Annotated in this window: 52 protein-coding genes and 1 pseudogene; 22 read left to right on the top strand and 31 right to left on the bottom strand. The window is 58.1% G+C overall.

Annotated features, from left to right (window positions below):
* Positions 1-182: 182 nt before the first annotated feature.
* The 4 genes and pseudogenes from AB5Y73_RS11585 to AB5Y73_RS11570 form a co-directional block, all read right to left on the bottom strand.
* Positions 183-305 (bottom strand): annotated as a pseudogene (locus tag AB5Y73_RS11585) (GNAT family N-acetyltransferase); the annotation flags it as partial.
* Positions 305-721, bottom strand: coding sequence for a GNAT family N-acetyltransferase (locus tag AB5Y73_RS11580; RefSeq protein ID WP_107682210.1), 417 nt, complete (start codon positions 719-721; stop codon positions 305-307). The pseudogene AB5Y73_RS11585 and the gene AB5Y73_RS11580, both read right to left, overlap by 1 nt.
* Positions 722-775: 54 nt before the next feature.
* Complete coding sequence (locus AB5Y73_RS11575) at positions 776-1,411, bottom strand: Vat family streptogramin A O-acetyltransferase (protein WP_279499334.1); 636 nt, start codon at positions 1,409-1,411, stop codon at positions 776-778.
* Positions 1,412-1,434: 23 nt separating this feature from the next.
* The gene (locus tag AB5Y73_RS11570) at positions 1,435-1,752 is read right to left on the bottom strand and encodes a hypothetical protein (protein ID WP_019445167.1); all 318 of its coding nucleotides are present in this window, start codon (positions 1,750-1,752) and stop codon (positions 1,435-1,437) included.
* Between the two features lie 348 nt (positions 1,753-2,100).
* On the opposite strand from AB5Y73_RS11570, the gene AB5Y73_RS11565 reads away from it, so the two are divergent.
* Entirely contained in the window at positions 2,101-2,991 is an 891-nt protein-coding gene (locus tag AB5Y73_RS11565; RefSeq protein WP_058054157.1) for a sensor domain-containing diguanylate cyclase, read from the top strand.
* A 471-nt stretch (positions 2,992-3,462) separates the two neighbouring features.
* Positions 3,463-4,737, top strand: a complete 1,275-nt coding sequence (locus tag AB5Y73_RS11560) for an amino acid permease (RefSeq protein WP_181497642.1) — start codon at positions 3,463-3,465, stop codon at positions 4,735-4,737.
* A 66-nt stretch (positions 4,738-4,803) separates the two neighbouring features.
* On the opposite strand, the gene AB5Y73_RS11555 is transcribed toward AB5Y73_RS11560, so the two are convergent.
* On the bottom strand, positions 4,804-5,442 hold the full coding sequence (locus AB5Y73_RS11555) for an exopolysaccharide biosynthesis protein (RefSeq protein WP_005356544.1): 639 nt from the start codon (positions 5,440-5,442) through the stop codon (positions 4,804-4,806).
* 251 nt (positions 5,443-5,693) lie between these two features.
* Here AB5Y73_RS11555 and AB5Y73_RS11550 point away from each other — a divergent pair, with 251 nt between their 5' ends.
* The gene (locus AB5Y73_RS11550; protein ID WP_107682261.1) at positions 5,694-6,314 is read left to right on the top strand and encodes an outer membrane beta-barrel protein; all 621 of its coding nucleotides are present in this window, start codon (positions 5,694-5,696) and stop codon (positions 6,312-6,314) included.
* A 90-nt stretch (positions 6,315-6,404) separates the two neighbouring features.
* Here AB5Y73_RS11550 and AB5Y73_RS11545 read toward each other — a convergent pair whose 3' ends face one another.
* Positions 6,405-7,328: a GGDEF domain-containing protein gene (locus AB5Y73_RS11545; RefSeq protein ID WP_107682207.1), complete on the bottom strand. Its 924-nt coding sequence runs from the start codon at positions 7,326-7,328 to the stop codon at positions 6,405-6,407.
* A 505-nt stretch (positions 7,329-7,833) separates the two neighbouring features.
* On the opposite strand from AB5Y73_RS11545, the gene amt reads away from it, so the two are divergent.
* The gene (gene amt, locus AB5Y73_RS11540) at positions 7,834-9,261 is read left to right on the top strand and encodes an ammonium transporter (RefSeq protein ID WP_107682206.1); all 1,428 of its coding nucleotides are present in this window, start codon (positions 7,834-7,836) and stop codon (positions 9,259-9,261) included.
* An 82-nt stretch (positions 9,262-9,343) separates the two neighbouring features.
* Here the strand turns inward: amt and AB5Y73_RS11535 are convergent, their stop codons facing one another.
* The 9 genes from AB5Y73_RS11535 to AB5Y73_RS11495 form a co-directional block, all read right to left on the bottom strand.
* Positions 9,344-9,811 (bottom strand): glycine zipper 2TM domain-containing protein, encoded by a 468-nt coding sequence (locus AB5Y73_RS11535; RefSeq protein WP_005340126.1) that lies wholly within the window; start codon positions 9,809-9,811, stop codon positions 9,344-9,346.
* Positions 9,812-9,908: 97 nt separating this feature from the next.
* Positions 9,909-10,406 carry a GNAT family N-acetyltransferase gene (locus tag AB5Y73_RS11530; protein ID WP_043822605.1) on the bottom strand — a complete coding sequence of 166 codons (498 nt, stop codon included), beginning with the start codon at positions 10,404-10,406 and terminating at the stop codon, positions 9,909-9,911.
* Positions 10,407-10,518: 112 nt separating this feature from the next.
* On the bottom strand, positions 10,519-10,923 hold the full coding sequence (locus AB5Y73_RS11525) for a nitrous oxide-stimulated promoter family protein (RefSeq protein ID WP_005356534.1): 405 nt from the start codon (positions 10,921-10,923) through the stop codon (positions 10,519-10,521).
* Between the two features lie 87 nt (positions 10,924-11,010).
* Complete coding sequence (locus tag AB5Y73_RS11520; protein WP_107682205.1) at positions 11,011-12,813, bottom strand: aminopeptidase P family protein; 1,803 nt, start codon at positions 12,811-12,813, stop codon at positions 11,011-11,013.
* A gap of 33 nt (positions 12,814-12,846) precedes the next feature.
* Positions 12,847-13,512: a GntR family transcriptional regulator gene (locus AB5Y73_RS11515; protein ID WP_107682204.1), complete on the bottom strand. Its 666-nt coding sequence runs from the start codon at positions 13,510-13,512 to the stop codon at positions 12,847-12,849.
* Between the two features lie 193 nt (positions 13,513-13,705).
* Positions 13,706-15,331, bottom strand: a complete 1,626-nt coding sequence (gene pckA, locus AB5Y73_RS11510; RefSeq protein ID WP_181497640.1) for a phosphoenolpyruvate carboxykinase (ATP) — start codon at positions 15,329-15,331, stop codon at positions 13,706-13,708.
* Between the two features lie 149 nt (positions 15,332-15,480).
* Positions 15,481-16,365: an Hsp33 family molecular chaperone HslO gene (hslO, locus tag AB5Y73_RS11505; RefSeq protein ID WP_005340140.1), complete on the bottom strand. Its 885-nt coding sequence runs from the start codon at positions 16,363-16,365 to the stop codon at positions 15,481-15,483.
* A 77-nt stretch (positions 16,366-16,442) separates the two neighbouring features.
* Positions 16,443-16,841, bottom strand: a complete 399-nt coding sequence (hslR, locus tag AB5Y73_RS11500) for a ribosome-associated heat shock protein Hsp15 (protein ID WP_005340141.1) — start codon at positions 16,839-16,841, stop codon at positions 16,443-16,445.
* Positions 16,842-17,096: 255 nt separating this feature from the next.
* The gene (locus AB5Y73_RS11495; protein ID WP_005340143.1) at positions 17,097-17,477 is read right to left on the bottom strand and encodes a hypothetical protein; all 381 of its coding nucleotides are present in this window, start codon (positions 17,475-17,477) and stop codon (positions 17,097-17,099) included.
* Positions 17,478-17,662: 185 nt separating this feature from the next.
* Between AB5Y73_RS11495 and AB5Y73_RS11490 the strand changes: the two genes are divergently transcribed.
* Together AB5Y73_RS11490 and ydiK are read left to right on the top strand one after the other, a co-directional pair.
* Positions 17,663-19,051 (top strand): phosphatase PAP2 family protein, encoded by a 1,389-nt coding sequence (locus tag AB5Y73_RS11490; protein ID WP_107682203.1) that lies wholly within the window; start codon positions 17,663-17,665, stop codon positions 19,049-19,051.
* A complete protein-coding gene (gene ydiK / locus AB5Y73_RS11485; protein WP_058059023.1) occupies positions 19,048-20,133 on the top strand; it encodes an AI-2E family transporter YdiK in 1,086 nt (361 codons plus the stop codon). The genes AB5Y73_RS11490 and ydiK overlap by 4 nt, the downstream gene beginning before the upstream one ends.
* Before the next feature lie 354 nt (positions 20,134-20,487).
* Here ydiK and AB5Y73_RS11480 read toward each other — a convergent pair whose 3' ends face one another.
* Entirely contained in the window at positions 20,488-20,955 is a 468-nt protein-coding gene (locus tag AB5Y73_RS11480) for an N-acetyltransferase (protein ID WP_107682202.1), read from the bottom strand.
* Between the two features lie 386 nt (positions 20,956-21,341).
* Complete coding sequence (locus AB5Y73_RS11475; RefSeq protein WP_107682201.1) at positions 21,342-22,145, bottom strand: hypothetical protein; 804 nt, start codon at positions 22,143-22,145, stop codon at positions 21,342-21,344.
* A 535-nt stretch (positions 22,146-22,680) separates the two neighbouring features.
* Between AB5Y73_RS11475 and dhaR the strand changes: the two genes are divergently transcribed.
* The gene (dhaR, locus tag AB5Y73_RS11470; protein WP_118854799.1) at positions 22,681-24,582 is read left to right on the top strand and encodes a dihydroxyacetone kinase operon transcriptional regulator DhaR; all 1,902 of its coding nucleotides are present in this window, start codon (positions 22,681-22,683) and stop codon (positions 24,580-24,582) included.
* A 90-nt stretch (positions 24,583-24,672) separates the two neighbouring features.
* Here the strand turns inward: dhaR and AB5Y73_RS11465 are convergent, their stop codons facing one another.
* The 8 genes from AB5Y73_RS11465 to AB5Y73_RS11430 all read right to left on the bottom strand — a co-directional run bounded on the left by AB5Y73_RS11465 (position 24,673) and on the right by AB5Y73_RS11430 (position 32,360).
* Entirely contained in the window at positions 24,673-25,755 is a 1,083-nt protein-coding gene (locus tag AB5Y73_RS11465) for a glycerol dehydrogenase (protein ID WP_118854333.1), read from the bottom strand.
* 125 nt (positions 25,756-25,880) lie between these two features.
* On the bottom strand, positions 25,881-26,597 hold the full coding sequence (gene dhaM, locus AB5Y73_RS11460) for a dihydroxyacetone kinase phosphoryl donor subunit DhaM (protein WP_107682199.1): 717 nt from the start codon (positions 26,595-26,597) through the stop codon (positions 25,881-25,883).
* A gap of 1 nt (position 26,598) precedes the next feature.
* Entirely contained in the window at positions 26,599-27,228 is a 630-nt protein-coding gene (gene dhaL, locus AB5Y73_RS11455) for a dihydroxyacetone kinase subunit DhaL (protein WP_021231630.1), read from the bottom strand.
* 15 nt (positions 27,229-27,243) lie between these two features.
* Entirely contained in the window at positions 27,244-28,314 is a 1,071-nt protein-coding gene (dhaK, locus tag AB5Y73_RS11450) for a dihydroxyacetone kinase subunit DhaK (protein WP_040067692.1), read from the bottom strand.
* Positions 28,315-28,552: 238 nt separating this feature from the next.
* Positions 28,553-29,911 carry an NCS2 family permease gene (locus AB5Y73_RS11445; RefSeq protein WP_005340164.1) on the bottom strand — a complete coding sequence of 453 codons (1,359 nt, stop codon included), beginning with the start codon at positions 29,909-29,911 and terminating at the stop codon, positions 28,553-28,555.
* 306 nt (positions 29,912-30,217) lie between these two features.
* Positions 30,218-30,430, bottom strand: a complete 213-nt coding sequence (cspA, locus tag AB5Y73_RS11440) for an RNA chaperone/antiterminator CspA (protein ID WP_005316548.1) — start codon at positions 30,428-30,430, stop codon at positions 30,218-30,220.
* Between the two features lie 596 nt (positions 30,431-31,026).
* Complete coding sequence (yjbD, locus tag AB5Y73_RS11435) at positions 31,027-31,311, bottom strand: DUF3811 domain-containing protein (RefSeq protein WP_005340165.1); 285 nt, start codon at positions 31,309-31,311, stop codon at positions 31,027-31,029.
* A gap of 146 nt (positions 31,312-31,457) precedes the next feature.
* Positions 31,458-32,360: a cation diffusion facilitator family transporter gene (locus AB5Y73_RS11430; protein ID WP_118854332.1), complete on the bottom strand. Its 903-nt coding sequence runs from the start codon at positions 32,358-32,360 to the stop codon at positions 31,458-31,460.
* Between the two features lie 460 nt (positions 32,361-32,820).
* Between AB5Y73_RS11430 and AB5Y73_RS11425 the strand changes: the two genes are divergently transcribed.
* Positions 32,821-32,946: a hypothetical protein gene (locus AB5Y73_RS11425; RefSeq protein ID WP_019445191.1), complete on the top strand. Its 126-nt coding sequence runs from the start codon at positions 32,821-32,823 to the stop codon at positions 32,944-32,946.
* Positions 32,947-33,018: 72 nt separating this feature from the next.
* Here the strand turns inward: AB5Y73_RS11425 and AB5Y73_RS11420 are convergent, their stop codons facing one another.
* Together AB5Y73_RS11420 and AB5Y73_RS11415 are read right to left on the bottom strand one after the other, a co-directional pair.
* The gene (locus AB5Y73_RS11420) at positions 33,019-33,762 is read right to left on the bottom strand and encodes an ABC transporter substrate-binding protein (RefSeq protein WP_100646970.1); all 744 of its coding nucleotides are present in this window, start codon (positions 33,760-33,762) and stop codon (positions 33,019-33,021) included.
* Positions 33,763-33,898: 136 nt separating this feature from the next.
* Positions 33,899-34,486 carry a single-stranded DNA-binding protein gene (locus tag AB5Y73_RS11415; protein ID WP_005340181.1) on the bottom strand — a complete coding sequence of 196 codons (588 nt, stop codon included), beginning with the start codon at positions 34,484-34,486 and terminating at the stop codon, positions 33,899-33,901.
* Positions 34,487-34,912: 426 nt separating this feature from the next.
* Between AB5Y73_RS11415 and AB5Y73_RS11410 the strand changes: the two genes are divergently transcribed.
* The 12 genes from AB5Y73_RS11410 to AB5Y73_RS11355 all read left to right on the top strand — a co-directional run bounded on the left by AB5Y73_RS11410 (position 34,913) and on the right by AB5Y73_RS11355 (position 49,342).
* Positions 34,913-35,560 (top strand): LuxR C-terminal-related transcriptional regulator, encoded by a 648-nt coding sequence (locus AB5Y73_RS11410; RefSeq protein ID WP_042080923.1) that lies wholly within the window; start codon positions 34,913-34,915, stop codon positions 35,558-35,560.
* Complete coding sequence (locus tag AB5Y73_RS11405) at positions 35,560-36,003, top strand: curli production assembly/transport protein CsgE (RefSeq protein ID WP_118854321.1); 444 nt, start codon at positions 35,560-35,562, stop codon at positions 36,001-36,003. Before AB5Y73_RS11410 ends, AB5Y73_RS11405 begins: the two co-directional genes overlap by 1 nt.
* 11 nt (positions 36,004-36,014) lie before the next feature.
* Positions 36,015-36,416, top strand: a complete 402-nt coding sequence (locus AB5Y73_RS11400; RefSeq protein ID WP_019445195.1) for a curli assembly protein CsgF — start codon at positions 36,015-36,017, stop codon at positions 36,414-36,416.
* Between the two features lie 7 nt (positions 36,417-36,423).
* Positions 36,424-37,263, top strand: coding sequence for a CsgG/HfaB family protein (locus AB5Y73_RS11395; protein ID WP_005355003.1), 840 nt, complete (start codon positions 36,424-36,426; stop codon positions 37,261-37,263).
* A gap of 186 nt (positions 37,264-37,449) precedes the next feature.
* Positions 37,450-37,971 carry a curlin gene (locus AB5Y73_RS11390; RefSeq protein WP_107682195.1) on the top strand — a complete coding sequence of 174 codons (522 nt, stop codon included), beginning with the start codon at positions 37,450-37,452 and terminating at the stop codon, positions 37,969-37,971.
* Between the two features lie 34 nt (positions 37,972-38,005).
* Positions 38,006-39,457 (top strand): curlin, encoded by a 1,452-nt coding sequence (locus AB5Y73_RS11385; RefSeq protein WP_107682194.1) that lies wholly within the window; start codon positions 38,006-38,008, stop codon positions 39,455-39,457.
* The gene (gene csgH / locus AB5Y73_RS11380) at positions 39,457-39,882 is read left to right on the top strand and encodes a curli-like amyloid fiber formation chaperone CsgH (RefSeq protein WP_118854318.1); all 426 of its coding nucleotides are present in this window, start codon (positions 39,457-39,459) and stop codon (positions 39,880-39,882) included. The genes AB5Y73_RS11385 and csgH overlap by 1 nt, the downstream gene beginning before the upstream one ends.
* Before the next feature lie 89 nt (positions 39,883-39,971).
* Positions 39,972-42,800 carry an excinuclease ABC subunit UvrA gene (gene uvrA / locus AB5Y73_RS11375; protein ID WP_005356491.1) on the top strand — a complete coding sequence of 943 codons (2,829 nt, stop codon included), beginning with the start codon at positions 39,972-39,974 and terminating at the stop codon, positions 42,798-42,800.
* 121 nt (positions 42,801-42,921) lie between these two features.
* Entirely contained in the window at positions 42,922-44,595 is a 1,674-nt protein-coding gene (locus AB5Y73_RS11370) for a diguanylate cyclase (protein ID WP_107682192.1), read from the top strand.
* Positions 44,596-45,053: 458 nt separating this feature from the next.
* Complete coding sequence (locus AB5Y73_RS11365; RefSeq protein ID WP_107682191.1) at positions 45,054-45,650, top strand: OmpW family outer membrane protein; 597 nt, start codon at positions 45,054-45,056, stop codon at positions 45,648-45,650.
* A gap of 222 nt (positions 45,651-45,872) precedes the next feature.
* Positions 45,873-47,852 (top strand): methyl-accepting chemotaxis protein, encoded by a 1,980-nt coding sequence (locus AB5Y73_RS11360; RefSeq protein ID WP_058056351.1) that lies wholly within the window; start codon positions 45,873-45,875, stop codon positions 47,850-47,852.
* 8 nt (positions 47,853-47,860) lie between these two features.
* Complete coding sequence (locus AB5Y73_RS11355; RefSeq protein WP_181497631.1) at positions 47,861-49,342, top strand: ABC transporter substrate-binding protein; 1,482 nt, start codon at positions 47,861-47,863, stop codon at positions 49,340-49,342.
* Between the two features lie 72 nt (positions 49,343-49,414).
* Here AB5Y73_RS11355 and AB5Y73_RS11350 read toward each other — a convergent pair whose 3' ends face one another.
* A complete protein-coding gene (locus AB5Y73_RS11350) occupies positions 49,415-50,215 on the bottom strand; it encodes a GNAT family N-acetyltransferase (RefSeq protein WP_107682189.1) in 801 nt (266 codons plus the stop codon).
* 329 nt (positions 50,216-50,544) lie between these two features.
* On the opposite strand from AB5Y73_RS11350, the gene metF reads away from it, so the two are divergent.
* On the top strand, positions 50,545-51,435 hold the full coding sequence (gene metF, locus AB5Y73_RS11345) for a methylenetetrahydrofolate reductase (protein WP_005340191.1): 891 nt from the start codon (positions 50,545-50,547) through the stop codon (positions 51,433-51,435).
* A 69-nt stretch (positions 51,436-51,504) separates the two neighbouring features.
* Here the strand turns inward: metF and AB5Y73_RS11340 are convergent, their stop codons facing one another.
* Both AB5Y73_RS11340 and AB5Y73_RS11335 read right to left on the bottom strand, forming a co-directional pair.
* Positions 51,505-52,569, bottom strand: a complete 1,065-nt coding sequence (locus AB5Y73_RS11340) for a DUF3103 family protein (protein WP_107682188.1) — start codon at positions 52,567-52,569, stop codon at positions 51,505-51,507.
* Positions 52,570-52,691: 122 nt separating this feature from the next.
* Positions 52,692-53,867 (bottom strand): benzoate/H(+) symporter BenE family transporter, encoded by a 1,176-nt coding sequence (locus AB5Y73_RS11335; RefSeq protein WP_107682187.1) that lies wholly within the window; start codon positions 53,865-53,867, stop codon positions 52,692-52,694.
* Positions 53,868-53,986: 119 nt separating this feature from the next.
* Between AB5Y73_RS11335 and AB5Y73_RS11330 the strand changes: the two genes are divergently transcribed.
* The gene (locus AB5Y73_RS11330; protein WP_107682186.1) at positions 53,987-54,556 is read left to right on the top strand and encodes a helix-turn-helix domain-containing protein; all 570 of its coding nucleotides are present in this window, start codon (positions 53,987-53,989) and stop codon (positions 54,554-54,556) included.
* Positions 54,557-54,572: 16 nt separating this feature from the next.
* On the opposite strand, the gene AB5Y73_RS11325 is transcribed toward AB5Y73_RS11330, so the two are convergent.
* Complete coding sequence (locus AB5Y73_RS11325; RefSeq protein WP_107682185.1) at positions 54,573-55,769, bottom strand: NnrS family protein; 1,197 nt, start codon at positions 55,767-55,769, stop codon at positions 54,573-54,575.
* Positions 55,770-56,182 lie beyond the last annotated feature (413 nt).

Here is a 56,182-nt window from a genome sequence, read left to right as displayed (position 1 = left end):
GCCAAACACATGAACGTGCATTTGCAGCGAGCGCTCGATTTAGTCATTACTGCCCCCGCGAAGACTTTGTATGGCCTCTACAACACGACAGACATTCAAGAATGTTGTGCCAAATCTTCCGACCTAACAAATCGTTCCAAGGGACTCCGAAAAAACAGTGCTTTTTCTCCCCCCCTAATATACCAACCCATCCATCTGCCGACCGTGTCGATGGATTCGTGCGCCGCGCGGACAAACTCATCGGCATCGCCCGCTTCGAACGGGCGGATAACGAGTGTGGCGTTGGCAAGGCGTGGGAATGTCATCACTTGCCCTGCTTTTTCAGAAAGTAACTGATATGCCCCGGCGGCATATCGGGCAGCTGGCCAAAGACCTCGTAACCCTGCTTTTGATAGAAGGGGAGGGCCTGAAAACTGGTGGTTTCCAGATGGTAGTTGGTGATGCCCTTGCTTTGGGCGTACTGCTCCATGGCGCCGAGCAGGCGGCCGCCCCAGCCGTCGCGGCGGATGCTTTCGTCGATCCAGAGCCAGTCGACGTGCAGCCAGCCCCACTTGATGTCGGCGATGATGCCGCCGTGTACCTTGCCCTCTTCATCCTTGATAAAGCTGGCGATCCGTTCGCGCAGATGGGTGCCGGCGTGATCCTTGTTGAAGCCCGAGAGGCCAATGCGCAGCGCTTCGATCTCATCGTCCTGAGGCGGTTGGGGTGGGGTGAGTTGCATAGTGCTTCCTGCTTGATGGTGGTTGTCTCTAACGGGTTGCCGCTTCCAGCGCGGCTATCTCGCCGCCGCTTCCAGCGCGGCTATCTCGCCGCCGCTGATAAGCGGCAGGTTGCGGCTGATCTGCTCCACCGGCCAGTCCCACCAGGCGATGGCATTGAGACGGGCGATGGTGTCGTCGTCGAAGCGGTAGCGGATCACTTTCGCCGGGTTGCCGCCGACCACGGCGTAGGCGGGCACGTCACCGGTGACCACGGAGCGGGCGGCGATAATGGCGCCGTTGCCGACTTTTACTCCCGGCATGATCAGGGCGTCATAGCCAATCCAGACATCGTTGCCGATGACGGTGTCGCCCTTGTAGGGGAGGCTGCCCGGGGCGGGGGCGGCACTCTCCCAGCCGTTGCCGAAGATAAAGAAGGGGTAGGTGGAGAAGCCGGAGGTCTGGTGGTTGGCGCCGTTCATGATGAACTTCACCCCGCGGGCGATGGCGCAGAACTTGCCGATGATGAGCTTGTCGCCGATGAAGGGGAAGTGGTAAAGGACGTTGCGCTCAAAGCCCGCCGAATCCTCCGGGTCGTCGTAATAGGTGTAGTCACCCACTTCGATATTGGGCCCCTTGATGGTGTTCTTGATAAAGCACACCTGGGGGAAGCCGTTCATGGGGTGGGGATTGGCGGGATCCGGTCCGTGCATCTGGTCTCCTTGGATGGGCCGGGCTAGAGCGCCGGGAAGTAGCAGGCGCTCATGTCGATGGGGTGATCGGGGCAGTCGGGCAGATAGAACTGCCAGCCCGCATCGGAGAAAGCGCGCAGCTCGGTTTCGACAAACTTGATGGCGAGGCTCAGGGCCTGCAGGCTGTCGATGCCGTAGATAAAGGTCTTGTCGCTCAGCCCCGCCAGCTTCACCTTGCAGCGCCAGTCACCGCCAGCCGAGCGTGGATCCGGCTCGGGGGCCTTGATGGCGATTTTGAGGACGAGCTGTTCCCCTTCGGTGCTGATGGCGTCGAAGCGGGCGTTAACGATGGCGTTTTTCATCTGGCGATTCCTTTTCCGTGGTACAGCCCCTGCGGTTGCGGGTGGCTGGCTCCCTGATGGCTGATGAGGTGAAAACTGGACTCAGGACGGCCAGCGTAAATGAACTTGTGAGTTGAAACAATGGGATATGCGTGACCGGGGGAGGGGGCTTTCGTCGCCGTGAGCGAGCGCAGTGGCGGGAGTAGCAACGCGCTGGCCACCCGTGGTGGCCGAGAGGCTGGCAGGCTGCTAGATGTAAAGGATTGTTGGCTGTGGCCGCAGATTTTTCTGTTCTGCCGATGAGGGCGAGCGAGTCCTCTTGAGGCAGAATATCTCCCCCCTGTTTGACGTTGAAGTACAGGAGTCTCCGTGGCGCTTTCGGTAACCCAGCTTTATGAAGTGATGGCCCAGCTGCCAGATCCCGTCTTTATCCTCAGTGAAGATGGCTATTACGTGGAATATATCGGCGGCATGGAGCAGCAATCCTATCACGATGGCAATCCGCTGGCGGGCAAGCAGCTGGCCGATGTGCTGCCACCCGAGATGGCCATATGGGTCAAGGCGCAGGTAGCAGAGTCGCTGGCGAGCGGTCAGGTGCGAGTGGTGGAGTATGAGCTCTCAGCAGCCGAGGTGGGGGGGATCAATGCTGCCGCCGGGCCGCAAGGGATACAACGTTTCGAGGGCAAGATTGCGCCGCTGCCCTCCCTCTATGACGGCAAGCGGGCGGTGGCCTGGGTGACCCGCAATATCACCCGCCAGTACGAGTTGCAGCAGCGACTGCTGCGCCAGAGTGAAACCGACCAGCTGACTGGCCTCCATAACCGCCGTTTCTTCTTCGAGCACTGCCAGCCGTTGCGGGCAGGGGAGGCCCCCTGCGGTCTTATCATGCTCGACATCGATCACTTCAAGCAGCTCAACGATCGCTACGGCCATCAGCAGGGAGATCGGGCCTTGCAGCGCTTCAGTAGTTGTATTGATGCCCTGTTGCGGGCGGATGACCTCTTTGTGCGCAGCGGTGGCGAGGAGTTTCTGATCCTGCTGCCGCGGATCGATGAAGCCGGTTTGCAGCAGATGGCGGAGCAGATCCGTGCTGCCGTCGAAGCGCTGCCTGCCGATCCGGTCGCCATCACGGTCAGTCTGGGCACAACTCTGGTGCAGCCGGAGGAGGAGATCAATCAGGCGCTGGCTCGGGCCGACGAGTGGCTCTATCGGGCCAAGCGGGCAGGCCGCAACCGGGTGGCGCACTGCCCGGCAGGTTGAAAGTGCCGCCCCGGTCGCTGTCGGAAATAGCCTGCGCTTTTACCCTGAATAAATTGGCTGACATCACTGTCAATTAGTAGAAAAGTTGGCCGTATTATTTAACTCATATTCCACAGCTTAAGGTGTTAATATTATCGGCCTGATCGCTGGTCTTATTTGTGTTGTTGGGCAACAGCATGAGGTTTTATCGGTATGTTATCAAACAGGCGTGAATCTGGTTTTGGGTGACGAATGTGATACATCCTGTTGTCTTTTGAAACATTCCGATTCAAACAGTCATGAATTATTAACCTTGACCCGGATAGCGATTTCAACGATGGTAGCGTGGCAGCTCCGTTTCTCTCCGGTGGCTCTGTTGGCCGCTGGCGGCGTTGTTTTTTCATGTGCAGGGCGATATGCAACGACATATCTCCAGCCTGTTATTCGGGCCAATAAAAATAATGATGACAGATTAATAAGGTATATATTGCAATGAGTGTTTCTATTGCTGAAAAGAGTAACCCTGTTTCAAAATTGAAATGGGAGAAAAGCGATTCGGTATGGACCATGGGCCTATATGCCACTGCTGTCGGTGCCGGTACGTTATTTCTCCCTATTACGGTTGGCAGTAATTCCCCGGTTATTTTGCTGTTTATTTTATTGCTGGCTTTTCCGCTCTCTTATTATTCCCACCGGGCATTGAGCCGCTTTGTGCTCTCCAGCTCCCATCGGGAAGGGGATATCACCCATGTGGTGGAGGAGCACTTCGGTGCCAAGGCGGGCAAGCTGCTGATGCTGGTTTATCTGATGGCCTTCTACCCCATCATTCTGGTCTACAGCATCTCCATCACCAACGCGATCCAGAGCTTCGTGGTTCACCAGTTGGGGGATGCCGAGCTTCCGCGCGGCTTGCTGGTGCTGGGGGGGATGCTGGGCCTGCATCTGGTGCTGCTGGCTGGCAAACAGATCGTGGTATCGGCCATCAGCGTGCTGGCACTGCCGATGGTCGCCTTTCTGATTGGCCTCTCTATCTATCTGCTGCCCCAGTGGAGCCTCTCCTATTTCAGCGAGAGTCAGTCTGTGGAGTGGCGTGATCCGGCGTTCTGGAAATCCCTCTGGCTGATCGTGCCGGTGATGGTGTTTTCGTTCAGCCATGCGCCCATCATCTCCTCCTTCAGTGCGGCGCAGAAGAAGCGCTGTCAGGAGAGTGCCGACCTGCGCGCCAAGCGGATTATCAAGTGCAGCAGCATGCTGATTTGCGGCAGCGTGCTCTTTTTCGTGGTGAGCTGCGTGATGAGCCTGAGTCAGGCCGAGATGGCGCTGGCCCGCACCGACAATATCTCGGTGCTGTCGGCGTTGGCGAACAAGTTCTCCAATCCGCTGATCGCCTATGTGGGGCCGCTCATCGCCATTCTGGCCATGTCCAAATCCTTCCTCGGCACCTCCATGGGGGTGAGCGAGGGGACGGTGAGCATGGTGAGCGGTGCCTGTCAGGGGCTGGGGCTCTCTCTCAAGGAGTCGACCATCGCCCGGGTGTCATCGGTGATCCTGTTTATGGTGACCGCCGTCATCACCTATCTGAACCCCAATGTGCTCGACATCATCGAGCGCGTCAGTGGCCCGCTGATCGCGGTGATCCTGTTTCTGCTGCCGGCCTGCTCCATCTATCGCTTGCCCGCACTCAAGCGTTATCGCGGGCCGAGTACCCTTTTTGTGTTGGTGATGGGGCTGCTTGCCATCTCGGCCCTTATCTACGATCTGCTTTGACCGGGCGGTATCCCGCACAAATCAAAAAGGGCGACCATCTGGTCGCCCTTTTTCTGTGCATCGGGGTTAGCCGAGCAGGCCGCTGGCGCTCTGGCCCGCCATCAGCAAGCCGATGGCCAGCACGCTGAACCAGACCAGGGTTGCGCTTACCAGCAGATAGCCGCTGGCGACGAACAGACCATCCCGCTGCAACATGCCAGTGGCAAGCAGCAAGATGGCCCAGGCAGGCATGGCGTTGGTGAACGGGATGGCGCCCAAGGGCAGCATCAGCAGCAGGGCGGCCAGCATGATCAGCAGGCCGTTGCAGCGGTTGACCGTGTTGCTGCCGGTCAGCACCAGCAGGCGCGGGCGGATAACGCGATCGACCCGGGCCAGCAGATCCGCTCCCTTGTGCAGGGTCGGCTTGAGCTGGTCGGCAGCGAAGCGGCGCTCCATCAGCATGGCGGGCAGCCAGGGCACCCGATTGAGGGTGATGCCGATCCCGATAAAGAGGATCAGCAGGCCAAACGGGGTGCTGACCCCGGGAATGGAGACCGGCAGCAGGAAGGGGACGGTGAGCAGCACGCAAAACAGCAGCATGCCCTGCTCGCCCACCAGCGCGAGCATCTGGCGCAGGCTGATGTGGCTCTCGTCGATGGCATGCGCGGTGGCCCGCAGGGTATCCGCGAGGGTAGTTGTGGGGTCGTTGAGTTGCGCGGCAACCATTCCCTGATGTCCTTTTGAGTAGTGATAACGGGCCCCGATGACCCGATTTGGCGCCAGCATACGTGGCAGAGGTTAACCGTCGATGAATGGTGGCAGGGGCGCATAGCGGCGCCAGTGGGGCGGCTCGGCAGAGGTTCCGGCGAGAGGGAAATCCCGCGATGAAAGTGATCCGGTACAGCCGCCGTTTAGGATGGGCCTAGGACGCCTCTGGTATGCTTTCTGCACAATCACACAGGGAGCAGGGGATGATGATGAAGAGAGTCGGGATAGTGATGATGGGGTTGTTGCTGCCACTGGGGCCGGTCTGGAGTGCCGAGGCCGCGACCACATCCGGTTGGCAGGTGACGCCATTTTTCGGTTACAGCTCAGCCATCGACTTCGAGAAGATCGATGAGGTGCAGCCGGTGCCGGTTTCTGCATCGTTTGATTCACTGCAGGGGCAGGGCTCCGGCAGCTGGGGCCTCTTTATCAGCAAGGAGGTGGATGATCCCGGCATGATTGAGCTGCTCTACAGCCATCAGTCCACCACCCTCTCTTCCGACCAGCCGGATCGCCTGACGGTGGACACCCTGCACTTTGCCGGTGCGCTGACCCTCTCTGACAACCTGATGGCGCCCTATATCGGCGCCGGGATCGGGGTGACCCGCTTTGCCGCCTACGATAGCGAGGTGACCCCTTCCATGTCGCTGGCACTCGGGGTGCAACCGCGCCTCGCCGAGCATCTGGCGCTGCGGGCCGAGGTGCGCGGTTATGGCTCGCTGGTCAACGACAACAATCAGTTTCTCTGCAACCCGGAGCAGTGCGTGTTCAAGGTGCGCGGGGAGCTGGTAACCCAATGGCAGGCCAATATCGGTCTTACCTTCCGCTTTTAGGCGGGGGGATTTCCCACATGAAACAAGGGCCCTTGGGCCCCTGTATCAGCAGCAATCTTCCGCCGTGATCGGCAATCCACCGATAGCTCTTTACGCCTCTTTATTAGTCGGCGTCGCCCATACCGCGCAGTTTCTACCCGCCTCCTTGGCGCCATAAAGCGCCTGATCCACCCGCTTGAACAGCGAGACGGCCGGCTCCTTGGGCTCGCGGATCCCCACTCCCAGGCTGACCGTCATGGTATGGGCCGGGTCGGGGGCTATGGTGCGGGTCGCAGTGAGCAGGGTGTTGGCCAGTTGCTGCAGCTCGGCTTCGTGGGCGACGGGCAGCAGCAGGGCAAACTCTTCACCCCCGACACGGGCCGCCAGCGCACCGGGCGGGCAGTGCTGTTGCAACAGCTCGCCAAACTGCTGCAACACCCGATCCCCGATATCGTGGCCGTAGTTGTCATTGATCACCTTGAAGTGATCGAGATCCAGCAGGATGAGGGCGTGGCAAATCCCCTGCTCCAGAAACAGCTGCTGATGAAAGTAGCGCCGGTTTGGCAGCCGGGTCAGATCATCGAACAGTGCCTGTTGTCTGAGCTGGGTATTGATGTGGAAGAGGTGGTGCATGGTGCTCAGGATGCCGATGCTGCTGAGCAGGATGCCGCTGGAGCGCAGCAGATCCTCGGCATAGATGGCGAGCCAGAGTGGCTGCGCCACCAGCTCATCCATGATGTCGGCGGTGGCCCCCATGATCCACAACATCAGACCGCAGGAGAGCATGCGGTAGGTGTGGGTGGGCAGGTGGGCGCACTGCACGACCCAGAACAGGAACATCATGGTGAGCCAGTTGATCACCTCGAAGCCAAAGCTGACGGCGTAAAAGCGCTCGTAAGGGAAGTGGGGCAGCAGCAACAGATGAAGGGCCATGATGGCCAGCATCACTATCCCCAGCAGCGCGATGTGGGCGCGATGCTCCCGGTCGAGATGACGGTAGTGGGAGAGGCTGATGTCGAGACGATCGAACTGCATGGTGTTCCTCGGATTGGGCCTGCCATCAGGTTGCAAACAAGAGGCTGCGTAATGGCATGCCGTGGTCGGATAACAGGAAACGGCTGGTCTGTCAGTGTAAACGAGCGGGCCCGCAGCACGCGATATCGATGACGTCAGCTTGTGGGCTGGCTCAGGGTTTGCGCACTTCTGGTGCGTGAAGTATCGCCTGCCCTGTGACAGGGCGACCCTGGGCAGGTTAGCGTAGCTCATGCGCCAAATTGGTGCGTTGATGATGTGTGATCTTTCTAATGCAATGATTTAAAAGGATTTAAATTTATGGCCCGCTTTATGCTTTTTAGATGTCAGACGGTCTCTTGCGGTCATCGACGGCAGATGCAGTGATGAGGAAGTGGCAAGAGGCATCCCCGTGCCGGGCACGGGTGTGATTCTGGCGGGTTGCAGCAACACCTTGCGGTTCGCCACAGATTCAATCAGGGAAACGGAGCCGGTCTTGTACCGGTACGACAGGGAAGGAGAGTGCTCTATGGTCAAAAAATGGATGATGGCGGGTCTGACGATGTTGCCTGCCTTGCTGGTTACCCCAAGTTGGGCCGAAGAGGTCGCTCAGGTACAGGCTGCGGTGGCGCCGGTTGCCGCCATGACAATCAACAAGGGTGACAACACCTGGATGCTGCTCTCGGCGGCGCTGGTGATCCTGATGTCGATCCCCGGTCTGGCCCTCTTCTATGGTGGTCTGGTGCGGGCCAAAAACATGCTGAGCGTGCTGATGCAGGTCTTTACCCTGTTCTGCCTCATCTGCGTGCTCTGGGTGCTCTACGGCTATTCGCTGGCCTTTACCGAAGGGGGCAATTTCTACGGCTCCTTCAACAAGGTGCTGCTCAAGGGGGTAACCCCTGACTCCATCGCCGCCACCTTCAGCAAGGGTGTCGGGATCAGCGAGCTGATCTATGTGGTGTTCCAGGGGGCCTTTGCCGCCATCACCTGCGGCCTTATCGTGGGGGCGTTTGCCGAGCGCATCAAGTTTGCTGCCGTGCTGCTCTTCTCGGTGATCTGGTTCACCTTCGCCTATATCCCGCTGGCTCATATGGTGTGGTACTGGGCGGGTCCGGATGCCTATACCAGCGCCGAAGCCGCAGCAACCGCGACCGCCACTGCCGGTTATCTGTTCCAGCATGGTGCGCTGGACTTTGCAGGCGGCACAGTGGTGCACATCAACGCCGCCGTGGCGGGTCTGGTGGGTGCCTATCTGGTGGGCAAGCGTCTGGGCTACGGTCGTGATCCCATGACCCCCCACAGCCTGACCATGACCATGATCGGCGCCTCCCTGCTCTGGTTCGGCTGGTTCGGTTTCAACGCAGGCTCCGCGCTGGAAGCCAACGGTATCGCCGCACTCGCCTTTATCAACACCTGGGTAGCGCCGGCTGCGGCAGCTCTCTCATGGACGCTGGCCGAGTGGGTGATGAAGGGACGTCCCTCCCTGCTGGGTGCGGCATCCGGTGCGGTGTCCGGTCTGGTGGTGATCACTCCGGCAGCCGGTTTCGTCGGTGTGGGCGGTGGTCTGGTGATGGGCCTTATCAGTGGTGTGGCGGGTCTGTGGGGTGTCCACGGTCTCAAGCGCATGTTGGGGGCCGATGACAGTCTGGACGTGTTTGGCGTGCACGGGGTGTGCGGCATTCTCGGTGCTCTGCTGACCGGCGTTTTTGCCAGCCCGGATCTGGGCGGTACCGGGGTGTGGGACTATGTCACCAATCAGGTTGCCGAGGGTTACTCCATCCTGACTCAGGTGAAGATTCAGGCTATCGGGGTCGGAGTCACTCTGCTCTGGTCCGGTGCCGTGGCGGCGATTGCCTTCAAGGCGGTCGACATGCTGGTGGGTCTGCGGGTGAATGGCGATGCCGAGCGGGAAGGGCTGGATGTTACCTCCCACGGCGAGAAGGCTTACAGCATGTAATCCCGAATGCCAGAGAACAAAAAACCGCCGGGATCGGCGGTTTTTTTATGACTCTAAAGCTGCAAAGCCTGAGTTCACACTCTTAGTTCACGACGGCCACGTTGATGCTGCCATTGCCCTGGGTCATGCGCACACGGGCGCCCGGGGTGAAGGTGGGGCTGGCTTTCTGCACGACCACGATGGCTTCGCCGTTCTCTTTCTTGATCTCCAGCTCGACGCCGTCGACCTGATTCATCTTGTTGCCGATGGCGTTACCTGCCGCTGCACCGGCGATGGCGCCACCTGCGGCTGCGATGTCGCGTCCGGTGCCGCCACCGACTGTGCTGCCCAGCAGGCCACCGACTACGGCGCCGCCAATGGTGCCAATCAGGGAGTTCTCATCGGCCTGGATCTTCACCGGGCGGGTGGAGATGATGGTGCCGTAGCTGACGGTCTGCACCTGTTTGGCGCGGTCTTTGGTGTAAACATCGCCAGAGTAAACGTCACTGTTGGCGCATCCGGTGATGGTGGTTGCTGCCAGCAGGGCAATAAGGGTCATACGCTTCAACATGGTGGGCCTCCTGGGCTGCACGTAATTTGAACAATCCGGTTGATGAGTGAACTTTACTCCAACCCCGTCACACATGAAATCGGCAAAATGTAACCAATTATGCGTTCTGTAACCGGTTTTGTCCTTGAATCGCAGCTGTACCGGAGAGGGTTTTAACCAGCAGCAGACGGTCTTCTCCGGGGCCGAAATAGTCGGCTATTTCCGCCTGCAATGTGTAACCGAGCCGGTAGTAGAGGCGCTGGGCCGGATTGGCCGGATCGACCGTGAGCCGCAGTTCGCTGATCTGCAGCGCCTGCTGGTTGGCCTCCATCTGGCGCATCATTCGCTCGGCCAGACCAAAACCGCGCGCCTCGGGCAGCACCGCCAGCGAGAGCACCCAGCCTTGCGACCGCTCCTGACCGAATCCCCCCAGCACATAACCCACCAGCTGCCCCTCGTATTCGGCCACCAGCAACAACTCGGGCCACAAATCCATCGCCTGACGGAAGAAGAAGGCGGGATAGACATCTTCGCCAAACACCTTGGCATCGATCTGCCAGATGGCGTGCATGTCATTGTGGGTGGCGGGGCGTAGCAGGGGCGGGTTGTGGTGCATCAGGACTCCATCGGCAGCAAACGGATCGGCAACGCCGCTGACCTTGGGGTCAACGGCAGAAAAGGAGTCATAGGGTAGTGGTCATCCCCTGCCGGATGCAAGGGATTGGCGGTTATGGCGGCAGGGGGCGGCTCTGGGGCAGTTTGGGCGCTTTGCGCAAGCCGTCGAGCAGGTGGCGGAGGGTGAGCCAGGGGTGGCGCAGCAACATGCGCGGGCCGCTCCACTTCATCACCTGCTGGATTTGTTTGCGCATCGCCGGGGCGTAGCAGTGGATATTGCAGTTGGCACAGGTGGGTTTGTGGCCGTGGCCATAACGGCAGCGACGAAGGCGCTGATGGGCGAAATCCCGCAACTGGCGACAGTGGCGGCAATGGGGATCCTGATGATGGTGCTGGCAGTAGAGGCGGATCATGGCGCTGACCGTCTGCTGCTCGCGCATGAGTCTGGGGTGGTCACTCGCTTTTTTGCTGGCTGCGGCGTGTGAGCCCCGGGCTGGGCTGGCATGATGACTTTTCATGGCCGCCATTCTCCTGACCTGCTCGCATGGGGTGTTGATACAGGTCAAAAGGGGGGATAAAAAACAGGGCCCGCAGGCCCTGTGTCATCAGATGAGGCTGGTTGCCTGCTCCAGCCAGGCGAGGTCCTCGCCTTCGAGCAGTGGGCTCAGGCGGCGGAACACCTCAACGTGGTATTCGTTGATCCAGCGGAATTCGGCCGGACTCAGCAGGCTGCGGTCGATCAGGCGGGTATCGAACGGCACGTAGGTCAGGCGCTCGAAGCCCAGCATCGGCAGCTCGCCAACCTGTTCCAGCTCGGTCACCACCACCAGGTTTTCGCAACGGATGCCAAAGTCATCTTCACGGTAGTAGCCCGGCTCGTTGGAGAGCACCATGCCCGGTTGCAGGGCGACCATGCTCCCTTTTGGCGCGATGCGCTGGGGGCCTTCGTGGACACTCAGGAAGTGACCGACGCCGTGACCGGTGCCATGGTCATAGTTGTAACCGGCCTGCCACAGCGGCATGCGGGCCAGCACGTCGAGCTGGATACCGGCGGTGCCACGGGGGAAGCGGGCCTGATCCAGCGCTATATGGCCCTGCAGTACCCGGGTAAACATCGCTTTCTGCTCGTCGCTCACCTCACCCACCTTGATGGTGCGGGTGATGTCGGTGGTGCCATCCATATACTGGGCGCCGGAGTCCAGCAGATAGAGGCTGTCCTGACCGAACGCGCGCGGGGTGCCATTGGTGTGGTGGTAGTGGCACATGGCGGCGTTGGGGCCGAGCGCGGAGATGGTATCGAAGCTCGGCTCGACGTAGTGCTCCTGCTCGCGGCGGAACGCTTCCACCTGATCGGCCAGAGTGCCTTCATCCACCCCCTCGAACTCGCCGGAGGCGACCAGCCGATCCAGCCAGGCGAGGAAGCGGGTCATGGCCACACCATCACGCAGGTGAGCGGCACGCATGCCGGTCAGCTCGATCTCGTTCTTGCACGCTTTCGGCAGCATGGTGGGGTCTTGCCCTGCCACCAGAATGGCGCCCGCCTCTTCCATGACGAGCTGGGTCCAGGCGTTGGCGCTGTCCGGATCGGCCAGCACCTTCTGCTGATCTTCACCGATGCGCTGCAACACGTCGCCCAGCTTGTCGATGGGGTAGACGGAGACATCCTGCCCCACGTGTTGGGTAAAGGCGAAGCAGTCAATTTTGTCGGTATCGACGAAGAAATCCATGCTGGTGTTGGCGTAGAGCACCGCAAAGCCCAGCACCACCGGCAGCCGGTCGATATCGCGGCCACGCAGGTTGAGCAGCCAGTTGATGGGCTCGGCCTGGGTCAGCAGCACGGCATCCAGCCCGCGCTTGCGCAGGTCGGCCGCCAGCTGTTCACGTTTGGACTGGCTGGACTGGCCCGCCAGCTCCTCGCTGTAGAGGATGACCGGGCTCTTGGTCGGCTCCGGGCGATCGCTCCAGTTCAGGTCGATGGGGTTCTGCTCGACGCGGATCAGCTCGATACCGCGGTCGGCCAGCACGGCCTTGGCATTCTTGTACCAGGTCAGGCTGTGCAGGCGGGCATCGAAGCCAACCCGGGAGCCTGACGGCAGCTGCTCGGCCAGCCACTGCACATGGGGATTTTCAATGAGGTGGAGGAATTCGAACAGTTCGGCGGGGGTTTGCATCCGCGCTTGCACCGTATAGCGACCATCGACAAAGAGGGCTGCTCGCTGGGCCATGATGATGGCGACGCCGGCAGAGCCGTTGAAACCGGTGATCCAGTCAAGCCGCTCGGCATAGGCGGGGATGTACTCGCCGAGGTGCTCATCATCGTGGGGGACGATAAAGGCGTCCAACTCCTGCATGGCCAGCTCGGCCCTGACTTGGGCGACGCGGGTTTCAATTATCTCGAAATTATTCATGTCGTTAGTGCCAGATGGTTGCTATATGAGTGTTCAGTTTTTATGGCCGCTGGCCAGGATCCGCTTGATCGACTGACCCGCTGCTTCGATATGCTGCCTGAGCAGCACCACCGCCTCGTGCTTGCGCCGGGCGCGGCACAGTTCCAGCAATTGGGCGTGTTCACGCTCCGCCTTGTCCACCCCGTCGCTGGCAAAGAGCAGCTCGAAGCGGACATAGCGGTCACAGCTCAGATTGATCTGGGCGATCAGTTCAAGTGCCTGGGGGCGACCGGCTGCCTGATAGAGGGTGGCGTGAAAGCTGTGGTTCAACTCGGCCCAATGTTCGATCTGGGTGCCTGACTCCAGGGCGTGATCAAACTGGGAGAGGATCGCCTCCGCTTGCGCGAAGGTGGCTTCCGTCATCTTGTCGACGGCGTGAAACAGGGTATCGGCTTCCAGCAGCGCTCGCAAATAAAAGAGCTCTTCAATGGCCGAGGCGTCCAGCATGGTGACTACGGCGCCGCGATGGGCTTCGAACTTCACCAGCCCCTGCGCTTCCAGCTGCATCAGGGCTTCGCGCACCGGGATGCGGCTCACGGCCAGCTCTTTGGCAATGGCATCCTGACGCAAGGGGGCGCCAGCGGGGAACTCCCCACGGAGGATCCGGCCACGGAGGTTTTCCATCACCATCTGGGTTCGGGTCTTGTAGGGTGGGGTCATGGTCGGGTCACGATTGGGCGTTACAGAATTGTATATTGTATAAAGTTTGGCTGAATCTAACCTGTCACAATAGGCAAAGGCAAGGTTTTGGCCCCTTTAACGGGGGTGATGGCGGCGTTCGGGGCTCTACAAAAACAAAAATGCCGGTCAGCGTGGCTGACCGGCATGATGTCACTGATACGAAGCGAGCCTGTTACAGCTGCGGGCCTGCCGCAACCAGACGTTTGCCTTCGTCGTTATCGGTGAAGCGCTCGAAGTTCTTGATGAAACGGCCTGCCAGATCGACGGCCTTGGCATCCCACTCGGCCTTGTCGGCGTAAGTGTCGCGCGGGTCGAGGATCGCCGGGTTCACATCGTGCAGCGTGGTCGGGATCTCCAGATTGAAGATCGGCAGCACCTTGGTCTCGGCCTTCTCGATGGAGCCATCCAGGATAGCGTCGATGATAGCGCGGGTATCCTTGATGGAGATGCGCTTGCCGGTGCCGTTCCAGCCGGTGTTGACCAGATAGGCTTCTGCACCTGCCGCTTCCATCCGTTTCACCAGCTCCTGACCGTACTTGGTCGGGTGCAGGGAGAGGAAGGCTGCGCCGAAGCAGGAGGAGAAGGTTGGAGTCGGCTCTGTGATGCCGCGCTCGGTACCGGCCAGTTTGGCGGTGAAGCCAGACAGGAAGTGGTACTTGGTCTGCTCCTTGGTCAGTTTGGAGACCGGTGGCAGCACGCCGAAGGCGTCGGCAGTCAGGAAGATCACCTTGGTGGCGTGACCTGCCTTGGAGACCGGCTTGACGATGTTGTCGATGTGATAGATGGGGTAGGAGACGCGGGTGTTCTCGGTCTTGGAGCCATCATCGAAGTCGATGGTGCCATCGGCAGCAACGGTCACGTTCTCCAGCAGCGCATCGCGACGGATGGCGTGGTAGATGTCCGGCTCAGCCTCTTCGGAGAGCTTGATGGTCTTGGCGTAGCAGCCCCCTTCGAAGTTGAACACGCCGTGGTCATCCCAGCCGTGCTCGTCATCGCCGATCAGCTGACGCTTGGGATCGGTGGAGAGGGTGGTCTTGCCGGTGCCGGAGAGGCCGAAGAAGATGGCGACGTCGCCGTCCTGACCCACGTTGGCGGAGCAGTGCATGGAGGCAATGCCGCGCAGGGGCAGGAAGTAGTTCATCATGGAGAACATGCCCTTCTTCATCTCGCCACCGTACCAGGTGCCACCGATGAGCTGCATCTTCTCGGTCATGTTGAAGGCAACAAAGTTCTCGGAGTTGAGACCCTGCTCCTTCCAGTTCGGGTTGGTGCACTTGGCACCGTTCATCACCACGAAGTCAGGCTTGAAGGTTTTCAGCTCTTCATCGCTCGGGCGGATGAACATGTTTTTCACGAAGTGTGCCTGCCAGGCCACCTCGGTGATGATGCGCACGGCCAGGCGGGTATCCGGGTTGGCACCGCAGAAACCGTCGACCACAAACAGGCGCTTGCCGGAGAGCTGTTTGGTGACCAGCCCTTTCAGATGTGACCACACTTCCGGGGTAATGGCTTTGTTATCGTTTTTACCCTGGTCAGACCACCACACAGTATCCTGGGTAGTGGCATCTTTGACGATATATTTATCTTTCGGGGAGCGACCGGTGAAGATACCGGTGTTTACGTTGACGGCGCCCAGCTCGGTCACCACACCGCGCTCAAACCCTTCCAGGTCAGGGCGTGTCTCTTCCGCGAAAAGCTGCTCGTAAGAGGGGTTGCGAACGATTTCTTGGCTGTTTTTGATGCCGTACTGGTCCAGTCCTAATTGTTGGGCCAGGGTGGGTTCTGCCACGATTGTCATTGTATTCTCCTGGGTTCAGAGGTTGGTAGGGTTCTATCTGACGGTCATCCTATCACTTAGGTGGTAGAGTTTAGCGATCGCCATCAAACTTTATAAAATAGGGTATTTTTTTGTTATTAAAGTTAAAGGCGGGTTTTGCCCGCCTTTAATTAGTGTAACTGGTTTGCATCATTGCCGGGAGCCCTGCTGAACAGGGTTTCGACATCGATCCCATTAAATTGGTACTGGGCGCCGCAATAATCACAGTGCATGTCGATCTTGCCGAGCTCCTGCACCATCTCCATGACCTCTTCCTTTTCTATCTGCAACAGGGCCCCTTCGCAGCGCTCGCGGGAGCAGGTGCAACGGAACTCGACCGCCTGCGGATCGAACACCCGCACCTTGTCCTGATGGTAGAGACGGTAGAGGATCTCTTCTGCCTGCAGGCCGAACAGCTCTTCATCCTTGATGGTGCTGGTGAGCTGGGTCAGGTGATCGAAATCGTTGCTGTGATCCTCGCTCTGGGCGGGCAGCTCCTGCAGCATGATGCCGGCAGCGCGCGGCGCACCTTCGTGGTAGCCGGTGCGGATCCACAGCTTGGTGGCCAGCTGTTCGGAGCGGGCGAAGTAGTGCTCCAGGCAGCCCGCCAGGGTGTCGGCATCCAGCGCGATGATGCCCTGATAGCGCTCGCCCTGCTCCGGGGTGATGGTGATGATCAGCTGGCCGTTGCCAATCAGGCTCTGCAGCTTGCCATCGCTCGGCAGCTCGCCTTCATAGCGGGCCACGCCGCGCAGCTGCTGGTTGTTGTCACCGTTGATCACGGCCAGACGCACCGGGCCATCGCCCTGCAGTTGCACCGTGATGGAGCCTTCAAACTTGAGGGTGGCGGTCAGCAGGCTGGTGGCGACCAGCAGCTCGCCCAGCAGTTTTTGCACCTGCACCGGGTAGTTCTGGGCTTCCACTACGTGGCGGTAGGTGTGATCCAGCTGGACCAGCTCGCCACGCACTTCGTACTCTTCAAACAGATAGCGATACAGCAGATCTTGGTTGCTCATCATGTATTCCTGGCTTTTCGGTGAGGTAAATCGGGCGGGCTGGGGTTGATGCCAGCCCGGTATCAAATCGGGGTCGGTCAGTACTGTTTGACCTTGAGCAACTGGCGTCGCTCCTGCTTGTCGGGGCGGCGCTCGGGGCTGGGGGCAAACTGGCTGTTGAAGCGGCGTGCCTCGCTGTTCTCGGCCCGTTTTTTCAGGCTCTCGGCGGTCTCTTCATAGAGCTGCTGGGCCAGCGGGGCTGATTTGCGCTGCTCGCTCAAGGCCAGCACCCGCACTTCGCGTTCGTCCTGCCCCTGCCAGAAGCGGATCAGTGCACCCACTTCCACCTGTTTGCCCGGTTTGCTGCGCTGACCATTGTAGTGCACCTTGCCCCCGTCTATCTGATCCCGCGCAATGGAGCGGGTCTTGTAGAAACGGGCCGCCCACAACCACTTGTCGAGACGAACCTCGAGGGCACTTTCTGCATGATTGGGCATGAACAGGCTCCATAACGGGGAAAAGAGGTGGTCGATTATACCAGAGCACGGGGTCGGGATAGAAACCGGGCAGCCGCGGCGCGGCGCGCAAACCATGTCAAGGTGATGCAACATATGGGCAGTTTGCTGATTCACAAGGGAAAGCGCTGCTTTATCGGGTATCCATGGGGGCTGGGAGGGGCCTCCATACCGCGCATATAACACTGCCGCCCCGGTTGGGGGCGGCAGTGTTCACATCCATCGACCATGTCAGAGTCAGAAGTGATCGTGCTGATCCGGCTTCTTCTGGTCGTGTGGCCCTTCGCTGTGGGCGATGGCGGTGCGGATGAGATCAACCCCGGCGCGGATAATCAGCACCCCCATGTTGACCAGCTTGACGCAGACCCACATGAAGGTGATGAGCAGGATCAGCTTGAGCACGGTCTGGAACGCTTCCAGGAAGTTCTGCTCCAGCTGGGCGGTCAGGCCGTTGGCGCTGGTCATCAGCCAGGTGTAGACCTCGCGCACGAACGGGATGCGGCTTGGCATCTCCAGTACATCCAGTGCGGCAGGGAGCGCCTGGAAGATGACGATGCTGCCGAACAGGATCAAAATGACACCGATGGCGATGCCGAGGAAAAAGCCGAACTGTCTCATGGAGGGCTCCAGCGTTTGCTGCATGAAATTGAAGATAGCCGCCAATAGTAGGGAGTGCCCTGCTTCATCGCAATCTTCCGTGCACCGCCAGCGTGGCGGGAGCCGCGGCGATCCGGCCGCTACCGTTGCCCAACTATCTGATTTCTGGGAGGCTTGTCGCCATTGTGCATAGGGAAAGCAAATTGATGTCGAGAACCCTCTTTTTACTCTTGCTGGCACTGTTTGCCGCTTTGCCAGCCCTGAGCGCCGAACCGGCGGCACCGACGGCGGCAGTCTGCGCCATCCGCCATCAGGATCAACTGCTGCTGGTGCAGGATCGCATCTCCTCCCGCTACAGCCTGAGTGGCGGTTACATAGATGGCGACGAGCGCCCCGAGCAGGCGGCGCTGCGCGAGCTGTATGAAGAGACCGGCCTGCGCGGCGAAGTCGTCGCGGATCTTGGCCGCTGGCAGAAAGCGCAGGTCTTTGCCTGCCGCACTCTGGAGCCTATCGTCGCCCAGCAAGATTCCGATTTTGTCTCGCTGCTGCAGGCCCCCAATCTGGGTGGGGAGATCCTTAACGCCCGCTTGATCGCGGTGGATAAGCTACCCCGCGCGCAGCGCCGTTTCCCGGATCAGCTCGACTGGCTGCAAGCCAGGCTTGATCAGGTGCCCGAGAGCGAGGTGCGCTGGCAGGCCGATTTTGTGGCGCAGGGCAATGCGCTGCATCAGGTCGAGATTCCGCTGATGCAGCGGCTGCAGCAGTGGCTAGGGCCCGATGTCTTGTGGCTGTCGGTCAGCAATCTGTTTGGTTCAGGCGGCTTTCAGCTTGCCCTGATACCTTTGCTGCTCCCGCTGCTGGGGTGGCCGCGGCTGCGCCAGCTGCTGTTCGCCATGCTCTGGCTCGGGCTGCTGGTGCAGGCGAGCAAGGAGGGGATCGGCTGGCCGCGCCCCTTCCATCTGCAACCTGAACTGGCAACCCAGAGCGCGCAAGGCTTTGGCATGCCGAGCGGCCATACCGCCTCGGCCCTGCTGTTCTGGGGGGCGCTGCTTGGCTGGCTCTGGCCTGCCCGGCGCGGGCTGGCCTATTCGCTGGCCTTGCTGCTGGCGCTCACCACAGGTCTGGCGCGGGTCTGGCTCGGGGTGCACTTTATCTCCGATGTGGCGGTGGGCCTGCTGATAGGCACCTTGCTGCTGGCGGTTCGTCCCTACTGGCGTGCCGACAGGCAGTCGGCGGCTTGGCTGCTGCTGATTGCATCTGCGCTGGCGCTCGGGGGGCTGACCCAGTCGGCCCATCTGGCCGGGATAGGCATGGCTGCCTTCGGGCTCTGGGTTGGCGGTTTGCTTACCCTGACCCGCGGCGGTTATCCCCCCATTGTGACTGGCGCGGTCACCCTGGCGGGGGGCGCTCTGATCGGGGCGGGGCTCTGGGCGCTGCCGCTGCTGACCAGCAGTTCGCTGGCTATCCTGCTTGGCCAGTTTGTGCTCTTTTTCGGGCTGGGGCTCTGGTTGAGCGCTGGCCTCTGGTGGATACTCTCTTTCTTGAAATGCGACACACGACCCAAGGGCAACGGCTCTGACAAGGGAACTCTATGAATGTGAAAAAAGTGGATTTGGCCAAGATAACCCTGGGGGTGCTGTTTCTCAGCATCCTGATTATCTCCTGTTTCTTGGTGTTGCAGCCCTTCCTGCCTGCGCTGGTGTGGGCCACCATGATCACCATCGCCACCTGGCCGCTGATGTTGATGGTGCAGCGCCTGTTGTGGGGCAAGCGCACTCTGGCGGCCCTCTTTATGACGCTGGTGCTGCTGCTGATGTTTGTCATCCCGCTCTTTATGACGCTGGCCAATGTGGCGGAGAAGGCGCCCATGCTGATCGAGCTGGGTACCCATATCAGCCAGTCACCGCCGCCGGAGCTGCTTTGGTTGCAACAGATCCCGCTGGTGGGCGACAAGCTCTATGACTTCTGGCAGCAAATTCTGGCGAGCGGTGGTCAGGTGCTGTTTGCCAAACTGGCCCCCTATTTTGGCCAGACCGCCCGCTGGTTGGCCTCTCAGGCCGGTAATCTGGGGCTGCTGTTTGTCCACTTCCTGCTGACGGTCGGTATCTGTGGTGTGCTCTATCACTCGGGTGAAGTGGTGGCGACCGGCATTCGCCGCTTTGCCCACCGGCTGGCGGGCCAGCGTGGCGACAATGCCACTGTGCTCGCTTCACAGGCGATCCGTGCCGTGGCGATGGGGGTGGTGGTGACTGCGCTGGTGCAATCCTCGGTAGCCGGTGTCGGCCTGCTGATTGCCGGTATCCCTTATGCCATGGTGCTGGTGGTAGTGATGTTCCTGCTGATCGTTGCCCAGATCGGCCCCTTCCCGGTGCTGCTGGCCTGTATCGGCTACCTCTACTGGAGCGGCGACACCACCTGGGGCACCTTCCTGCTGGTGTGGTCACTGATTGCGGGCACCATGGACAACTTCCTGCGCCCCTTCCTGATCAAGCGGGGCGCCGACTTGCCGCTCATCCTCATTCTGGTGGGGGTAATCGGTGGCTTGCTGACCATGGGGATCATCGGTCTCTTTATCGGCCCCGTGGTGCTGGCGGTGGGCTACACCCTGCTGGATGCCTGGATCAAGGAAGATGACCAACCGGCGACCGCGGCGGTTGAAGCCCCTAAGGCCGAGTGACGATTCGGTAACAAGACGATTTAGCCATTAATCGCTGATGCAAAGAGCCGCCCATAAGGGCGGCTCTGTTATTTGTGGTGATTCTGATTATGGCGATGGCGTCAGATTGGCAGATCCGCGCCAACCTGCATCTCCCATATATTACCGTTGCATGCAGGCTCGACTAGCGAAGCGTAATCGGACGATCGAGATGCCGCTGTCTCGGTTGTATCCATGAGTCAGCGGCCTCTGGCAGATGGGAAATCGGAGTAGCCGTTATAGCGGGAATTAATTTACGCGAATGTCCGATTACGCCTTGCGGCTAATCAAACCTACGGGCTGGCTATACGGAGTTTGTTCAGAAAGGTGGATTTCCTAATTTAAGCCTATCTTTTTTGACATATTGTAGCCAGAAATGGCAAAGCCAACATCTTGATACAGTTTTAACGCTCTTTGATTTTGGTACGCTACTCGTAATTTAATTTGCGCAATCCCAATTGATGTTAATTTTGATTCAAACACAGAAATTGCCAATTTCCCATAACCATTATTGCGACGATTTGAGAAAATGAAGAAGTCATAAATAAACGTAGATTTATCATCGGCGTTAATCGAATGCCACAAATAACCAACTAATTCTAAATCTGATTCGATGCACAATAATTCATGCTTATCGGTTTCCAAGCCATTAGGAAAGCAATGAAGAAGCTCCTGATTAGCTAATTCGATCGCTCTATCTATTGAGTGACCATAATTTTGAGATATTTCACGGCTGTAATCATCAATAAAATAATCGCAATACGCTGGATATTCACTTGAGATCATGGGTCTGAGCTTAATCATGTCTAATCCTTTAAAACGAGATAATGCCATATTAAGGGGTGAGCTACGTTGCCACCTAACCTAAACCATTGCACCGTAAACACGAAACCCAACCTTACACCGAAAATGTCAAGCGTTGCGAATCATTCTGAAATGCTTTGCTATGTAGGCGTGAATTTTTCGAAACATACTATCGATAAAAAGGGCATCCATTCTGGCCGTGCTGGCGATACAGCAGTTTTCTCAGGAAGGTGGGTGTCCTAATTTTACGGTTATCTCCGTGAGTCAGCGGCGGCCTACCAGAGGGAAAATGCGGGTGGCCGTTATCGCGGGAGAATTGATTGACGCGAACGTCCGATTACGCCTGACGGCTAATCGAACCTACGGGCTTAAACTGTTTGTCATATTCACTCTATCGTGTATTTTGATACTAAAGAGCTCTTAACGACTAAACTGTTGTGATAAGTTTTCAACCATTCAAATTTATCAATTACCTTTTTTACAGCCTCCCTATCTTTACCCTGTAAAGGAGCTATTCGTGAGTTTAGTTCTACTAACTTCGCTTTGATGCCATTGGCATGATTCTTTACAAATAGTTGTATGGATTCAAACTGAGCATCAAAACCTGAGCGATCAGCCAGCACTCTAGCTTGAACATGCTTTGAGCTAATATCGATAATAGCTAAGTTATATGCCAGATAATCCAAGTAATAAACATTATCCACAGGATCTTTGGCTACAAGTTGATTATCGTTGTACATAACCCTTGAAAGGAACCTGATCTTTTCCATTAGCTTTTTATTTGAACTCGTGTCTTGCGACAAAGCAATTCTTGGATATCTTGCTATTTTGCTTTCAACTAGGTAAGAATCAATCAAACCTTCACCGACAGCAAAATTATCTTTCACATAGCAATACTTATTAGAAACCCCACCTCTTAAAAATACACCTTTCTGACTAAAACAATTGTAAATAAATGCTTGAAGCCTCATGGTTATAATGAATAAAGCATTCGCTGAATGCATATACATTTTGTCAACATTAACTAATGACTCAACCTCTTTAGGATAGAATGTAATAATAAGTGAGTCAGAAACAAAAGCATGTTTAACTTCATAAAACTCATAAAGGTCAAACTGGCTATTATTTTTGTAGCGTTCAACGAAACAATCGTCATTCTGATAATCGAATAAAGCTTTATTCTCTTCCATAAAGCTAACTAATTCTTTAGCCGATTCCTCCTAGTTTATCGAACCATTAATGTCTCGATAGCCCAACATATCAATAAATAAAGTCCATTGAAGCAGTTTCATATATACCCTTGAATATAAAGTGACTAGTTTGAAGGCGGTACTAATCCGTTAATAGAGCCTTCCGTATAACTCAGTTTCGCCCTAATCACCGCCACGAGAAATTCATTTTAAATCACAACATTGCCGACCAATCTCGTGTGCTGAACGTATTCGCCAGACGTCTTCCTTTGGCTCTTTTTTTAGCCGTCTGGCAAAAATACACTTTTGGGGCGGCAATGGAAAGCGCCATTCGGCCTCCTTTTCACAAACTAGTCAGTAGTGTGAGCGGGGTTATATATCAAAAGATTGAAGGAGTGTCTCGGCCAGCAATTTGCTGACGGCGAACCCGACTGGGAGGAGGGCGGGGTTGCCACCCTCTGAGGTAGGTCACTGAATCGGGGGCGCTGGCGTGGTTAAATGGTCGGCTCACATCTTGCCGGATATTGCTGTGACCATGCCATCTGACCTTCAGCCGCTGCTCGCTTGGCCCGACTATCTGCAGGCATCTTGGCTGCGCTGCGCCCACCAGACCAGTGCCACCCTCTGGCATCCACCCCACTGCGCCAAGGGGCAGACCTTGCAGAGCCTGCGCCAGCGCAAGCGCGACCTGCTCACCACCGGCGAGATGGCCCTCGAGGATCTCTACGAATTTATGGAGGGGCGCCCCTGCGCCCTGCTGCTCACCGACGAGAGCGGCTGCCTGCTGGCCCAGACCGGCCACCCCGACACCCTGCGCGAGCTGGCGGTGCTGGGGTTTGGCCCCGGCGCCTTCTTCAGCGAGGGGCGCATCGGCACCAATGCCATCAATCTGGCTGCGCTGGAGGGGGTACCGCTCTGCGTCAGCGGCACCCAGCACTTCAACCAGACCCTGCACCCGTGGCACAGCTGCGCCAGCCCGGTCTACAACAGCAACGGCCGTCAGGTCGCCATCATCGCCTTGATCTGCAAGGTGGAGGAGGCGAGCGCAGGCGATCTGGCGCTCACCGTCAGCGCGGGGCGCGAGCTGGCCCATCTGCTGCAGATGGAGACCCTGATGCAGGAGTCCCAGCACCACCTGAGCGAGCTTTACGCCCTGCTCGACGGCATGGATGACGGCGTGCTGGCCTGGGATCCGCAGGGGCGACTGCGCTACCTTAACGCGCTGGCGGCACACCGGCTGCGGCTCGATCCGGCGCTCTGTCTCGGCCAGCCGCTGGAGCAGCACCTGCTGTTGCCCCAGCGGTTGCAGCTGGCCATCAAGGGGCAGACGCCGCTCAGCCATGTGGAAGTGACGCTGGAGCGGCTCGGCGCGCAGGAGGGGGAGTTTATCAATGCGCTGGTGAGCCTCAAGCCGCTGCCGGGGCCGGAGGGGGTCAGCTTTATCGCCCTGCTGCACCCGGTCGATCGGCTGCGGGCCATTCACCAGCTGCGCCAGACGGTGCCCGAGCTGTCGGCGCTGGTGGGGGAGTCGAGCGCCATGCGCAAGCTGCTGCGCTATGCCCGGCAGGCGGCCCAGAGTCAGGGGCCGATCCTGCTGCGCGGCGAGGAGGAGGTGGGCAAGGCCCAGCTGGCGGAGGCTATTCACTTTGGCAGCGAACGGGCCGCCGGGCCGCTCATTACCCTCAACTGCAAGGCGCTGCCGAGCGAGCGGATGGCGCTGGAGCTGATGGGCTCCGACGAGGCGGGGCAGGAGCGGGCGGGCAAGTTCGAGCTGGCTCACGGCGGCACCCTGGTGCTGGAGCAGGTGGAGTGTCTCTCTGCCCCCATGCAGGCGGCGCTGCTGCAACTGCTCAAGACCGGCCGCATCCAGCGCTTTGATTCGGCCCGCATCCTGCCGCTCAAGGTGCGGATCATCGCCACCAGCAGCGCCCCGTTGGAGCAGCTGGTGCAGGAGGGGCAGTTTGGCCGCCAGCTGCTCTATGCCTTGCAGGCGTGCGAGCTGTGGCTGCCGGGATTGCGGGAGCGCGCGGCCGATCTGCCGGGCCTTATCAGCCAGCAGCTGGCGGCGCAGGGGCGCGAGCCGGTGCGCCAGTTCAGTCCGGCGGCCCTCGACTGTCTGCTCGCCTATCCCTGGCCCGGTAATCTGGGGGAGCTGCGCAGCGCCGTTGAGCATGCCCTGCTTCACTCCGGTCAGGGGCAGATCCCGCCGGAGGCGCTGCCCGCCGCCATTCGCCACGGCTATCAGCGGGTGGCGGATGAGGTGGTGGGGCAACCGCTGCTCACGCTGGCCGAGCTGGAGCGGCAAGCCATCTTGCGCTGCGCCCACGCCTGCAAGGGGCAGGTGAGCCAGATGGCCCAGCATCTGGGTATCAGCCGTACCACCCTGTGGCGGCGACTCAAGCTGCTCGAGATCGATCCCGCCGACTATCACGGCTGATGGTGAGTCGTCGCCAAGAGGCCCGCAGAAAACGAAACGGCCCCGCAGTTGCGGGGCCGTTTTTATATGGGAAGGTCAGCGGTGCAGTGGTTACAGCCCCAGCTGGTGGGCGGTGACGATGGCCGCCAGCACATCCTCGGCGGTGACCTTGAACGGCATATTGTGGATGGTCTCGCCCTCGGCGGTGGAGGCTTTGGCCACCTCCATCAGGCGCGCCATATCCAGCTCCTTGACCCCCATCATATGCAGGTTGGTCGGCAGGCCCACCGAGCGGCAGAAACCCAGCACGGTTTCGATCTCCGCCATCGGTGCGTTCTCCAGCACCAGCTGCACCAGGGTACCGAACGCCACTTTCTCACCGTGGTAGAGGTGGTGACACTCGGCCAGCTGGGTCAGACCGTTATGGATGGCGTGGGCGGCGGCCAGACCGCTGCTCTCGAAGCCGATACCGCTCAGATAGGTGTTGGCCTCGATGATGTTCTCCACCGCCTTGGTGCAGAGCCCCTGCTCCACCGCCAGCTTGGCCTTGTAGCCGTCGGCCAGCAGAGTCTTGTAGCAGAGCTCGGCGATGGCCTGCGCCGCCAGCGTGGAGGCGCCACCGGCCATGGTCTGGCAACCGGAGACCTTGTTGGCGCGCGCCTCGAAGTAGGTTGAGAGCGCATCGCCCATGCCGGAGACCAGCAGCCGCACCGGGGCGCGGGAGACCACACCGGTATCCATGATGACCATGTTGGGGTTGGTCGGGATCATCAGGTATTCGCTGAACTGCCCCTCCGGGGTGTAGATGACCGCCAGCGCGCTGGTGGGGGCATCGGTGGAGGCGATGGTCGGCACTATGACCACCGGCACCTTCTGATAGAAGGCGACCGACTTGGCGGTATCCAGCGTCTTGCCGCCGCCGATGCCGATGATGACGTCAAACGGGGTCTGCTTGCAGCGGGCCAGCAGGCGGTCGATCTCGGGGCGGGAGCACTCGCCGTTGAAGCAGTCGAACTCTGGCTTGATACCGGCGCCGTGGAAGCTGGTGGCCACGATATCGCCCACCAGCTTGGTGACGAAGGCGTCAGCCAGAATAAGCGGCTTGCTGCCGAGCGCTTTGACGTAGTTGCCGATATTGGCGAGGGCCCCGTTGCCTTGTACGTATTTGCTGGGGCTGATGATAATGCGGTCCATATTTTATCCCTCTCTCTTTATGAATTAAGAATCGGGGCGAAGGGGCGGCTGTGCCGGGGACTCCTTCGTCTTGAATGAAGCTGCACAGGCTCAGCGAGCGAGTGCAGCCCCTTGAAACAGTGGCGTCAGTCGCCAAAGCGCTCGTCGGCCAGCTGCTGGAAGCAGGTCAGTGCGGCGGTGGCATCCTCCCCGCGCGCCAGCAGGGTGAGCTGGTCGCCCTGACGCACGTTGAGCATGGCGAGCCGGGTCAGGCTGCGGGGGTTGGCCTCTTTATCCCCCTTTTGCAGCTTGAGTTCAGCGGCAAAGGGCTTGAGGGCGGCCACCAGTCGGGCTGCGGGGCGCACATGCAGGCCGTGGGGGTTATCGACCACAACCTCGCAGCGCAGCCAGCCATCGTCGGCAACGGGGGCTGTCTCGGTAGCAGCCTGCGCCGCGCTGGCAGGCAGCATCGCCTGTTTTGGGCCCAGCGCGCCGAGCGCCTCGGCGGTCACCTCATCCAGCGTCAGGCCGGAACCGGCCGCCACCACAGCGGCCAGGGTACCCTCGACCAGCGGGGCGGGGCAGAGCCGTACCCTCGCACTTAACTCGGGGGGCAGCAGTTCGAGGGCGGTCTCGGCGCTCAGCAGAGCGCTGCCCAAGTCCATCAGCACCAGCACGCCGCTGCCGTCATCCGCCTCTTCAATCGCACTCATCACCGCGATGGCATCGGTGCCGATGGGGTGGTCGGCGTCATCGACCCCGGCCGCCAGCAGCAATCGGGCCGGGCTGCCCAGCTGATCAGCCAGCGCTTTCAAGCCGGCCGCCAGCTGGGCGCTGTGAGAGACAACTACGATTCCGATCATGTCACAACCTCGCTCTGTCACGCAGGGCGGTCAGCAGCAGCAGGGTCGAGGTGGCCCCGGCATCCTGATGGCCGATGCTGCGCTCGCCAAGATAGCTGGCGCGCCCCTTGCGGGCCTGCATCTGGATGGTCGCCTCGGTACCGGCCGCGGCGGCTGCCACCGCCTTGTCCAGCGCCTCGTTGAGCGGCAACTCTTGCTGCTGCGCCTGTTGCAGGGCGGCCAGTGCCGGCCACCAGGCGTCACACATGGTCTTGTCGCCCGGCTCGGCACGGCCACGAGAGACGATCCCCTCGACCCCGTCGCTCAGCATTTTGCACAGCTGGCTGAGACTCAGGCTCTGGCAGGCATCGCTGCTGGCTGCGGCCCGGATAAAGAAGGTGCCGTAGAGCGGGCCGCTGGCGCCGCCAACCGAGGAGAGCAATGTCATGCCGGTGGTTTTCAGCACCTGCCCGATATCCTTGTCCGCCACCGCAGGCAGTTTCTCGGCCACTTTGGCAAAGCCGCGCTGCATGTTGAGGCCGTGGTCGCCGTCGCCGATGTCGGTATCCAGCGCGGTGAGGTAGTCACGCTGCTCGGTAAAGATGTGTTCGCAGTCCAGCAGCCAGTTGACGATGTGATGTTTGCTTAGCATGGCTATCGGTACTCCTTAGCAGCCGCGACGCAGGGCGGGGGTGTGAACGGGGGCATCCCACAGGGTCATCAGCTCATCATCCACCTTGAGCAATGTGATGGAGATACCGGTCATATCGAGGGAGGTGCAGTAGGGGCCAATCAGGTTGCGCACCAGATGGATGCCCGCCTCCTCGCACAGGGTGGCGAGGCGACCATAGACGCCATAGAGCTCGGAGATGGGGGTGCCGCCGAGGCTGTTGACCAGCGCGATGACCCGATCGCCCGCATTCAGCGGTTCGATAAAGGTGTGCTCCTCCTGCCAACTGCCGCTGGTGCGATCCCAATGGCGCAGGGTACGGCCGTAGGGGGTGTTGTCAGCCAGCTCGCTGAACATGTCGTCCACCAGAGTATTGAGGTCGGTGAAGGGGCGGCGCTCAATGCCCGGCTCGCCGTGGATACCGACGCCGAACTCCAGTTCGTTGTCCGCCAGAGTGAAGGAGGGCTTGCCAGCAGCAGGCACGGTGCAGGCATGCATGGCCACGCCTATGGTGCGGCTCTGGTTGTTGATGCGACGGGCCAGCGCCTCGCAGCGCGCCAGATCGTAGCCCGCCTCGGCGGCGGCACCGACCAGCTTCTCGCACAGCACGGTCGTGGCAACCCCACGGCGACCTGCGGTGTAGAGGCTGTCTTTGACCGCCACGTCGTCATCGATCAGGGCGAAGCCCACTTTTACGCCATCGCCGTGCAGCAGTTCGACCGCGGTCTCGAAGTTGAGCACGTCACCGGTGTAGTTCTTCACCAGAAACAGCACGCCCGCGCCGCCATCAACGGCCTGACCGCACTCGTACATCTGATCCGGGGTCGGAGAGGTAAAGATCTCGCCGGGGCAGGCGCCATCCAGCATCCCTTTGCCCACCAGACCACCGTGCATCGGCTCGTGGCCGCTGCCACCGCCGGAGACCAGCGCCACCTTGCCCATCACGGGGGAGTCGGCGCGAGTGATGTAGTGGGGTTCGATACGTACCTTGAGCTCGGGGTGGGCGGCTGCCATCCCCATCAGTTGTTCACGGACCACAGCATCGACGGCATTGATCAGTTTCTTCATGGCTCACTCCTTGGCTTGCCACCGCACGGGTGGGCAAATGGTTGATGGAGCCAGTCTAACGACAGAAAAAGGGATAAAAATGACGGCCTGTTTGGTTCGGATTTGAAACAGCAGAAGAGGTATGGGTGTTTCAATCTGAAACGACGCAGGGCAAACAGGCGGGAAACTGTTAGCTGACTCACAGCCATGAAAAAGGGCCCCGCAGGGCCCTTCGCTATAACCGGAATATGCGGACGGGTTAGATGGCCCAGCCACCGGCATAGAAGATCACCAGCGCCAGGGCGATGATGACGGTGCCGACGTTCAGCTTCTTCCACTCGGCAGCGAAGATGCGGCCAACGACCAGCGCCACGAAGCCCAGCATGATGCCGGTCACGATGTTGCAGGTCAGCACGATAAAGACGGCGCACAGCATGCCGGAGAGGGCATCGACCGAGTCGCTGAAGTCCAGCTTGGTGACGTTGCCCAGCATCAGCAGACCGACATACATCAGCGCCGGTGCGGTGGCGTAAGCCGGTACCAGATAGCTGAGCGGGGAGAGGAAGATCATCAGCAGGAACAGTACGCCGACCAGTGCAGCGGTCAGACCGGTCTTGCCTCCGGCCGCGGTGCCTGCGGCGGATTCGATGTAGACGGCAGCCGGAGCACCACCAACGGCGCCTGCCACCATGCTGCTGACGGAGTCGGCAGTCAGGGCCTTGCCGCCGCTGATGATGTGGCCACGCTCGTTGATGAGGCCCGCCTGACCGGCCACGGCACGGATGGTGCCGGTGGCGTCAAACACGGCGGTCATCACCAGTGCCAGCACGGTCGGAATGACCACCGGATTGAGGGCGCCCAGCAGATCCATGCTGCCTACCAGCGAGCCCTTCTCGCCAGTCAGGCTCGGCATGGCGAAGAAGCCCTGCCAGGTCACTTTCGGGTCGAAGATAAGGCCGAGGATGGAGATGGCGATGATCACCATCAGGATGCCGCCCGGCACCTTGCGACGCTCCAGACCGAAGATGGCGGCCAGACCCAGCACCGTCATGATGACCGGGAAAGCGGTTACTTCACCCAGTTGCACCGGTAGACCGGCCCCTTCGTTCTTGATCACCATGCCAACGCCGTTGGTGGCGATCAGCAGCAGGAACAGACCGATACCGATGCCGGTACCGTGGGCGATGCCGGAGGGGAGGTTATCCAGGATCCACTGGCGTACGCCGGTGACGCTGATCAGGGTGAACAGCACGCCCATCAGGAAGATGGCGCCCAGCGCGACCGGAATACTCAGCCCCTGACCTAGTACCAGACTGAAGGCGGTAAAGGCGGTGAGAGAGATGGCGCAACCGATGGCCATCGGCAGCTTGGCCCACAGCCCCATCAGCAGGGAGCCGAAGGCGGCGATCAAACAGGTGGCCACAAACACCGGGCCCTGCTCAAAGCCGGCAGCACCCAGCATGTTCGGCACCACTATGATGCTGTAGACCATCGCCAGGAAGGTGGTCAGCCCCGCGACCAGCTCCTGACGCACGCTGCTGCCGCGCGCAGAAATGGAAAAATAAGAGTCCAGAAAGCCGCCTGTCCCTGTTTGGGCGGCCATATCTTGCTTTGCCATAACTAATCCTGAAAGTGTGAAGGAAATCGTTTGCGTTGGTGGCGCGCAAAATAGCAAGAATTCGCGGCAAATACAGCGGATAACCTGACTTTTTCGTCACTATTTTACATTTTGAGTCCATTCGGAGCTCATTCTAAGACTCAAGCGGTGAGAGCGTGTAAGGGAGGGATCACGCGGTCTGTGGAGGGGAGATCAGTGAGGAAAAAAGCGGGGAACAACAAAAAACCCGCCGAGGCGGGTTTTTTTAAATTCTTGCAGAGCTGTCAGCGGTTGGCATGAGCCATCAGCAGTATGCTCCGGCTTGAATTACAGACCAACTACGTTGGCAGCAGCCGGGCCTTTCTGGCCTTGCTCGATGGTGAACTCAACGCGCTGACCTTCGTCCAGGGTTTTGAAGCTGGTGGACTGGATAGCGGAGAAGTGTACGAACACGTCTTTGCTGCCGTCAGCCGGGGAGATGAAACCAAAACCTTTCTCAGCGTTGAAGAACTTAACGGTACCAGTCATTTTGTTAGACATAATAATTTCCTTAAATAGTGTTGAATGCCACCTAAATGGCAATTTTTGATTTTTCGTCAGCAATACGTATGGGGAGCACTAAAGAAGGAGAATTATTTGATAAGAATTATCCGAGGATAACGCTTATGCTAATCACTGCTTTACTAAAATGACTGCCTAACATAATCAGGTCTGAACTGCCGAACCATCGAGAAAGATTAAAACACGCTCTCATTTTTAAAGCAAACTTTATCTCGATATTAATGTTTTGTAACAGCCAAAAATATCATTTTTTATAGTAAACATGATGCATTTCAACGGCATAGAAAAATCAGTGCAGACTCATATCACCCTGTGGCAAGTCAGATTCGGCTTTTTTGTCCTGACTATGTAGCCAGTTCTGACAAAAAATATGAGAAAAAATGAAAAAGGTGGCGATAGACCGGGGATTGTCAGTTGGCGTTCTCTCTAAGTCACAATGTAAATCACTTCTTTGCTGCTGCGATTAGCTTCTGGGCTGCAAATCAATGGCAGCGCCAAATCTGGCTCATCGAGCATCGCCCAGACATGCAAACGCCCGCAGGCACAAGTGCCAGCGGGCGTTTTGCAAGAAGGGATCAGCGCTTGCTGCGAAACTTGTTGCTGACCGAATCAATCCAGCTGAAGGTTTCCGGCAGTACCTGGTTCTTGGCGCGCTCTTTGGCTTTCTCGCGAGCCAGCTTGGAGGCAGCCTTGGCCGCTTCGGCGCGGTCGGCCACAATTTTCAGGCGACCCTCTTCGCGGATCTTGTTCCGCTCTCCGTTGGTCAGCTGGTGGTCTGCATTGGCTTGTGCCTTTTGCAATAACAAGGCTATCTCGGCTTTTTCGGCCTCGGTCAGATCTTTCATTTCCAGCTTTTTCACGGCGCGCTCCTGCGGCAGGGTGGTTAGACACCCTAACACAGTTGTGCCGATCACTTCTTATGCAATCGGCTTTCCGGCAGTAAAAATGCGGGTTTGTGCCAACTTTCCGTTATTTCGCTGCCACTTTCCCGCCTGTTTGCCACATTTCAATTTATGGCGAGCGGTGAGGGCAGCTCTTGCTCCTCCGGCTCGACGTGGATCAGCACGATGGCGTGGGGCAGTTGCGCCATGATGGCGTGTTCGATGCGATCACAGATATCGTGGGCTTCGCCGATGCTCATCTCAGGGGGCAGGGTGAGGTGGAAGTCGATATGGCGGCGGCGTCCGGCACGACGGCTGCGCAGATCGTGGAAACCGCTGGCGGCAGGGCAGCATTCGGTGATGATGCGGCTGGTCATCGCCAGCTCTTCCGGGCTCATACTCTGGTCGATCAGCGGCTGGAAGGCCTCGTTGAGCATGCTGATGGCCTCTCTGACAATAAAGATGGCGACCGCAATGGCGACCAGCGGGTCGAGGATGGCGAGTGAATGGCCGAACAGACCGGCCAGCCAGATCCCGCCAAGACCGACGGCGACACCGGCTGAAGTGAGCACATCCGCCTTGAGATGAAGCGCATCGGCAGCCAGCGCGACCGACTCCTCCTCTCGGGCCACCTTGTAGAGGTAGGCAGAGACGCCGCTGTTGACCAGCGCCGAGATCACCATCACCAGCACGCCCCAGCCAATGCTTTCAATCGGGCTGGGGGTGATCAGCTTGTCGACGGCTTCGAAGATGATCCAGCCCGCGGCTAGCAAGATAAGCAGCGCTTCGATGACGCCGGAGACATTTTCAATCTTGTCGTGACCATAGGGGTGGCGTTCATCGGGTGGGAGATCGGACTTTTTCACCGCGAACAGGGCGATCAGGGCCGCCACCAGATCCATGGCGGAGTGGATCGCCTCCGAGATGATACTGACCGAGGCGCTGGCGAAACCGGCCACCATTTTCATGATGATCAGACTGATATTGGAGCAGACCGACACCATGGCGGCTCTGGTTTTTCTGTTCATGTACAGCTTCCTGAATAAAAACGGATATTTCGGTGCGGCGCGCATTATATCCGGCTGACCGGAAATAACCTATTCGGTGTTGTAACCTGATGCTTCCGATGATATTGCGAATGCTTATTAAAATGGTGACCTCTTGCACGGCAATAAATAATGAGAGGAATTTATATTTATCCGTGAAAATATCCAGGTAACGATGGCTTAATATAAGCGTGACAACATTTAATAATGCGAATTACTCTTTTTTGGTCTTTCCTGTCGAGGTCCTTTGGCCTCCGCGCTCAGGGGGCGGAGACCGGCATTTTTTGGACGAGAATGAGGCTGGATCCGGATGCCGCTGGAGGGTATGCTGGGTCTGGTGATGGTCTTGCACCATCCCACCAAGCGTACTGAAGTTGATGATTCGGATGGCATGCTGGCTCCCATGAGGAACCAACTGTCTGGGTAACATTTTTGGAGTTTGATGATGAGTAACAAAGAACATCACAACGGCAAAGATGCCAAGAAAAAACCGCAGATGTCACTGAAAGAGAAACGCGAAGCCAAACGTCAGAAAGCAGAACTGAAAAACGGCAGCGCAATGAAGTAACGCTCCCCTACTGCTGTTCCTTCGGAGCCAGTACAAAGCCAGCCCTTACCGGCTGGCTTTTATGTTTGTGGCTCACGGCGTTGCGCCGTAAGCCGCGAAAATCTGGTGATAACGACCATCCTGACGCATCGCCTCAAGGCGCTTATCAAACAGATTGCGGGCATCGGCCGTTCGGAAGGCAAAGTGATAGACGGTGGGCGGGAAGAGGTCTGCTTGCCTGACCTGATTGCGCTCGTAGTGCTCGCCTGCCTGGGCGGTGGCGATCAGCTGGTCGAGGTAGTAGTAGAATACCCGCTCTTCCAGTACGACTGCATCCACCCTGCCGCGCATCAGTTGGTGCACCTGCACCTGCTGCTTGGCTACCTCCTCATAGTGGGGATTCTGGTTGGCCATGGTGGCGAACGCGCCCCCCAGAATGATCCTTGCCCGTTGAAAGGCGGTAACCCGTTTTGAATGCAGGTCGTCCAGAGTGCTGATGTGGGTGCTGCGCAGGGTGAAGATCCGGTTATGGAAGGTGATAACGGGCTGGGTCAGAACGTGAGGATCAACCATACCGGGTCTGACGTTGATGATGGCATCCAGCTTTCCTGACTCGAACAGGCGGAAGGTACGCTCCAGTGGCAGAAATTCAAAGCTGGGCTCATAGCCGCTGCCAGCGAACGCCTCTTTCAGCAGATCCAGCTCGATGCCACGCTGATTACTTTCGATGACATAAGGGGGGATGGCAAAGCTGACCCCGACCTTGAGTGGCGTTGCCAGCAACTGGCCGGAGAGCAAGCTGGTCAGCATTAGCAATAAAGGGGTGAGCAGTTTCATTGCACTTTTCACAAAGCGTTCCTGTGGAGAATATCCATCACTGTAGGGGAGGCAGTCATAAAACGTCTTATCCCTTTCGGGGCTGAGTGCATAAAAAAAGACCCTGAGTTATCAGGGCCTTTTCAATATTCTGTTCTTAGAACGGGATATCGTCGTCGAAATCCATCGGCGGCTCGTTATATACCGGCGGCGCAGATTGCGGCTGCTGGGCAGGACGGCCATAACCGCCTTGCGGCTGCATGTTCTGCTGCGGAGCCGGTGCCGGGCGCTGCTGATTCATCGGCTGCTGGGCAGGCATGCTCTGCTGTGGCTGACCCCAGTTACCCTGGGATTGGCCACCCATGTTCTGGCCCATACCCTGACCGCCTTGCGGACGGCCACCCAGCATCTGCATCACGCCAGTGAAGCTGTCGACCAGCACTTCAGTGGTGTAGCGCTCCTGGCCGCTCTGATCTTGCCATTTGCGGGTCTGCAGTTTGCCTTCCACATAGACTTGGGAGCCCTTCTTCAGGTACTCGCCAGCCACTTCTGCCAGCTTGCCCATGAAGACAACACGGTGCCATTCGGTACGCTCTTTCTGCTCACCGGTCTGCTTGTCGCGCCAGGTTTCAGAGGTAGCCAGAGTAATGTTGGTCACAGCACCGCCACTCGGCATGTAGCGTACTTCCGGGTCTTGCCCGAGGTTACCGATCAGAATGACTTTATTGATGCCTCGACTGGCCATAATCTCTCTTCCACCTTATTTACCGGCCAGGTCGAAACCTGGTCCAACACGACTAGATACCTGATTAGTTGCTGTGTGCGGGGCGCAATGTCCCGCAGACGCATGTGACGGTCATAGTAACAGTTGCGAAGCGGATTGGCAGCATCCTTAACCGGCTTGATGTGCCAAAGGCAACTGTTGGCTCCTGCTGTAGTGATAGTCTGGTTGCAGCTGTTTCCGGCGCGTCCGGCATCACATTTCTGCCATATATTCCTGTTATGCTGGCTGATTGGCGAATTGTAATCGGTTTTTAAATCGACTAAAAACATATGGTTACGATATTTATGAGATCCATTCTCATACTTTTTTAATATTGTGCTCCCATACCTCCTTGGTAGACTCAGTCGGCCAGATTAGGTGGTTTACAGGTTCAAGGAAGAGCACACAATGAAAGCCGCATGCCCGATCGCACTGGTCACTGAAAATAATGTGCAGGCCAGCACATTTGCTGCATACCTCATCTCTCATTTGAGCCGTCCCGTCCAGCTAATCCACGAGATTAATCAGCTAGATAACCAGTGTGACGGCACGCTGTTTCTCATCGATCTCGACTATATCCGCTCTGGCCAGTCACTGGGCTGGAACCGGGCGATCTCCGAACGCTTTGGCATGGCGACCACTGTGCTGCTCAATGCTCCCACTGCGACGGATCGCGACCTGTTGCTGATGTGGCCGCAGATCTGCGGTCTGTTTTTCCGTCAGGATCCGCTCGACCGACTGGTTGCCGGGTTGCAGAAAATCCTGTTGGGCGAGTACTGGATGCCGCGTCACCTGCTGTGCGAGCTGGTCGAATACTATCGCCAGGGCAATAGCTACCTGCTGCGTAACGACACCCTGCTGACCGCCAGAGAGCAGGAGATCATCCGTTATCTGATGACGGGTGCCTCCAATGTCGAGATCGCCGACAGCCTGTTTGTCAGCGAGCACACCGTCAAATCCCACCTCTATAACGTCTTTAAAAAGCTGAATGTGAAGAACCGGATCCAGGCGGTGAGCTGGGCCAAAGAGTATCTCGATGCTCCGGACTCCCACTGATGAAAGCGTTCTCTCTTGCGTGTTGCCTCGCGCTGCTCTATGGCTGCGCGACCGTTGTTGCGGGCGAGGCCGATGCACCGCTGGAGTCGGTACAGCCGGAGCAGGAGAGTGATCGGCTGGATGTTGATGGTCTGGTGCTGGATCGCACTTTTACCCGTTTCGGTCAGGGCTTTTATAACGAATTTACCCGGTTGCGCAGCGATGAAGACCCGGATGCCAGAGAAAATCTGACGATTCATGAGCGCCCGACAGCTCGCTGGGGCAGCCTGATCTGGATCACTCATAACCGGAAGGTGATTTTTAAAACCGCGCTCTCTCCCGGCCGCAATCAGCAGGAGCAGAGCGCCAAACTGGCTTGGTCACAGGTCAGGCAGACCCTCGAACAGCAGAAGATCGCGACCCTGTTCATGGATACCTTCGATTTGGAACATGATGAACTATAAGGATATTTTTCATGCGTGCCCGGTTATGGCTAGTTGCTGCACTGATAGCGCCAACGCTCCATGCGTCGGAGCTTGTCTATCGCCCCGTCAACCCCAGCTTTGGGGGTAACCCTCTCAACAGCAGTCATCTGCTTGGCACCGCCAATGCGCAGAATGATTACAAGGATCCCGCCAGTGGCAGCGGTAGCAGCGGCACCTCGGCGCTGGATCGCCTGACCTCCAACCTGCAATCCCGCCTGATCAGCCAGCTGCTGGCCGATATCGGCAAGGATGGCAGCCAGAGCGGCAGTCTGGTGACCGATGATTTTGCCATCAATGTGGTGGATGAAGATGGCACCCTGGTGGTTTCGATCACCGACCGGGTGACCAACCAGACCACCATGATCGAAGTGAATGGCCTGATTGCCGACTGAGGGCGCGATGAAACGACAACTGTTATTGATAGTGCCCCTGCTTGCGCTGGCTGGCTGTGCGACCCATATCGGCTCTCCCGTTGCCGATGAGAAGGCAACCCTGATGCCGCGATCAGTCTCTTACAAGGAGCTGATCAGTCTGCCCAAGCCAAAAGGGAAAATTGTCGCGGCTGTCTACGATTTTCGCGATCAGACCGGTCAGTACCTGCCTGCACCGGCGTCCAACTTCTCCACGGCGGTCACCCAGGGTGGGGTCGCCATGCTGAGCACGGCCTTGTGGGATTCCCAATGGTTTGTGCCACTGGAGCGGGAAGGGCTGCAGAACCTGCTGACCGAACGCAAGATTGTGCGGGCGGCCCAGAACAAGCCCAACGTTCCCGGCAACAATGCCAATCAACTGCCCTCGCTGGTCGCCGCCAACATCCTGATCGAGGGAGGGATCGTTGCCTATGACAGCAATGTGCGAACCGGCGGGGCGGGGGCCAAGTATTTTGGCATTGGCGCCAGCGGGGAGTATCGGGTCGATCAGGTGACGGTCAATCTGCGTGCCGTCGATATCCGTTCTGGCCGGATCCTGAACAGTGTTACCACCTCCAAGACAGTACTGTCGCAACAGGTGCAGGCCGGGGTATTCCGCTTCGTCGAGTACAAGCGCCTGCTGGAGGCCGAGGCCGGTTTCAGCACCAATGAGCCGGTACAGATGTGTGTCATGTCGGCTATCGAGTCCGGGGTGATCCGGCTGATAGCCAATGGCGTGCGGGACAATCTGTGGCAACTGGCTGACCAGCGGGATATCGACAATCCGATCCTGCAGGAGTACCTGCAAGACAATGCCCCGCTGCTTTGAGTTTTCCCGCTTACGCAATGCCCTCCCTGGTGGAGGGCATTTTTTTGGCCTCCATCGAATACGAATTAAGACTTTCTGCTCAGCGACAGGGCGGCGCTTTTCATCCTCGAATCAGCGGAGTGCCTGATAGGCCGCCTCTGGTCTGACAGGGATACTGTGGGCGTTTTCCAACAAGGCGATGGCGCGATGAAACACCTGTTGAGTGCTCTCTTTTTTCTGCTGATATCGGGCGCCCCGCAACTCGCCGCAGAGCCTGCCGTCTTCGACGAGCTGGCGATGGCAAGCGAGCTGGATTCCGGTCTGCAGAACGATGGAAATCAGGCGCTGTTGTGGCAACTCGGTAGCGAGCAGCAACTGCATCTCATCCAGCAAGGGGAGCTGAATCAGGCGCGTCTGCTGCAACAGGGTTGGGTCAATGAGTTGTCGCTCTCCCAGGTGGGAGATGAGAACTGGGTCAATGGTGCGCAACTGGGCGAGGGCAATAGCGCCGAGCTCTATCAGGCGGGCATCAATAACCGGATTTGGCTGCTGCAACAAGGCAGCGGCAATGAAGCCTGGATCAGTCAGCAAGGGGCAGACAATCAGGCCCGGGCGATCCAGCTGGGTGATGGCAATCAGGCCAGCATCGAGCAAAACGGTAACGGATTGGCGGCAACCGTTATTCAGACGGGAGCCAATCAGCAAGTAAATGTCGTTCAAACCAACTGAGCCTAGGCTCAACCATTAGCACGAGAGGGAAATCATGTTTAAACGTACCATCATTGCCTCGGCAGTTCTTCTGGCGACCAGCACCGCTTGGGCGGCATCTACTGGCAATCAGGCTACGGTGAACCAGGCCCAGAGCGGCAATACCGCCACCATTAACCAGGTGGTGGGAAGCGTCGATAACAAGGCTAACATCGATCAAGCTGGTAACAACAACACGGCTGTTACCACTCAAAAGAATACCGGCCAGTCAGATGCCGATACTCGGCAGGTAGGTGACAGTAACAAGGGTTACATCTTGCAACAAGGTGACACTAACCTCTCCAAAGCCTCCATCGATACAAAGGGGAACGACAACTTTGCTGATGTGATTCAGCAATTTGAGAATGGCGGTGCGGTCGCCGGGGTTGTTCAAGATGGGGAGAGCAACGACGCCAAGATCAAGCAAGATAATGGTGACGGAGCTGACTCCAGGATCACTCAAATCTCGGATGGTAATCGGGCTGTCATTAATAACCAGATATCCGATTTCGCTCGGGCGAGTGTACAGCAGCTAGAGGGGGGGGCTCACCAGGCTGACGTGACCCAGACAGCGGCTGATGGAGCCAACGCCGAAGTGGTACAACGTGGAGAGCGCAATATCACCAAGGTGCTGCAGGCAACCGGTAACTATGACTATGCACCGGCGGAAGGAACATCTGCAGTGGTGACTCAGAGTGGTTCTTTGAACAATGCAGACGTTACTCAATACGATAGTGCCAACGTAGCGACTATTGAGCAAAGTGGAACCGGCGGTAAGGTGGTGACCCTGCAACAAGGATCTGATGCCGGGGAGGGCAACCACCTGCTGGCAAAACAGAGTGGTAGCAGCGAGTTTGCTGAGTTGAAACAAGATGGTAATCGCAACCGTATTGAGACCGACCAGCAAGGTACTGGCAATGATGCCTTGATCAACCAGATAGGTGATGACAACAAGGCCGTGGTTAATCAGTTAGCCAGCAGTACCGATGGTGCGGTCACCATTGATCAGGTAGGCAATGACAACTATGCCAATGCAGTGCAACAAGCAGGCAGCGGCAATACCATCGATATCGACCAGAACGGAACTGGCAACCAGGTTGCATCTGCTCGTGATGGTGAAGGCAAAGGCGCATGGACCTGGGGCTCGGACAACGAGCTGGTCGTTGCTCAGAAAGGTACTGACAACTGGGCTTATGCCGATGCGTCTCACTCTGAGTCTGTGGTCAAAGTGAGCCAGGATGGTGAGCTGAACAATGCCAAGGTTGAGTCCTACTTGGGTAGCGAGAACAAACTCACCGTGACCCAGAACGGCGCTGAGCACGAGGCTAATGTCTACGTCAATACTGGGGTTGGTGGGGGGCGCAACACCGTTGATGTGGTGCAAAACGAAAGCTTCAATACTGCCAATGTGACCGTATTGGGCAGCGATAACCATGCCTATGTCTATCAGGGTTCTGGTAGCAACTGATGGTCATCTCCAGATTCAGGGGCCTGCGGGCCCCTCTTTTATTGGTACTGCTCTGTGGGTTGATGCTGGTTTATCGCGTTCCTTCACCAGTAACTGCAAGGGAAACCGAGATAGAACCCGATCCGTCGATCCGCTTGTCCCTCAATATGGTGCAGAGCGAGCAGGGGCTGTCACTTGCACCGACGCTGTTCAGCAAGCGCGACGTGACGGTGAGTGTCAGGTTGCTGGTGCGCAGCGAAGGTGCCGCCGGGAGCACGACTCAGCGCCAGAGCCGTAATCTGTCGCTGCAGGCTGGAGTGGTCATGGCGGTTGGCAAAATAGGGCTGGGTTTACGTTGCCCCTATCGGGTCGAGGTCACCGCCCGGATATGGCAAAACGAGCGGCTGCTGGTGGAGAAAAAAGAGCAGATGGCGTGCGCCGGATGATGCGCATTTCATCTCATGACTGTCTATTCATCCAGTAGTCTCTATGCCATACTGACTCGCTCAGGTTTCTGTATCGAGCGTGCAACAAGATGGAAAAGATCGTGGTCCGGGGTGCTCGCACCCACAACCTCAAGAACATCAATCTGACCCTGCCCCGCGACAAGCTGATCGTGGTTACCGGCCTCTCCGGTTCAGGCAAATCCTCTCTGGCGTTCGATACCCTCTATGCCGAGGGGCAGCGCCGCTATGTGGAGTCCCTCTCCGCCTATGCCCGCCAGTTCCTCTCCCTGATGGAGAAGCCGGACGTCGACCACATCGAGGGGCTTTCGCCTGCCATCTCCATCGAGCAGAAGTCTACTTCCCATAACCCGCGTTCGACCGTCGGCACCATCACCGAAATTTATGACTACCTGCGTCTGCTGTTTGCGCGGGTTGGTGAGCCGCGCTGTCCGACCCACGCCATTCCGCTCGCCGCCCAGACCATCAGCCAGATGGTGGATCAGGTGCTGGCTCAACCGGAGGGGAGCAAGCTGATGCTGCTGGCCCCGGTGGTGCGGGATCGCAAGGGGGAGCACACCAAGCTGCTGGAGAATCTGGCGGCCCAGGGCTACATCCGTGCCCGTATCGACGGCGAGGTGTGCGATCTCTCCGATCCTCCGACTCTGGAGCTGCACAAGAAGCACACCATCGAGGTGGTGGTGGATCGCTTCAAGGTGCGCGAGGACCTGGCGCTGCGTCTGGCCGAGTCGTTCGAGACGGCGCTGACCCTCTCCGGCGGCATAGTGCTGGTAGTGCCGATGGATGGGGAGGAGGGTGTCACCCCCATGACCTTCTCCGCCAACTTCGCCTGCCCGGAGTGCGGCTACTCCATGTCGGAGCTGGAACCGCGCATCTTCTCTTTCAACAACCCGGCCGGAGCCTGCCCGACTTGTGACGGACTTGGGGTGCAGCAGTACTTCGATCCAGCCAAGGTGATCGGCGATCCGGCCATCAGTCTGGCCAACGGCGCCATCCGAGGTTGGGACAAGCGCAGCTTCTACTACTTCCAGATGCTGAAATCCCTCTCCGAGCACTACAAGTTCGATCTGGAGACGCCGTGGGAGGATCTGCCGGTCAAGACCCAGGAGGTGATCCTGCGCGGCTCCGGTCGCACCGAGATCGAGTTCCGCTACATGAACGACCGCGGCGACGTGGTGGTGCGCAAGCACCCGTTCGAGGGGATCCTGCACAACATGGAGCGGCGCTACCGGGAGACCGAATCCAACTCGGTGCGTGAAGAGCTCTCCAAATACATCGCCAACAAATCCTGTACCAGCTGCGGCGGCAGTCGACTGCGGGAGGAGGCGCGCCACGTTTTCGTCGACAACCGCAACCTGCCGGCCATTGCCGAGCAGTCCATCGGCGATGCACTCGCCTTCTTCGAAGGGTTGAACCTCACCGGCCAGCGCGCCCAGATTGCCGAGAAGATCTTGAAAGAGATCGTCGAGCGGCTTGGCTTCTTGGTGAATGTGGGTCTCAACTATCTGAGCCTGTCCCGCAGTGCCGAGACCCTCTCCGGTGGTGAAGCGCAGCGCATTCGACTGGCCAGCCAGATTGGTGCCGGTCTGGTGGGGGTGATGTATGTACTCGACGAGCCCTCCATCGGCCTGCACCAGCGTGACAACGAGCGGCTGCTCAAGACCCTCACCCATCTGCGCGATCTCGGCAACACGGTGATCGTGGTGGAGCACGACGAGGATGCCATTCGACTCGCCGACCACGTGCTCGATATCGGCCCGGGGGCGGGTGTGCACGGTGGCGAAATTGTTGCGCAGGGCACCCCCCAGCAGATCATCGACAATCCGGAGTCGCTGACCGGTGACTACCTCTCCGGCCGCAAGCAGATCGCCATTCCGGCCGAGCGCACCCCGCTTACCGGCAAGTGGCTGAAACTCAAGGGGGCGAGCGGCAACAACCTGCGCAACGTCAACCTGGATCTGCCCATCGGCGTGATGACCTGCGTCACCGGCGTCTCCGGCTCCGGCAAGTCGACCCTGATCAACGACACCCTGTTCCGCATCGCCCACCGTGAGCTGAACAAGGCGACCGAGTCTACGCCTGCGCCTTATCGCAGCGTGGAAGGGCTGGAGCATCTGGACAAGGTGGTGGATATCGACCAGAGCCCCATCGGCCGTACCCCGCGCTCCAACCCGGCCACCTATACCGGTTTGTTTACTCCGATCCGCGAGCTGCTCTCCGGCACCCAGGAGGCGCGTTCGCGCGGCTATCAGCCGGGCCGCTTCTCCTTCAACGTTAAAGGGGGCCGTTGCGAGGCGTGTCAGGGGGATGGCGTCATCAAGGTGGAGATGCACTTCCTGCCGGATGTCTATGTGCCGTGCGATGTCTGCAAGGGCAAGCGCTATAACCGCGAGACCCTGGAGGTGAAGTACAAGGGCAAGAACATCCACGAAATCCTCGAGATGACGGTGGAAGATGCCCGCGAGTTCTTCGATCCTGTGCCGGCGGTGGCGCGCAAGCTGCAGACCCTGATGGATGTGGGCCTCTCCTATATCCGTCTCGGCCAGTCGGCCACCACGCTGTCGGGCGGCGAGGCGCAGCGGGTCAAGCTGGCGCGGGAGCTCTCCAAGCGGGATACCGGCCAGACCCTCTACATTTTGGATGAGCCGACCACCGGGCTGCACTTCCACGATATCCAGCAACTGCTCAAGGTGCTGCACCAGCTGCGGGATCGCGGCAATACCATCGTCATCATCGAGCACAATCTTGATGTGGTAAAAACTGCCGACTGGATCGTCGATTTGGGACCGGAGGGAGGCGCCGGTGGTGGCCGCATTCTGGTGACGGGGACGCCGGAAGAGATTTGCACCAATAAAGAGTCTCATACAGCTCGTTTTTTACGACCGCTATTGGCGCGATAAGCCGTTATAATCGAGGGGCCTTTGGCCCCTTTTTGTTATAAAAATCGGGAGCATAGGGGGAAGCTCGTCAAGTGTGGGCAGGCTTGGCATCTCAGCATCATGGTAATGGATATATCGGGTTATGGCTCAGGCTCCGCGCACGATTGATCATCAGTTGGCTTACTCCATGTTCCCCATCTGGCTGGGGGCGATCCTGCTATTGCTGGTCCTGCTGGCGTGGGCCCAGATCCCGGCTGCCAGCCGGATTGAAGAGCAGCGAATGAAGGAGCATCTGCTGCGCGTGACCAAGGCGGTGCAGGCGGATGTGACCGCTCTGGATGCATTCAGTCGGGATTGGGGCATCTGGGATGACAGTCACCGTTTTATGGACAACAAAAGCAGGGGGTACATCGAATCCAACCTGTTCAGTGATATGCCGATGCGGGATTTTAGTCTCAACCTGATGAGCTTCATGGATCTCACCGGCTACGAAATCTGGACGCGCACCCTGCTACCAGATGCGCCGGGGGTTAATCCGGATCAGTTTCCCTACTTCCTTGATGAACTGAAAAAGCAGTTAAGGGAGCGCTCGGTGGCGCAAGGGGGCATCAATCTGCACGGGATCCGTGCTTCCCAGTGGGGGCCGCTGATGTACTCGTGGCAGCCGATCAGAAACAGTGACGAGTCGGCACCGTTCAACGGTTTCTTGCTGGTTGTACGTTGGCTCGACAAAGCCTATCTCGAGCAGGTATCGGAGCGTACCGCGCTGCCTCTGGCGATTTCCCACGCCAATCTGGATGTCACCGCTACCTTCAAACCACTGAAACCGCAAATAACGTATCGCCTGATCGACCTTGGGCTGACCCGGCTCAGGGGAGAGGTGCGACTGCTCAACAGCGATAACCAGCCGGTACTGACCCTGGTGATTGAGGAAGAGAGAAAGATCTTGAGTGGCGTCATGGAGGGGGCGCTCTGGACCTTTATCGGCATGCTGTTTATCAGTTTTATCTGCGTCATGATCGCCATGTACCGGCTCAACAGCATTGTGCTTACCCCGTTGCAGCAGCTGGTGTCGGCGCTGCAACGCTTTGGCGATCGGCCAGATGCCACCTTGATCCCCTATATCGACAGCAGCGCCGAGATGGCGACCCTGAGCGGCAAGTTCAAGGAGATGGCCAGCAAGGTCAGTCAGCAACACGATGATTTGTTGGAAAAATCCAGCCAGATGGAGATGGCTGCATTCACCGACCCCTTGACCCGTTGTTTCAATCGTCGCTATCTCGATGGTTGGTTGCAGGCCAACCGGGCCAAACCTTGTCTGTTATTGCTGCTGGATCTTGATCATTTCAAGCGGATCAATGACCGCCTTGGCCATGACATCGGGGATCTGGTGCTGAAACAGCTGGCGGAGCTGCTGCGCAAGGTGGTGACAGGAGAGCGCGAGCCGATCATCCGGCTGGGCGGGGAGGAGTTCTTGTTGTTGCTACAAGTGGATGACGAGCAAGAGTTGGCGCTGCGGGTCGAATATCTGCGCCAGCGTGTCGCTCAGCACCGCTTTGGCAGAGAGGATGCGCCACTCTGGTTGACGGTGTCTCTGGGGTTCTGCCGCTATCCGTTGCACCCGGAGTACCCGGATTCATTCTGGAGTCATAGCTTCAAACTAGCTGACATGGCGCTGTATCAGGCCAAAGTTGGCGGGCGAAATCGGTGGTGTGGCTACGTTGGTCCCCTCTCTGCGGAGGGAATGGGCCAGACTCCGGAACAGCTTGCCGAAGGGGGGAATATCACCCTGCTGCACTCTATCAATCCGGATTAACCCTGCCGTACCAATACCAGATAGGCCAGGGCGACAATAAAACCGAGCAGGATAAAGAGAAAGGATCCGATTCCCCACACGGCCGCGAGAAAGGCCCCCACCTTTTGCCATTTCGACTCATTTTTCATAAATAAACCATTACTTCCCAGTAACTTGTATGGCGCAAAAAATACGCTGATTTACCCATATAAACAACAATTAATAGCCGCACTGCCGTGCAATAAGATGTGGCTTGTTTGCTTCTTTTGTCTCTGGATGCGGGTAGTTACAACCTGTCCAAACTGGCATTTCGGCTTGTTGTCTGGGGACTCAACGAGATTGGGATGGCGCGCAAAGATGTCACACCAATCGATTTATTTCTGTGCAACCTTTGCTCCAAGTCAATAACTTTGCATTTACAAGGGCATATAGTCAGCGGGCTTACAGCATCAAATGAAAACAAAAAAAGGGATTACGTGATGAAAAAATTACTTCCTCTGATGATTGCCGCTGCAGTGACCTCTCCTTTCGCCATGGCCCATCAGGCTGGTGATATTCTGGTTCGTGGTGGTTTGGCATTTGTATCGCCGCAGGAAAGCAGCACGCCTGTAGAGCTGGAAATTAATGACAACATGCAATTGGGATTGACTCTCTCTTACATGATTACTGATAACTGGGGTGTCGAATTGCTGGCTGCAACCCCCTTCTCTCATTCAGTCAAACTGGGTGGCGCTGAAGTTGCCAAGATCAAGCATTTGCCGCCGACTCTGATGGGTCAGTACTATTTTGGCGATGCTCAAAGCAAGGTTCGCCCGTATGTCGGTATTGGCGTGAACTACACCACCTTCTTTGATGAAGAGGGTCGTGGTGCACTGTCAGGAACCGATGTCAAAGTCGATGACTCCTGGGGTGTTGCCGGACAAGTTGGTATCGATATGGCGATCACTGACCGCTGGTTTGTCAACGGTTCAGCCTGGATCATTGATATCGATACCGATGTGCATACAGCGATTGGCACCATTAATACCAAGGTCGACCCGATGGCCTTTATGGTGGGTGTTGGCTACCGCTTCTAATGATTCTGACTGCGGTTCTGAACGGACCGCGGAAGATAGCAAAGTACGTCTCTTTCAGCCCGGCTTGTGCCGGGCTTTTTTCGTATGGCTGATTTTGTCTGTACTGTGATCCAACCCGATACAAATCAATTAAATACCTACCGCTTTATTTCAGTTATTCGCCACCCCTGCCGATAGTGACTATGTTCACTTTACCTTCCCCCAATGAGTGAGGATGTCTCCATGGGTTTATCTATCGTGCAGCGGATCATCGCCGGATTCGTGTTGATGCTGCTGTTGCTGATCCTGCTTGGTGTGATCAGTACCTTTAAAATCAAGGGTATAAATGACGGCCTCTCTGCCGTATCTGACCGGGCAACCCCGCTGGTGGTGGCTGTCGCAGGTCTCAAGGGGGCACTGCAGGATAGTAACCGCTGGGTGCTGGTCTACCGCACCAGTGAAGATGCTGCCCAGTTGCCGCAGCTGGCAAATCAGTTCAAGGAGCAGCAGAACCGCTTCGTCCAGCTGAGTCAAGAGATGGGTAAATTTACCGACGTAGCGGATGCTCGTGCCCGCTTCCAGCAGGTCGAGAGTGCTACCACCCAATTTTATGGCTTGGCGGATCAGGTGTTGGCCCAGCATCGGCAGTGGGTCAGTGCACTGGAGCAGCGCCACAAGCTGGAGATGGAATTTATCCGCCTTGAGGATACTTACCAGTGGGCGGCGGATCTGCTGCTGCAACAGACCGCCAGCAAACGCTCCATGCGCAACAAGGCGGAGCTTATTACCTCGGGTATCGCCCGCGACCTGAAGAATATCCGTCGTGCCGATGCCAAAACCGACCTGAACGAGCTGGAAAAGGTACTCAGCAAGGATATCGAGATGGCCCGCAAGCGGTTGGAGCGGGTGCTGGTGCCCGATGATGTGAAAGCGCGCTTTGTCTCCAATCTGGATCGGATGCAGGAGCTGGCGCTCGGCGCTCAGGGCTTGCTGGCAACCATGCGTCAGGCTCAGCAACTGGCGCTGTCGCTGGCCACGCAAAATCAGCAGCTGGATGCCAGTCTGGCCAACAGCCTCAATTTGCTTGATGAGATGGGAAAGTCTGCCGGTGCCATCGCCAGCGATAGCCGGATCAATGCCGATGCAGCGGTCAGTAGCGCCAGCTTCTGGATCCTGGTGGTTGCCGCGATGTCGGCCGCTGCCGCTCTGGTGATCGGCTATACCACTGCGCGCAGCATTCAGCGCCCGTTGCAGATGATCAACAAGGAGCTCGATTACATGGCGGCCGGTGACATGACCCGCCGCATCAACTACCGCAGCAGTTGCGAATTTGGCAGCCTCTCTCGCTCCATCGATACGCTGGCGGGCAAGACCGGTGAACTACTCTCTCAAATCAATGCAGGCTCCCGCCATCTGGTGGATGAGGCGAGCCGCGCCGCCGAGATCAGCGAACGGGCCATGTCCCGGGTACAGGAGCAGAAGAGCCAGACCGATCAGGTGGCCGCCGCCATTACCGAGCTGGAGGTGAGCGCCACCGAGGTGGCCCGCTCTACCGATGGCACCAAGCGGGAAGTGGATCTGGCCGATGAAGAGGCGCGCAATGGTCGCCAGAAAGTGGCCACCACTCGCCGGATCACCGAGCAGCTGGCTGGCGCCATGGAGGAGGCGGTCGGCATCACCTACAAACTTGGGGAATTCAGCAACAACATCGGCAGCATTCTCGATGTGATCCGCAGTATTGCCGAGCAGACCAACCTGCTGGCCTTGAACGCCGCCATCGAAGCGGCCCGTGCAGGCGATGCAGGTCGCGGTTTTGCGGTGGTGGCCGATGAGGTGCGGGCACTGGCCAATCGCACCCAGACTTCGACCGAAGAGATCCAGGGGATGATTGAGAACCTGCAGAGCTCCAGCAAGCATGTGGTTGAAGTGATGGGGCGTAGCCAGGAGCAGACCCAGAGCTGTGTCGATCAGACCCGCGAGATGGATGTGGCGCTGCAATCCATTGCCGAGCGGATGGGGGCCATCAAGTCGATGGCGGATCAGGTGGCCCATGCCGCTCAGGAGCAGATCTCCGTCAGTCAGGGGGTCGCCCGTCATATCGCCGGTATTGCCGATGTGGCATACGAGACAGAGCGGGAGGCGCGGGAATCCGCCAGCAGCAGCGAAGTGCTGGCCGACCTGGTCGCCAAACAGCAGCAATTGATCGCACATTTCAAGGTCTAGGAGGGCTTATGTCTAAAAAGTGGATTGGAGCCCTGAGTCTCCTGTTGTGTGGCCAGCTGATGGCCAGCGAGCTGGTGATTGAAAGCTGGCGAACCGATGACAAGGCGTTGTGGGAGCAGAAGATCATCCCGGCCTTTGAAGCGGCGCATCCCGGCATCAAGGTGAGTTTTCATCCGGTGCAGAACGTCAACTACATGCCCACTCTGTGGGAGAGCCTGAAAGGGGGCAAGGCGGGGGATCTCATTACCTGTCGTCCGTTTGATGATTCGCTCGCCCTGTTCAAGGCTGGCCATCTGGCCGAGCTGACCGAAATGGCGGGGATGGAGAACTTCCCGAGTTTTGCCCAGTCACCGTGGCAGACCGATTCCGGTGCCCAGACTTTCTGCGTGCCGATGGCCTCGGTGATCCATGGCTTCTTCTATAACAAGAAGATTTTCAGTGAGTTGGGGCTCACCTTGCCGCAAACCCGCGATCAGTTCTTCGCCGTGCTGGACAAGATCAAGGCCGACGGTCGCTATGTGCCGCTGGCCATGAGTGGTTCCGAGAGCTGGGTTGCCTCCGAACTGGGGTTCCAGAACATTGGCCCCAACTACTGGAAGGGGGAGGACGGCCGTCTGGCACTGATCGGCGGGCAGGAGCGGCTGGACAACCCGCAATATGTGAAGGTGTTCGACGAGCTGGCCCGCTGGCGTTCCTACCTCGGTGAAGGTGGCGAGAGCCGCGATTATGCGACCAGTAACGAGCTGTTCACTTCGGGCAAGGCCGCCTTCTACGTGGCGGGCTCCTGGGAGATTGCCCCCTTCACCGGCAAGGTCGATTTTGGCGTCATGCGTCCGCCGGTGGCCAAACAGGGTGATGGCTGTTTCTTTACCGACCACACCGATATCGGTATGGGGATGAATCCGGCCAGCAAGAACAAAGAGGGTGCAATGGCCTTCCTGCAATGGCTGACGACGCCGCAATTTGCCGAGCTCTATACCAACTCGCTGCCGGGATTCTTCTCCCTCTCCAACCACTTTTTCGATGTCACCAATCCGGCGGCCAAAGAGATGATGGAGTGGCGCGATCAGTGTGACTCGACCATTCGGGTGGCGACCCAGATCCTCTCCCGTGGTACGCCCAAGTTGGGGGATGAACTGGCCGAGGTGAGTCAGGCTGTGCTGCTTGGCAAGATGGAGCCCAAGGCCGCCGCGGATCGACTGGAAAGTGGCTTGAAGGGCTGGTATGCCCCTCATCAGGGCAATAAGGCCAAGAGCGCGGATTGTCAGTGTGATGCGGTTGCCCCTGCCCCTGCCCCTGCTCCGGCTTCAGCGCCAGCGACTGAGCTGTCCGCAGCTCCCGCGACCAGTGAAACATCGGCCGTGGTGTCACCTGCTGTGACTCCCGCAGAACCCGCATCAGCGGCCGCTGCACCATTACCGGCGCCGTCTGATGAGGTGGAACAGGCGCTCTCCAACGAGCTGGAAGCGCCACAGCAGCCACAGCAATAGGCCATCGACATCAATAAAAACGGGAGGCATCAGCCTCCCGTTTTTTATGGCTCGTGGCCAGCATGTATCGCTTTATTGTGCTTCGTGGGGCCAGCGGCAGAGGCTGCCGATCCGGGCTACCGGGGCAAACCCCAGAGAGCGGTAAATGCGCTGGGCATGGTAGTGCTCGTCGGCCACTATGATCAGCTGTTTGGCGCGGGACAATCCTGCGCGAGCCACTTGACTCAGCAGCTGGCGGCATAACCCCTGGTTGCGCCACGCATGGTGTGTGCGTACCAACTGGAAGCGCCCAAGTGTGCCGCAAAAGAAGAGGCCACAGCTGGCGACCAGTTGTCCCTCTTGCCAGATCCCCCACCAGTCCCCGAGACCATCGGCAATCATGGCTTGATAGAGCGCCCGGCGGGATTGCAGATAGGGGAGATAACTCTCTGCCGTGTGCCCTTCATCCCGCTCATGGAGTTCGAAGTCGAGCCACTCAGGCCAATCAGCAGTGGTGAAGGTGCGTGCCTCAACCTTGTTCATGTCGTCGTGAGGAGGTGGGCAGCTCTGTTCATCCAGCGCCAGTACCACGCACTCCATATATTGGTAACCCGTTGCGACAAAACCGGCGATCCGGCTGTTTTGCCCGGCCGCCAGTGGCCATTGGAAGGTGCGGTGGCGCACTCGAGGATCCTGGCCGATCAGCTGATCAAATGTGGCTTCCAGCCAGCCTTTGTCATGGTCGCTGGGCGGGGTGGGGAGTAGCAGGTAGTTGCCGAAGTAGTAGTCGGGAGCATCCGGCGTGCGAACCGCCCAGAACTGATCGTGCTGAACAACCTCGCCCTGATAGCGATCGAACAGCAAGTCGGTGGCAAAGCCGGGGTGGGTATCCATGATGGTGCTCCTGCAAAGACTCATTCTGTTATCGGCAGGAGTGGGAAATAGATGAAAAGGGGCCGGAGAAACCTCCGGCCAAACAATCACACGCAGATTCAGAACGTCCAGGACGATCTGCCCCCATCATAACTCGACTGGGGCAATTTTGGGATGGGCACTTTTCGGTTACGTACCGTTAATTTTGTAAATATGAAGTTCGTCAGATCGGATGTGAGGTAAATCTCTGTTGACTTTGTGTCGTTTTGCTCATAAATATAAAGACGTTTAGACGTCCAAACATCCGTTTTGACGTAGGCAGATGGATTGCAGGACAGGGAGAAGAGCAGATGGGTTTTCACAGTGCACGTCAGGTTGAGGCGCTCAACCAGAGCTTGGCAGATTTGAATGGCGATATATCGGTCAGTTTCGAGTTTTTTCCGCCCAACAGTGAAGGGATGGAGAATACCCTCTGGCAGTCCATCGAACGGCTGAAAGTGCTGGAACCCAAGTTCGTCTCCGTCACCTATGGCGCCAACTCCGGTACCCGTGATCGCACCCACAAGGTGATTAAGGACATCAAGGAGCGGACAGGCCTGATTGCGGCGCCGCACCTGACCTGTATCGATGCCAGCCGCGACGAGCTGCGCACCATCGCCCGCGACTACTGGAACAGCGGTATTCGTCATATCGTGGCTCTGCGCGGTGACTTGCCGCAGGGGCTGGAGAAACCGGATATGTATGCCACCGATCTGGTTGCCCTGCTCAAGTCAGAGGCGGACTTCGATATCTCGGTTGCCGCCTATCCGGAAGGTCACCCGGAGGCCAAGAGTGCGCAATCCGACCTGCTCAATCTCAAGCGCAAGATTGATGCCGGTGCCAACCGCGCCATCACTCAGTTCTTCTTCGATGTGGAAACGTATTTGCGCTTTCGGGATCGCTGCGCCGCTATCGGCATCGATGCTGAAATCGTGCCGGGGATCCTGCCGGTCTCCAACTATCAGACCCTGGCCAAGTTTGCCGGTTTTACCAACGTGAAGATCCCGCGTTGGATGCATCAGCGTTTCGAGGGGCTGGATAACGATCAGATGACTCGCAATCTGGTGGGGGCGAGCATCGCCATCGATCAGGTGCGCGTGCTGAGTCAGGAAGGGGTGAAGGATTTCCACTTCTATACCCTGAACCGCTCCGAGCTGACTTATGCCATCTGCCATACTCTGGGGGTTCGTCCCAAGGGTTGACCGGTGGTCACCGTGATAAAAGCAAAAAGCCAATGAGTTGCTCATTGGCTTTTTCGTTATGGCCGATTATCAAGGTCTGGTCGGGGCGATCTCTTTTGGCTCAAGATCGATAACCGCATTACCGGCAGCCCCCGGATACTGGCGATAGACCTGATCCTGCTCCAGTGTGTAGAAGGTATCCAGATAGTCGTCGTTATTGGTCATCCAGGAGTCGGGCAGCGCTTTGACGATGCGGCCACCGAGATCGAGGAAGGGCAGGGCTTCTGGCACGCCACCCGCAGTAAAGCCGAGTTTGAGGGCTTCAATCAGCAGAGCGCCCAGCTCCTTGTAGTTGACGTTGTCATCCTGCTCCATCATCACCACATCGACGGCACCCCAGCGATAGCGATCCCAGTAAACCAGGATCTGGTTGGGGGTGTAGTCTGTGTTGTCATAGTCGAGGTAGGGCATGTCGACAATATCGACTACTGGCTCATCGCGGCTGGGATTGACCCCTGCGACCACTGCATACACTTCGGCTGCGCCGAGCAGCCAGGGCTCCTGATCATCCTTCAGTCTGATCTTTTTCAGGATACTGGTCTTGAGTGGCGCCGTGCTGGCCGCCACTCGCGGAGCGCTTTGCAGATCCGCATCGGCCAGCGCCTTGCGCATTACCTTCAAGCCTGCGTTTTTGGCTTTGACGGGATCGGCTTCGACTACCAGAACCGGCCGGGCCGGTGCCTTGTCCACATCCAGATAGACGGGATTGCCAGCGCTGTCGAACGCTTCAATGGCGCTCCAGCTCTTCTCATCTCCACTTGGAACATAGGCGACCAGCGGTTCGACGCCCTGTTGCAGTGCGGCGGCCTGATCGGTGTTGGCCAGTCGCAACTGCATCAGTTGCTTGACCTCGCCATCCAGTCCTTGCCGGCTGATGGCCGCCTGGTTGGCATCGCTCGCCTGCCGTTTAAGCCGTGGACTGGCCTTCTGCAGCAGGTTGGGAAGCGGGCTCTGATATTGCTGATTGCTCAGCAGGGGCAGCAGGTTTTTCTGCTGAAGTGCGAGCTGGCGAGCCAGCTCTCGATCCGTATCGGCAGCCTGGACGCTCGTAGCACCCAGTATGGCCAGTAGTAACAAGACAGCCTGATTTTTCATTTTTATACTCCGTTGCATGGAACCTGACAGGGCACCATGTCCGGGAAGATTGGTGCCCTGACGCCACTAGAAGGAAATTAGTTTCACTTGTGAATCATTTTATGTGGATAGTGTGCAGAGGTTCACGGTTTGAGGTTCAATTGATTCCTTTGTCGATATGGTTGGAACTGATAGATAGCCAGACCAATCAGCAGACCCCAGCAGGCTGCCGCGATGCCGAGCAGGCTGATCCCGGACGCGGTAATGATAAAGGTAAGCAGCGCAGCTTCTCGCGCTTCATCCTGTTGCAAGGCAGAGTGCAGGCTGCTGCCGATGGTGCCTAGCAGGGCCAATCCGGCGACGCAGGTGACAAGGGCTGCCGGAAAGGCGCTAAACAGGGCCGCGACGGTCGAGCCGAAGCAGCCGGTCACAAGATAAAAGCAACCCGCCCAAACCGCAGCAGGCCAGCGGCGCTTGGTATCCGGGTCGACCTCTTTGCCCATGCAGATGGTTGCAGTGATGGCGGCCAGATTGAAGGCATAGCCGCCAAAAGGGGCGAGCAGCAGGCCAGTCAGGCCAGTCCAGCTGATCAGCGAGGAGGTGGCAGGCTGATAGCCATGGGTCCGCAAGATGGCAATCCCCGGCATGTTTTGCGATGTCATGGTGACAATGAACAGCGGCAGCGCGATACCAAACAGAGCATCAAGGGAGAAGGCTGGCCATGTCCAGACCGGGCTGGCGAGTTGCCAGTGAAGGGTACCCATTTGCAAATCCCCCCGCACGCTGCAGATCAGCATCCCCACTCCCAGTACCAGCACCATGGTATAGCGAGGCCAGAGATGGCGACCCAGCAGGAAGGCCAGCAGCAGGGTGCCAAGTAGCAAGGGATCTTGCGGGGCGACCTTGAATAGATCCAATCCGAATCTGAGCAGCACGCCAGCCAGCATGGCGGCGGCCAGCGGAGCCGGGATATGTTTCATCAAACGGTTGAACCAGCCGCTGATGCCACACAGAGTGATCAGCAGGGAGGAGATCACAAAGGCGCCGATCGCTTCCGCCAGAGTGAAGTTGCCCAGCGTGGTGATCAGCAGTGCCGCGCCCGGTGTGGACCAGGCGGTTAGTATGGGTATGCGGTAATAAAGAGAGAGGCCGATGCAGCTCACCCCCATGCCGATCCCCAGCGTCCAGAGCCAGGAGGCGATTTGAGCAGTATCAGCACCTGCTGCCGTGGCGGCCTGGATGATCAGGATGACGGAACTGGTGTAGCCGACCATCACGGCGATAAAGCCTGCGACCAGATGGGGGAGTGCGAAGGGCATGACTCTTCCTCTTGGCGTTGTGACGCGCTGTGCGTTATTACGTACAATACAGCTTTGACTATATCGCTGTGCGCTATAGCGCACAAGATGCATCGTGCAAGAGTAATAAAGAGGCAGTTATGCAAGAGATGAGTCAGCACCTGGCTGCTCGACTGAAGGGGCTGCGCAGCGAGCGCGGCTGGAGCCTGGATGCCGCCGCGCGCGAAACGGGGGTCAGCAAGGCGATGCTGGGGCAGATTGAGCGGGGAGAGTCCAGCCCAACGGTGGCGACGCTGTGGAAGATAGCCACCGGGTTTCGAGTCTCCTTTTCCAGTTTCATTGAGCCCATACCCGCTGCGCAGGCAGAGGTGCTCTATCGCACCGCCGATGCCATTCGCCAGCAGCCAGCGGGAGAGGGCATGCAAGTGGCACCGCTCTTCCCTTATGAAAACCGGTTTGGTTTCGAGTTGCTTGAGCTAACCCTGTTGCCGGGTTACCAGCGTGAATCCGAGCCCCATGAGCCGGGAGTGACCGAGCATGTCATCGTCATCAGCGGCATGATGGAGGTGCTGGTGGAAGGGGAGTGGCGCTCACTGGAGCAAGGAGAGGCGGTGCGTTTTGCTGCCGATCGTCCCCACGGTTATCGCAATCTCGGCATAGCCCCGGCTATTTTCCACAATTTGATCCACTATCCGGTGGCAACACCCTGAACACGTGCCGTAGTCATCAACCCGGACGACCATCTGCTCTGGGGCGGATCAGTATCGGGATATAGACCCAGACAAACAGACCATAGGCAGCGATCCAGGCAAGAGCGCTGAGGTTCCAGCCATGCAGGGTATAAGCAGGCCAGAACAGCGGAATCGCCACCCGCATTGTAGCGGCAGCGATAACCAGGGCGAATGCGCCAGTGATCCTGCGTCCTACCTGCAAGGCCCGACCGCTATGGCCGAGGGAGACTCGCGCAATCATGCCCAGAATCATGGTCCCCATACAGCCTGCGCTGAGCAGGTGACTGGCCATTGACAACGTGATGGGCAGATCCGCGCTATGTACCGCAAGGGCGAACAGGCCAAGAGGGATAAACAGATAAGCGAGATGGAGTGACCACAGCAGGGGATGCGCAAGGGTCGATGGCAGATGCCAACGCAGTTGCCGCCACAGATGCAAACTCGCCGCCACTATATATAAAGGTACTATGTATATGCTGGTGACCCATTGGGTGGGGAGCAGCAGCCAGCAGAGCAAGATAAGCCACAGTGTCGCGAGCGCCGCCCGCTCCAGCCAGAGCTGAGGTGCAGCTTTATCCTGACCGGTTGCTCGGGCGGTGAAGAACGGAATCACCCTTCCACCCATCACGGCGATCAGGGTGGTAAACAACAGCACTGTGGTGATCAATAGGTGCTCAACGGTGGTCCAATCGGCCTGCCATAACCAGCTGGCACCATTGAGCAAGGTCAGTATCAGCAACAGGGGCACGAAGAAGAGGTTGCGCCATTGCCGGGTTATCAAGATAGGCTTGGCAAGGAACCAGGTGCAAAGCGGCAACCAGAGCAGGTCTGCCGCCATCAGGAGCGTATTATCTTCACCCAGCCAGGGTAACAAGGTCCTTGGCAACATCCACAACCCCACCACCATTGCCAATGGCCAGCTTCGAACACCGGGATGGGCCGTCCAATTCTGCACCGCGGTGAGCAGAAAACCCGCGACGATGGCGGCCCCGAAACCAAACAGCATCTCATGACCATGCCACCAGATCGGGTTGGCAATCCCGGGCAAGGTAAGCCAACCGTTGAGCTGCCCCAGCCAGAGCAACATGGCGACGGCAGCAAACAGAGCCCCGAACAAGAAGAAGGGTCGGAATCCCAAGCGGAACAGCGGGACGATTTGCTCTTCCTTATGGCTATCGAGGATTTGATGCATGAGGGCATTCCAATTAAACATTTGAGATGGCAATTATAAAATTGGCTTTTCAAATGTTCAATTTAAATCCGGCAATAGTCAGAATTGATGTCATTTCGAGCAAAAAAAGAGGTGATTGCTTGATATCTGAGCGAACGAACTTTTTTGCTGAAAAAGCCCTTGTCATCCCGGCGCGGCTCCCTATAATGCGCCCCTACCAGCACGGCGGAACACGCCAAACTGATGAGCCAGCTTCCTAGCGAAGCCGGCGCCGAAAGAAAAGCGAAAACAATCGCTTGACTTTCGAAGTGAGGAGCGTAATATGCGCCTCCTCAACGCGACAAGCGTGACGCTCTTTAACAATTTGAATCAAGCAATCTGTGTGGGCACTCACAGCATCGAACATCAAAAACAATTTTTGATTTTCAATGTCT

It is taken from the genome of Aeromonas sp. s7(2024) (genome assembly GCF_040907825.1).
GTDB classification, from domain to species: domain Bacteria; phylum Pseudomonadota; class Gammaproteobacteria; order Enterobacterales; family Aeromonadaceae; genus Aeromonas; species Aeromonas veronii.
Note: the sequence above shows the minus strand (reverse complement) of the source record. Positions and strands in the feature narration are given on the sequence as shown.

Excerpts from the sequence above, each read along its gene's own strand:
- dhaM (WP_107682199.1), bottom strand. The coding sequence starts at position 26,597 with ATGATCGGAATCGTAGTTGTCTCTCACAGCGCCCAGCTGGCGGCCGGC.
- AB5Y73_RS11555 (WP_005356544.1), bottom strand. The coding sequence starts at position 5,442 with ATGGTTGCCGCGCAACTCAACGACCCCACAACTACCCTCGCGGATACC.
- AB5Y73_RS11365 (WP_107682191.1), top strand. The coding sequence starts at position 45,054 with ATGAAAAAATTACTTCCTCTGATGATTGCCGCTGCAGTGACCTCTCCT.
- AB5Y73_RS11335 (WP_107682187.1), bottom strand. The coding sequence starts at position 53,867 with ATGCCCTTCGCACTCCCCCATCTGGTCGCAGGCTTTATCGCCGTGATG.
- AB5Y73_RS11530 (WP_043822605.1), bottom strand. The coding sequence starts at position 10,406 with ATGCACCACAACCCGCCCCTGCTACGCCCCGCCACCCACAATGACATG.
- metF (WP_005340191.1), top strand. The coding sequence starts at position 50,545 with ATGGGTTTTCACAGTGCACGTCAGGTTGAGGCGCTCAACCAGAGCTTG.
- uvrA (WP_005356491.1), top strand. The coding sequence starts at position 39,972 with ATGGAAAAGATCGTGGTCCGGGGTGCTCGCACCCACAACCTCAAGAAC.
- hslR (WP_005340141.1), bottom strand. The coding sequence starts at position 16,841 with ATGCCCAATCATGCAGAAAGTGCCCTCGAGGTTCGTCTCGACAAGTGG.
- AB5Y73_RS11355 (WP_181497631.1), top strand. The coding sequence starts at position 47,861 with ATGTCTAAAAAGTGGATTGGAGCCCTGAGTCTCCTGTTGTGTGGCCAG.
- AB5Y73_RS11325 (WP_107682185.1), bottom strand. The coding sequence starts at position 55,769 with ATGCATCAAATCCTCGATAGCCATAAGGAAGAGCAAATCGTCCCGCTG.
- AB5Y73_RS11415 (WP_005340181.1), bottom strand. The coding sequence starts at position 34,486 with ATGGCCAGTCGAGGCATCAATAAAGTCATTCTGATCGGTAACCTCGGG.
- AB5Y73_RS11545 (WP_107682207.1), bottom strand. The coding sequence starts at position 7,328 with ATGCAGTTCGATCGTCTCGACATCAGCCTCTCCCACTACCGTCATCTC.
- ydiK (WP_058059023.1), top strand. The coding sequence starts at position 19,048 with ATGAATGTGAAAAAAGTGGATTTGGCCAAGATAACCCTGGGGGTGCTG.
- AB5Y73_RS11515 (WP_107682204.1), bottom strand. The coding sequence starts at position 13,512 with ATGACCCCACCCTACAAGACCCGAACCCAGATGGTGATGGAAAACCTC.
- AB5Y73_RS11580 (WP_107682210.1), bottom strand. The coding sequence starts at position 721 with ATGCAACTCACCCCACCCCAACCGCCTCAGGACGATGAGATCGAAGCG.
- AB5Y73_RS11425 (WP_019445191.1), top strand. The coding sequence starts at position 32,821 with ATGATGAGTAACAAAGAACATCACAACGGCAAAGATGCCAAGAAAAAA.
- hslO (WP_005340140.1), bottom strand. The coding sequence starts at position 16,365 with ATGAGCAACCAAGATCTGCTGTATCGCTATCTGTTTGAAGAGTACGAA.
- AB5Y73_RS11495 (WP_005340143.1), bottom strand. The coding sequence starts at position 17,477 with ATGAGACAGTTCGGCTTTTTCCTCGGCATCGCCATCGGTGTCATTTTG.
- csgH (WP_118854318.1), top strand. The coding sequence starts at position 39,457 with ATGGTCATCTCCAGATTCAGGGGCCTGCGGGCCCCTCTTTTATTGGTA.
- dhaK (WP_040067692.1), bottom strand. The coding sequence starts at position 28,314 with ATGAAGAAACTGATCAATGCCGTCGATGCTGTGGTCCGTGAACAACTG.
- AB5Y73_RS11420 (WP_100646970.1), bottom strand. The coding sequence starts at position 33,762 with ATGAAACTGCTCACCCCTTTATTGCTAATGCTGACCAGCTTGCTCTCC.
- AB5Y73_RS11480 (WP_107682202.1), bottom strand. The coding sequence starts at position 20,955 with ATGATTAAGCTCAGACCCATGATCTCAAGTGAATATCCAGCGTATTGC.
- AB5Y73_RS11330 (WP_107682186.1), top strand. The coding sequence starts at position 53,987 with ATGCAAGAGATGAGTCAGCACCTGGCTGCTCGACTGAAGGGGCTGCGC.
- dhaL (WP_021231630.1), bottom strand. The coding sequence starts at position 27,228 with ATGCTAAGCAAACATCACATCGTCAACTGGCTGCTGGACTGCGAACAC.
- AB5Y73_RS11560 (WP_181497642.1), top strand. The coding sequence starts at position 3,463 with ATGAGTGTTTCTATTGCTGAAAAGAGTAACCCTGTTTCAAAATTGAAA.
- AB5Y73_RS11430 (WP_118854332.1), bottom strand. The coding sequence starts at position 32,360 with ATGAACAGAAAAACCAGAGCCGCCATGGTGTCGGTCTGCTCCAATATC.
- AB5Y73_RS11395 (WP_005355003.1), top strand. The coding sequence starts at position 36,424 with ATGAAACGACAACTGTTATTGATAGTGCCCCTGCTTGCGCTGGCTGGC.
- AB5Y73_RS11445 (WP_005340164.1), bottom strand. The coding sequence starts at position 29,911 with ATGGCAAAGCAAGATATGGCCGCCCAAACAGGGACAGGCGGCTTTCTG.
- AB5Y73_RS11340 (WP_107682188.1), bottom strand. The coding sequence starts at position 52,569 with ATGAAAAATCAGGCTGTCTTGTTACTACTGGCCATACTGGGTGCTACG.
- AB5Y73_RS11475 (WP_107682201.1), bottom strand. The coding sequence starts at position 22,145 with ATGGAAGAGAATAAAGCTTTATTCGATTATCAGAATGACGATTGTTTC.
- AB5Y73_RS11525 (WP_005356534.1), bottom strand. The coding sequence starts at position 10,923 with ATGAAAAGTCATCATGCCAGCCCAGCCCGGGGCTCACACGCCGCAGCC.
- AB5Y73_RS11360 (WP_058056351.1), top strand. The coding sequence starts at position 45,873 with ATGGGTTTATCTATCGTGCAGCGGATCATCGCCGGATTCGTGTTGATG.
- AB5Y73_RS11575 (WP_279499334.1), bottom strand. The coding sequence starts at position 1,411 with ATGCACGGACCGGATCCCGCCAATCCCCACCCCATGAACGGCTTCCCC.
- AB5Y73_RS11535 (WP_005340126.1), bottom strand. The coding sequence starts at position 9,811 with ATGTTGAAGCGTATGACCCTTATTGCCCTGCTGGCAGCAACCACCATC.
- AB5Y73_RS11520 (WP_107682205.1), bottom strand. The coding sequence starts at position 12,813 with ATGAATAATTTCGAGATAATTGAAACCCGCGTCGCCCAAGTCAGGGCC.
- AB5Y73_RS11410 (WP_042080923.1), top strand. The coding sequence starts at position 34,913 with ATGAAAGCCGCATGCCCGATCGCACTGGTCACTGAAAATAATGTGCAG.
- AB5Y73_RS11490 (WP_107682203.1), top strand. The coding sequence starts at position 17,663 with ATGTCGAGAACCCTCTTTTTACTCTTGCTGGCACTGTTTGCCGCTTTG.
- AB5Y73_RS11350 (WP_107682189.1), bottom strand. The coding sequence starts at position 50,215 with ATGGATACCCACCCCGGCTTTGCCACCGACTTGCTGTTCGATCGCTAT.
- AB5Y73_RS11405 (WP_118854321.1), top strand. The coding sequence starts at position 35,560 with ATGAAAGCGTTCTCTCTTGCGTGTTGCCTCGCGCTGCTCTATGGCTGC.
- cspA (WP_005316548.1), bottom strand. The coding sequence starts at position 30,430 with ATGTCTAACAAAATGACTGGTACCGTTAAGTTCTTCAACGCTGAGAAA.
- AB5Y73_RS11390 (WP_107682195.1), top strand. The coding sequence starts at position 37,450 with ATGAAACACCTGTTGAGTGCTCTCTTTTTTCTGCTGATATCGGGCGCC.
- amt (WP_107682206.1), top strand. The coding sequence starts at position 7,834 with ATGGTCAAAAAATGGATGATGGCGGGTCTGACGATGTTGCCTGCCTTG.
- AB5Y73_RS11550 (WP_107682261.1), top strand. The coding sequence starts at position 5,694 with ATGAAGAGAGTCGGGATAGTGATGATGGGGTTGTTGCTGCCACTGGGG.
- AB5Y73_RS11400 (WP_019445195.1), top strand. The coding sequence starts at position 36,015 with ATGCGTGCCCGGTTATGGCTAGTTGCTGCACTGATAGCGCCAACGCTC.
- pckA (WP_181497640.1), bottom strand. The coding sequence starts at position 15,331 with ATGACAATCGTGGCAGAACCCACCCTGGCCCAACAATTAGGACTGGAC.
- AB5Y73_RS11385 (WP_107682194.1), top strand. The coding sequence starts at position 38,006 with ATGTTTAAACGTACCATCATTGCCTCGGCAGTTCTTCTGGCGACCAGC.
- AB5Y73_RS11370 (WP_107682192.1), top strand. The coding sequence starts at position 42,922 with ATGGCTCAGGCTCCGCGCACGATTGATCATCAGTTGGCTTACTCCATG.
- AB5Y73_RS11465 (WP_118854333.1), bottom strand. The coding sequence starts at position 25,755 with ATGGACCGCATTATCATCAGCCCCAGCAAATACGTACAAGGCAACGGG.
- dhaR (WP_118854799.1), top strand. The coding sequence starts at position 22,681 with ATGCCATCTGACCTTCAGCCGCTGCTCGCTTGGCCCGACTATCTGCAG.
- AB5Y73_RS11570 (WP_019445167.1), bottom strand. The coding sequence starts at position 1,752 with ATGAAAAACGCCATCGTTAACGCCCGCTTCGACGCCATCAGCACCGAA.